General features: G+C 39.3%; 59 protein-coding genes and 4 pseudogenes (1 of these 63 only partly in view). 34 read left to right on the forward strand and 29 right to left on the reverse strand.

Annotated features, from left to right (window positions below):
* The 3 genes from MN869_RS00790 to MN869_RS00800 form a co-directional block, all read right to left on the reverse strand.
* On the reverse strand, positions 1-138 hold the 5' portion of the coding sequence (locus MN869_RS00790; protein WP_005315656.1) for a LysE family transporter. It extends 465 nt beyond the left edge of the window; 138 of the gene's 603 nt are visible here — the first part of the coding sequence; the start codon lies at positions 136-138; its stop codon lies off the left edge, out of view.
* A gap of 149 nt (positions 139-287) precedes the next feature.
* On the reverse strand, positions 288-1,379 hold the full coding sequence (locus tag MN869_RS00795) for a 3-deoxy-7-phosphoheptulonate synthase (protein WP_004653380.1): 1,092 nt from the start codon (positions 1,377-1,379) through the stop codon (positions 288-290).
* 118 nt (positions 1,380-1,497) lie between these two features.
* On the reverse strand, positions 1,498-2,385 hold the full coding sequence (locus tag MN869_RS00800) for a sulfite exporter TauE/SafE family protein (RefSeq protein ID WP_033133097.1): 888 nt from the start codon (positions 2,383-2,385) through the stop codon (positions 1,498-1,500).
* Between the two features lie 216 nt (positions 2,386-2,601).
* On the opposite strand from MN869_RS00800, the pseudogene MN869_RS00805 reads away from it, so the two are divergent.
* From MN869_RS00805 to MN869_RS00815, 3 genes and pseudogenes are all read left to right on the forward strand, one after another.
* A pseudogene (locus MN869_RS00805) lies at positions 2,602-2,975 on the forward strand (hypothetical protein).
* A 35-nt stretch (positions 2,976-3,010) separates the two neighbouring features.
* A complete protein-coding gene (locus MN869_RS00810; protein WP_005188714.1) occupies positions 3,011-3,202 on the forward strand; it encodes a hypothetical protein in 192 nt (63 codons plus the stop codon).
* A 412-nt stretch (positions 3,203-3,614) separates the two neighbouring features.
* A complete protein-coding gene (locus tag MN869_RS00815; protein WP_033133098.1) occupies positions 3,615-4,004 on the forward strand; it encodes a hypothetical protein in 390 nt (129 codons plus the stop codon).
* A gap of 48 nt (positions 4,005-4,052) precedes the next feature.
* On the opposite strand, the gene MN869_RS00820 is transcribed toward MN869_RS00815, so the two are convergent.
* From MN869_RS00820 to MN869_RS00830, 3 genes are read right to left on the reverse strand one after another with little or no spacing between them, the layout of a single operon-like run.
* Complete coding sequence (locus tag MN869_RS00820) at positions 4,053-4,325, reverse strand: hypothetical protein (protein ID WP_033133099.1); 273 nt, start codon at positions 4,323-4,325, stop codon at positions 4,053-4,055.
* Entirely contained in the window at positions 4,322-5,881 is a 1,560-nt protein-coding gene (locus tag MN869_RS00825) for a PepSY-associated TM helix domain-containing protein (protein WP_033133100.1), read from the reverse strand. Before MN869_RS00825 ends, MN869_RS00820 begins: the two co-directional genes overlap by 4 nt.
* Positions 5,882-5,883: 2 nt before the next feature.
* Positions 5,884-6,177 carry a hypothetical protein gene (locus tag MN869_RS00830; RefSeq protein WP_033133101.1) on the reverse strand — a complete coding sequence of 98 codons (294 nt, stop codon included), beginning with the start codon at positions 6,175-6,177 and terminating at the stop codon, positions 5,884-5,886.
* Between the two features lie 248 nt (positions 6,178-6,425).
* Here MN869_RS00830 and lpxB point away from each other — a divergent pair, with 248 nt between their 5' ends.
* Positions 6,426-7,604, forward strand: coding sequence for a lipid-A-disaccharide synthase (gene lpxB / locus MN869_RS00835; protein ID WP_162180563.1), 1,179 nt, complete (start codon positions 6,426-6,428; stop codon positions 7,602-7,604).
* A 43-nt stretch (positions 7,605-7,647) separates the two neighbouring features.
* Here the strand turns inward: lpxB and MN869_RS00840 are convergent, their stop codons facing one another.
* Positions 7,648-8,517, reverse strand: a complete 870-nt coding sequence (locus MN869_RS00840) for a DUF2797 domain-containing protein (RefSeq protein WP_004653389.1) — start codon at positions 8,515-8,517, stop codon at positions 7,648-7,650.
* 37 nt (positions 8,518-8,554) lie between these two features.
* Here MN869_RS00840 and MN869_RS00845 point away from each other — a divergent pair, with 37 nt between their 5' ends.
* On the forward strand, positions 8,555-9,016 hold the full coding sequence (locus MN869_RS00845) for a DUF6231 family protein (RefSeq protein WP_016540206.1): 462 nt from the start codon (positions 8,555-8,557) through the stop codon (positions 9,014-9,016).
* Between the two features lie 118 nt (positions 9,017-9,134).
* Entirely contained in the window at positions 9,135-9,749 is a 615-nt protein-coding gene (locus tag MN869_RS00850) for a YidB family protein (RefSeq protein ID WP_004653391.1), read from the forward strand.
* Between the two features lie 62 nt (positions 9,750-9,811).
* Here the strand turns inward: MN869_RS00850 and MN869_RS00855 are convergent, their stop codons facing one another.
* Genes MN869_RS00855 through speB form a run of 3 tightly spaced genes read right to left on the reverse strand, consistent with a single transcriptional unit; the run spans position 9,812 to position 13,712 of the window.
* On the reverse strand, positions 9,812-11,323 hold the full coding sequence (locus MN869_RS00855; RefSeq protein ID WP_033133103.1) for a cytosine permease: 1,512 nt from the start codon (positions 11,321-11,323) through the stop codon (positions 9,812-9,814).
* 57 nt (positions 11,324-11,380) lie between these two features.
* Complete coding sequence (locus tag MN869_RS00860) at positions 11,381-12,697, reverse strand: MFS transporter (RefSeq protein ID WP_033133104.1); 1,317 nt, start codon at positions 12,695-12,697, stop codon at positions 11,381-11,383.
* Between the two features lie 52 nt (positions 12,698-12,749).
* Positions 12,750-13,712 (reverse strand): agmatinase, encoded by a 963-nt coding sequence (gene speB / locus MN869_RS00865; protein WP_033133105.1) that lies wholly within the window; start codon positions 13,710-13,712, stop codon positions 12,750-12,752.
* Positions 13,713-13,858: 146 nt separating this feature from the next.
* Between speB and MN869_RS00870 the strand changes: the two genes are divergently transcribed.
* The gene (locus MN869_RS00870) at positions 13,859-14,737 is read left to right on the forward strand and encodes a LysR family transcriptional regulator (RefSeq protein ID WP_004807253.1); all 879 of its coding nucleotides are present in this window, start codon (positions 13,859-13,861) and stop codon (positions 14,735-14,737) included.
* 107 nt (positions 14,738-14,844) lie between these two features.
* Here MN869_RS00870 and MN869_RS00875 read toward each other — a convergent pair whose 3' ends face one another.
* The 3 genes from MN869_RS00875 to MN869_RS00885 form a co-directional block, all read right to left on the reverse strand.
* Positions 14,845-15,945 carry a porin gene (locus MN869_RS00875; protein WP_005203512.1) on the reverse strand — a complete coding sequence of 367 codons (1,101 nt, stop codon included), beginning with the start codon at positions 15,943-15,945 and terminating at the stop codon, positions 14,845-14,847.
* Between the two features lie 254 nt (positions 15,946-16,199).
* Positions 16,200-16,613: an HIT family protein gene (locus MN869_RS00880; RefSeq protein WP_005203514.1), complete on the reverse strand. Its 414-nt coding sequence runs from the start codon at positions 16,611-16,613 to the stop codon at positions 16,200-16,202.
* A gap of 97 nt (positions 16,614-16,710) precedes the next feature.
* On the reverse strand, positions 16,711-16,980 hold the full coding sequence (locus tag MN869_RS00885) for a YARHG domain-containing protein (RefSeq protein WP_004807247.1): 270 nt from the start codon (positions 16,978-16,980) through the stop codon (positions 16,711-16,713).
* Between the two features lie 829 nt (positions 16,981-17,809).
* On the opposite strand from MN869_RS00885, the gene MN869_RS00890 reads away from it, so the two are divergent.
* The 3 genes from MN869_RS00890 (at position 17,810) to MN869_RS00900 (ending at position 20,151) form a co-directional block, all read left to right on the forward strand.
* Complete coding sequence (locus tag MN869_RS00890) at positions 17,810-18,091, forward strand: hypothetical protein (RefSeq protein ID WP_005203515.1); 282 nt, start codon at positions 17,810-17,812, stop codon at positions 18,089-18,091.
* A gap of 92 nt (positions 18,092-18,183) precedes the next feature.
* Positions 18,184-18,645: a hypothetical protein gene (locus MN869_RS00895; protein WP_033134483.1), complete on the forward strand. Its 462-nt coding sequence runs from the start codon at positions 18,184-18,186 to the stop codon at positions 18,643-18,645.
* 918 nt (positions 18,646-19,563) lie between these two features.
* Complete coding sequence (locus MN869_RS00900) at positions 19,564-20,151, forward strand: lysozyme (RefSeq protein WP_033134484.1); 588 nt, start codon at positions 19,564-19,566, stop codon at positions 20,149-20,151.
* Positions 20,152-20,458: 307 nt separating this feature from the next.
* On the opposite strand, the gene MN869_RS00905 is transcribed toward MN869_RS00900, so the two are convergent.
* Both MN869_RS00905 and MN869_RS00910 read right to left on the reverse strand, forming a co-directional pair.
* Positions 20,459-20,776, reverse strand: a complete 318-nt coding sequence (locus MN869_RS00905) for a multidrug efflux SMR transporter (RefSeq protein ID WP_004807239.1) — start codon at positions 20,774-20,776, stop codon at positions 20,459-20,461.
* Positions 20,777-20,975: 199 nt separating this feature from the next.
* Positions 20,976-21,419, reverse strand: coding sequence for a BLUF domain-containing protein (locus MN869_RS00910; RefSeq protein WP_026057554.1), 444 nt, complete (start codon positions 21,417-21,419; stop codon positions 20,976-20,978).
* Positions 21,420-21,784: 365 nt separating this feature from the next.
* Here MN869_RS00910 and MN869_RS00915 point away from each other — a divergent pair, with 365 nt between their 5' ends.
* The 6 genes and pseudogenes from MN869_RS00915 (at position 21,785) to MN869_RS00935 (ending at position 24,964) form a co-directional block, all read left to right on the forward strand.
* On the forward strand, positions 21,785-22,378 hold the full coding sequence (locus tag MN869_RS00915; protein ID WP_033134485.1) for a LysE family transporter: 594 nt from the start codon (positions 21,785-21,787) through the stop codon (positions 22,376-22,378).
* Positions 22,379-22,426: 48 nt separating this feature from the next.
* On the forward strand, positions 22,427-22,636 hold the full coding sequence (locus MN869_RS00920; RefSeq protein WP_033134486.1) for a hypothetical protein: 210 nt from the start codon (positions 22,427-22,429) through the stop codon (positions 22,634-22,636).
* A gap of 163 nt (positions 22,637-22,799) precedes the next feature.
* Entirely contained in the window at positions 22,800-23,588 is a 789-nt protein-coding gene (locus MN869_RS00925; protein ID WP_033134487.1) for a DUF4882 family protein, read from the forward strand.
* 177 nt (positions 23,589-23,765) lie between these two features.
* Entirely contained in the window at positions 23,766-24,068 is a 303-nt protein-coding gene (locus tag MN869_RS00930; protein ID WP_005203520.1) for a TM2 domain-containing protein, read from the forward strand.
* A gap of 97 nt (positions 24,069-24,165) precedes the next feature.
* A pseudogene (locus tag MN869_RS20455) lies at positions 24,166-24,362 on the forward strand (hypothetical protein); the annotation flags it as partial.
* A gap of 44 nt (positions 24,363-24,406) precedes the next feature.
* Complete coding sequence (locus tag MN869_RS00935) at positions 24,407-24,964, forward strand: isochorismatase family protein (RefSeq protein ID WP_033134488.1); 558 nt, start codon at positions 24,407-24,409, stop codon at positions 24,962-24,964.
* 97 nt (positions 24,965-25,061) lie between these two features.
* On the opposite strand, the gene MN869_RS00940 is transcribed toward MN869_RS00935, so the two are convergent.
* Both MN869_RS00940 and MN869_RS00945 read right to left on the reverse strand, forming a co-directional pair.
* Positions 25,062-25,934, reverse strand: coding sequence for an NAD(P)-dependent oxidoreductase (locus MN869_RS00940; protein ID WP_033134489.1), 873 nt, complete (start codon positions 25,932-25,934; stop codon positions 25,062-25,064).
* 3 nt (positions 25,935-25,937) lie between these two features.
* The gene (locus MN869_RS00945; RefSeq protein WP_005315584.1) at positions 25,938-27,023 is read right to left on the reverse strand and encodes an alpha/beta fold hydrolase; all 1,086 of its coding nucleotides are present in this window, start codon (positions 27,021-27,023) and stop codon (positions 25,938-25,940) included.
* 135 nt (positions 27,024-27,158) lie between these two features.
* Between MN869_RS00945 and MN869_RS00950 the strand changes: the two genes are divergently transcribed.
* From MN869_RS00950 to MN869_RS00965, 4 genes are all read left to right on the forward strand, one after another.
* Positions 27,159-28,346 carry an O-succinylhomoserine sulfhydrylase gene (locus MN869_RS00950; RefSeq protein ID WP_033134490.1) on the forward strand — a complete coding sequence of 396 codons (1,188 nt, stop codon included), beginning with the start codon at positions 27,159-27,161 and terminating at the stop codon, positions 28,344-28,346.
* Positions 28,347-28,358: 12 nt separating this feature from the next.
* Positions 28,359-28,688, forward strand: coding sequence for a YbaB/EbfC family nucleoid-associated protein (locus MN869_RS00955; RefSeq protein WP_004653412.1), 330 nt, complete (start codon positions 28,359-28,361; stop codon positions 28,686-28,688).
* Positions 28,689-28,770: 82 nt separating this feature from the next.
* Complete coding sequence (gene recR, locus MN869_RS00960) at positions 28,771-29,367, forward strand: recombination mediator RecR (RefSeq protein WP_004653413.1); 597 nt, start codon at positions 28,771-28,773, stop codon at positions 29,365-29,367.
* Between the two features lie 286 nt (positions 29,368-29,653).
* Positions 29,654-30,796 (forward strand): HRDC domain-containing protein, encoded by a 1,143-nt coding sequence (locus MN869_RS00965; RefSeq protein ID WP_005203529.1) that lies wholly within the window; start codon positions 29,654-29,656, stop codon positions 30,794-30,796.
* A 20-nt stretch (positions 30,797-30,816) separates the two neighbouring features.
* On the opposite strand, the gene MN869_RS00970 is transcribed toward MN869_RS00965, so the two are convergent.
* On the reverse strand, positions 30,817-31,551 hold the full coding sequence (locus tag MN869_RS00970; RefSeq protein ID WP_033134491.1) for a class I SAM-dependent methyltransferase: 735 nt from the start codon (positions 31,549-31,551) through the stop codon (positions 30,817-30,819).
* A 170-nt stretch (positions 31,552-31,721) separates the two neighbouring features.
* Between MN869_RS00970 and MN869_RS00975 the strand changes: the two genes are divergently transcribed.
* From MN869_RS00975 to aroC, 7 genes are all read left to right on the forward strand, one after another.
* On the forward strand, positions 31,722-32,027 hold the full coding sequence (locus tag MN869_RS00975) for a YcgL domain-containing protein (protein ID WP_004653415.1): 306 nt from the start codon (positions 31,722-31,724) through the stop codon (positions 32,025-32,027).
* Positions 32,020-32,406: a hypothetical protein gene (locus tag MN869_RS00980; protein WP_005203531.1), complete on the forward strand. Its 387-nt coding sequence runs from the start codon at positions 32,020-32,022 to the stop codon at positions 32,404-32,406. Before MN869_RS00975 ends, MN869_RS00980 begins: the two co-directional genes overlap by 8 nt.
* A 35-nt stretch (positions 32,407-32,441) precedes the next feature.
* Complete coding sequence (locus MN869_RS00985; RefSeq protein ID WP_033134492.1) at positions 32,442-33,293, forward strand: MoxR family ATPase; 852 nt, start codon at positions 32,442-32,444, stop codon at positions 33,291-33,293.
* 12 nt (positions 33,294-33,305) lie between these two features.
* Positions 33,306-34,493: a VWA domain-containing protein gene (locus MN869_RS00990; RefSeq protein WP_004653418.1), complete on the forward strand. Its 1,188-nt coding sequence runs from the start codon at positions 33,306-33,308 to the stop codon at positions 34,491-34,493.
* A gap of 37 nt (positions 34,494-34,530) precedes the next feature.
* Positions 34,531-35,736, forward strand: a complete 1,206-nt coding sequence (gene trpB / locus MN869_RS00995) for a tryptophan synthase subunit beta (protein WP_033134493.1) — start codon at positions 34,531-34,533, stop codon at positions 35,734-35,736.
* Positions 35,737-35,862: 126 nt separating this feature from the next.
* A complete protein-coding gene (prmB, locus tag MN869_RS01000; protein WP_033134494.1) occupies positions 35,863-36,873 on the forward strand; it encodes a 50S ribosomal protein L3 N(5)-glutamine methyltransferase in 1,011 nt (336 codons plus the stop codon).
* Positions 36,874-36,884: 11 nt separating this feature from the next.
* Positions 36,885-37,976 (forward strand): chorismate synthase, encoded by a 1,092-nt coding sequence (aroC, locus tag MN869_RS01005; RefSeq protein ID WP_033134495.1) that lies wholly within the window; start codon positions 36,885-36,887, stop codon positions 37,974-37,976.
* 107 nt (positions 37,977-38,083) lie between these two features.
* On the opposite strand, the gene MN869_RS01010 is transcribed toward aroC, so the two are convergent.
* Complete coding sequence (locus tag MN869_RS01010; protein ID WP_243306772.1) at positions 38,084-39,313, reverse strand: GGDEF domain-containing protein; 1,230 nt, start codon at positions 39,311-39,313, stop codon at positions 38,084-38,086.
* Positions 39,314-39,607: 294 nt separating this feature from the next.
* Between MN869_RS01010 and MN869_RS01015 the strand changes: the two genes are divergently transcribed.
* The gene (locus tag MN869_RS01015; protein ID WP_033134496.1) at positions 39,608-40,354 is read left to right on the forward strand and encodes an iron-containing redox enzyme family protein; all 747 of its coding nucleotides are present in this window, start codon (positions 39,608-39,610) and stop codon (positions 40,352-40,354) included.
* Between the two features lie 103 nt (positions 40,355-40,457).
* Here the strand turns inward: MN869_RS01015 and MN869_RS01020 are convergent, their stop codons facing one another.
* Together MN869_RS01020 and MN869_RS01025 are read right to left on the reverse strand one after the other, a co-directional pair.
* A complete protein-coding gene (locus MN869_RS01020; RefSeq protein ID WP_033134497.1) occupies positions 40,458-42,686 on the reverse strand; it encodes a phospholipase C, phosphocholine-specific in 2,229 nt (742 codons plus the stop codon).
* A gap of 30 nt (positions 42,687-42,716) precedes the next feature.
* Positions 42,717-42,941: a hypothetical protein gene (locus MN869_RS01025; RefSeq protein WP_243306774.1), complete on the reverse strand. Its 225-nt coding sequence runs from the start codon at positions 42,939-42,941 to the stop codon at positions 42,717-42,719.
* A gap of 289 nt (positions 42,942-43,230) precedes the next feature.
* Between MN869_RS01025 and MN869_RS01030 the strand changes: the two genes are divergently transcribed.
* The 5 genes and pseudogenes from MN869_RS01030 to MN869_RS20460 all read left to right on the forward strand — a co-directional run.
* On the forward strand, positions 43,231-43,716 hold the full coding sequence (locus MN869_RS01030; RefSeq protein ID WP_033134499.1) for a sigma-70 family RNA polymerase sigma factor: 486 nt from the start codon (positions 43,231-43,233) through the stop codon (positions 43,714-43,716).
* A gap of 7 nt (positions 43,717-43,723) precedes the next feature.
* A complete protein-coding gene (locus MN869_RS01035) occupies positions 43,724-44,692 on the forward strand; it encodes a FecR domain-containing protein (RefSeq protein ID WP_033134500.1) in 969 nt (322 codons plus the stop codon).
* A gap of 71 nt (positions 44,693-44,763) precedes the next feature.
* The gene (locus MN869_RS01040) at positions 44,764-45,342 is read left to right on the forward strand and encodes a biliverdin-producing heme oxygenase (protein WP_033134501.1); all 579 of its coding nucleotides are present in this window, start codon (positions 44,764-44,766) and stop codon (positions 45,340-45,342) included.
* 11 nt (positions 45,343-45,353) lie between these two features.
* Positions 45,354-45,824, forward strand: coding sequence for a YbaN family protein (locus MN869_RS01045; RefSeq protein ID WP_033134502.1), 471 nt, complete (start codon positions 45,354-45,356; stop codon positions 45,822-45,824).
* A 132-nt stretch (positions 45,825-45,956) separates the two neighbouring features.
* Positions 45,957-48,131, forward strand: a pseudogene (locus MN869_RS20460) (TonB-dependent receptor); the annotation flags it as partial.
* Positions 48,132-48,177: 46 nt separating this feature from the next.
* On the opposite strand, the gene MN869_RS01055 reads toward MN869_RS20460, so the two are convergent.
* Complete coding sequence (locus MN869_RS01055; protein WP_033134504.1) at positions 48,178-48,876, reverse strand: NAD(P)H-dependent oxidoreductase; 699 nt, start codon at positions 48,874-48,876, stop codon at positions 48,178-48,180.
* Positions 48,877-49,005: 129 nt separating this feature from the next.
* On the opposite strand from MN869_RS01055, the gene MN869_RS01060 reads away from it, so the two are divergent.
* Positions 49,006-50,031: a helix-turn-helix domain-containing protein gene (locus MN869_RS01060; RefSeq protein WP_033134505.1), complete on the forward strand. Its 1,026-nt coding sequence runs from the start codon at positions 49,006-49,008 to the stop codon at positions 50,029-50,031.
* A gap of 3 nt (positions 50,032-50,034) precedes the next feature.
* Here the strand turns inward: MN869_RS01060 and MN869_RS01065 are convergent, their stop codons facing one another.
* The 7 genes and pseudogenes from MN869_RS01065 to MN869_RS01095 all read right to left on the reverse strand — a co-directional run bounded on the left by MN869_RS01065 (position 50,035) and on the right by MN869_RS01095 (position 56,715).
* The gene (locus MN869_RS01065) at positions 50,035-50,979 is read right to left on the reverse strand and encodes a phosphatidate cytidylyltransferase (RefSeq protein ID WP_243306794.1); all 945 of its coding nucleotides are present in this window, start codon (positions 50,977-50,979) and stop codon (positions 50,035-50,037) included.
* Entirely contained in the window at positions 50,976-51,626 is a 651-nt protein-coding gene (locus MN869_RS01070; RefSeq protein WP_004807180.1) for a lysophospholipid acyltransferase family protein, read from the reverse strand. The genes MN869_RS01065 and MN869_RS01070 overlap by 4 nt, the downstream gene beginning before the upstream one ends.
* 7 nt (positions 51,627-51,633) lie before the next feature.
* Positions 51,634-52,056, reverse strand: coding sequence for a hypothetical protein (locus MN869_RS01075; RefSeq protein ID WP_033134507.1), 423 nt, complete (start codon positions 52,054-52,056; stop codon positions 51,634-51,636).
* A 123-nt stretch (positions 52,057-52,179) separates the two neighbouring features.
* Positions 52,180-53,034, reverse strand: a pseudogene (locus tag MN869_RS01080) (phosphatase); the annotation flags it as partial.
* A 13-nt stretch (positions 53,035-53,047) separates the two neighbouring features.
* On the reverse strand, positions 53,048-54,796 hold the full coding sequence (locus MN869_RS01085) for a bifunctional alpha/beta hydrolase/class I SAM-dependent methyltransferase (RefSeq protein WP_033134509.1): 1,749 nt from the start codon (positions 54,794-54,796) through the stop codon (positions 53,048-53,050).
* A gap of 10 nt (positions 54,797-54,806) precedes the next feature.
* Positions 54,807-55,442, reverse strand: a complete 636-nt coding sequence (locus tag MN869_RS01090) for a CDP-alcohol phosphatidyltransferase family protein (RefSeq protein ID WP_033134510.1) — start codon at positions 55,440-55,442, stop codon at positions 54,807-54,809.
* Positions 55,443-55,683: 241 nt separating this feature from the next.
* Entirely contained in the window at positions 55,684-56,715 is a 1,032-nt protein-coding gene (locus MN869_RS01095; protein ID WP_033132758.1) for an AraC family transcriptional regulator, read from the reverse strand.
* Between the last annotated feature and the right edge of the window lie 199 nt (positions 56,716-56,914).

Raw genomic sequence — 56,914 nt, forward strand, 5'->3', positions numbered from 1 at the left:
CATCAGCATGGAGCAGCCCACACCTGCAAAAAAGCCTAATGTTCTGGAGAATTGTCCTGTTAGCCCAGCATTTAATCCCATAAAGTTCACTGGACCTGGGCTGTACATCACACTTAAGGTATAAAGAAAAATTTCCATGACCAACCTAAATGAATCAATAACAAAGGATGATCAAAATAGGGCAAAGTACTATGGGCTGTATTGTACGTTTGTGCAAGCTAGCCGAATTGACGAACAAAAAAAACAGGCTCATAAGAGCCTGTTTTCATCGCAGTTAAAAGATCGAATTAACGTGTTGGTAAGACGTCTTTCAATGCTTCATGCATTTCGAGTAATGCTTTTTCTGTGGTTTCCCAATCGATACAGCCATCAGTCACTGACTTACCGTATTCAAGATCGCATAGATTTTCAGGAATATCCTGACGACCACCTTTTAAGTGACTCTCTACCATGATCCCAACGATTGATTTGTTACCATCAAGGATTTGTTCCGTGATGTTTTTCAAAACCAAAGGTTGTAAGTACGGGTCTTTGTTTGAGTTGGCATGACTAGTATCAATCATGATCTTGTTGCTTACTTTAGCTTTTGCCAAAGCTGCTTCCGCTTCAGCAACTGAAGTTGCATCATAGTTAGGTTTGCCATTACCACCCCGTAATACCACGTGTGCATAAGGGTTGCCTTTGGTATTGATAATCGCAACTTGACCATTTTCATTCAGGCCCAAGAAGCTGTGACCATGTTTAACTGATTGCATCGCATTGGTCGCAACAGTTAAGCCGCCATCTGTACCGTTTTTGAAGCCAACAGGAGATGATAAGCCAGAAGACATTTCACGGTGAGTTTGGCTTTCCGTGGTACGTGCACCAATCGCAGACCATGAAATCAAGTCTTGGTAGTATTGTGGTGAGTTTGGATCAAGTGCTTCAGTTGCACATGGCAAACCTTTTTCATTCAAATCAATTAGTAATCCACGACCGATATGCAAACCTTTTTCAATATTGAAAGAGTCGTTCATGTCAGGGTCGTTGATTAAACCTTTCCAACCAACTGTGGTACGTGGTTTTTCAAAATAAACACGCATCACCAAATATAAGGTGTCTTTTACTTTTTCGCTGAGAACCTTGAGGCGATCAGCATATTCATGTGCAGCTTTAGGATCGTGAATCGAACAAGGGCCAATCACCACAAACAAGCGTTTGTCGTTGCCATCTAAAATGTTACGTACAGTTGCACGTCCTTGTAACACAGTTTGAGAAGCAGCATCAGATAAAGGGAGGTCAGCTTTCAGTTCTGCTGGGGTAATCAAAGTTTGAATGCTTTTAATATTAACGTCGTCGATATCTGGCTGAGAAACTGGATTTGACTGTAGAGTATTCATTGCTGTCACAAATTCAATCGAAAGAAAAGGTTATTTTGTCTACGAATATAGCATGAAATGCCGATTGATTAACTAGCGAAAAGCATAATTTATGTAGAAATAATCGGCATTACAACGCTTAAACAGTTGTTGTTACGTGCTTTGTTTGCTGAACCACAACTGCTTGATGTGTTTCAACTGGCTTTGGTTTCGCCTTAATTGGGTTCACCATGAAGTTCACACCCAAAGCAAATAGGGTAATGCCTAGAATTTTACGGATTAGTCGTTCTGGCATACGTGAGCTGATGAGTGTACCGACAATAATGGCTGGAATTGAACCCACCAATAACCACATTAACAGGGTAAAGTCGACATTACCTGAGGACATATGACTTAGACCAGCAACTGCTGTCAGTAATACCGCATGTACCACGTCTGAACCAATGATACGGATCATAGGAAGGTTCGGGAACATAAGCACTAAGGCCATGATACCGAAAGCACCTGCACCCACAGAAGACAAGGTTACAAAGATACCGAGCACAATACCCATAATCACAATGTAATGACGTTTGTGTTGCAATGCATGCTGTTCACTTTCCATATCCGCTTGTTCACGGTTACGGAATTTGTCAAAGAACTTTTCAATTTGCGCACGGAACACAATTGAGATACCGGTCAAGGTCAGCATAAAGCCCAAAACCATGGTCAATACCGCTTTATAATGGGTGGACTGACTGAGATAATGTTCAAGTACCCAAGAGGTTGCAAAAGAGGCTGGAATACTGCCTAACGCGAGCCAGAGTACAATTGGCCAGACAATATTTAGTTTTTTGGCATGAACCACTGAACCACAGAATTTTGAGATTGAGGCATAAAGTAGATCAGTACCAATGGCAATATGCGGTTCGATCTTAAATAGACTGATCAGGATTGGGGTCATCAATGAGCCGCCACCGACACCTGTGATACCGACACAGAAGCCAACCAATACCCCAGCCATAATAAATTCTATAGGACCAAACATCGACAATATGCCTAATTATGCAAAAATCAGCATATCTTATGCTTTTTTTAGATAACTCGTTGTGATGAATAATGATTTGCTTATGCAAAAAAAAGCTAAAGAAAGCCAATTTTCTAGATTTTTAGATCATCTTTAGTCAGATCAGCTTGCTTTATGAACTGTGATTGGTTTATTTTGAGATTCATACACGGATTGTATGTTTGATCATTTCGCTCTATGTCTATCTTTATTCGAAGCCTCATTTCATTGCTGATTGCTATGTGTTTTATCACCAATAGCTATGCAATGGCTATGTCTATGAATGAAGTAAATCAACCTGTCGTAGAACAAGTCATGACAAATCACGATGCGATGTCTGATTGTAGAATGTCTATGATGACGAAGCATGACCGTATGGACAGTGGCAAAATGGATACATCACACTGTCAAAAGAGTCTGTGCTGTGTTGCTGCAACTTTTGAACACAGCCATCATTCCATTGAGCGAAGCATACAATCAATTAAAACAGCAAATTCAGCTTATTTAGATCAACTGACTTTAGGGATCTATCAGTTACCTTATCGCCCCCAAATCATGTTCTGTTTTTATAAATTCAAATTTCTTTTTTTATTTCAAGGACATGATGATGTTTAATATTAAAACCGTATTGCTTTCAACACTCTTATTGGCCACGACTGTACCTGCTTTTGCTGCGAGTGATTGCTGTAAGGAAAAAGAGGCTGCTAATAAAAAAGAGTGCTGTGAAAAAAAGATGAAATGTTGTGATGACAAGGACAAAACGGCTGCTCAGGAAGATCATAGCCATCACGGGCATTAATTTCTAAGTAATCAAGCTATCCTTGGCAGAAGCTAAGGGTAGCTGTTGTGAAAAATATAAAGAAAGTGATTAAGTTTTTTAGTCTGTGTTTATCGTGTAGGTCTAGAAAAATAAAACTAATACATATAAGAACTTAATTGTTAACGGATAATGCCAAAAAATAAAATGGAAAATGTAGATTAATTTAGGATTATTTAATCAATTTTTTGTTTTGTATGAATATATTTAAAGATAAGTCGTTTTTTCAAAAGGTGCGAATCAATTAAATAAAATATAAAAATTGTTTTTATACATGACTAGACTAAAATTATTGAACAAAGGGAATGTCGCTTAGTTATTCATAATTCCTTAATAGGGCTTAGGTCACCGATATTAAGCAATCATACAATAAGTATATAAAGAGCGTTAATTTATGTATTTCCATCATCTATTTGAGATAGAAACAGATATTTTTAAAGGTGTGGCACCCCGTCCTGATGCGATTAATGAACTCATAGGAGGGGATGAATTCGCAGTTTGGCTGCGTGAAAGGTTAATTCTACAACAAATTTCCTGCAAAGATATTTATGCTGAAGATCATGGATGGGACTTTGTGCTTAACGTCGTTGGCAGAAGTTATCTCATCGTATGTTCTTGTGAGTTTGAAGATGAGGAACTTTCAACGGAGTGGCATTCTGTACAGATTGCACAAATTAAGGGCGAAATAATAGAAGCTGATCCAATTCTAGATTTGCTACGTAAGTTACTTATAGACGCATCTGAATTAACAGTATTAGCTGACGAGTCTATATCTCGACGTTAACTCGCATTAATGACATAGATAAAATTTAGCCTTTGAGACGCTGCATCTTTATTTCTTTGTAGGCTTCAGCTCATTCACTGATAACACCAACACAAAGGTCACGGGTGTGGCGAAGATCCACCAACTGATAAAGCCAATTGAACTGCCAAAGGTGAAGCAGAGTAAACTACCTGCAATCAAAAAGCAGATATAAGCTAAAACTCTCAACTGGGCTTTATAGCGAATGAAAACTTGTTGTTTGGCTTTACTGATTTGCTTGGCGCTACATTTATACAGCAACAACATCCCGATGAGGGTCAATACAAGGCTCAACAGAATCATGCGTTGACCTCCAGTTGTTTCGCTAACTTAGTTTTAATTTTTTGAACGGATTTCGCTTGAATCGGCTGGATATTTCTAAAAATAAACACAGCAAATAGGGCACAGATCAGCAGGAACAAATCAATTCGCAAGAATATCCAATAGCTGTGTAAATCAGTGATGAGCTGATGTTGAATCAAGTACACCAAGTTATAGACAGGTAGAATCAAAGCAATCAACCCGAAAATACAAATCTGTGATTTCCATAAATAGTGTTTTTTGGTCAATAAAGCGATGATAAAGCTCAGTCCCCATACGCTGAAAAAGGTATAAATTTCATAGTTGGGTGTGGTTTCAGTGATATGGACCAATCGATTGGCGAATAGATAGCCGAGCATTGCCATAGGAAGGCCGACAAAGGCTGCAACATTTAAACGATCCACCAAATAATAGCCAAAATGAAATTGATTCGATTTATTTTGAATCTGGCGTTTTAAGCTCCAGAGCAAGAGGCCAGACGCAATCATCAAACATCCCAAAATGCCTGAGCAAAAGAAAGCGAAGCGCAGTATCGGCTGTGCAAAAGTCGCCATATGTAGGCCATAAACACCCGCATTTAAGGTCGCAACAGTACTTTCATTTCGGGTATTAGCCAATACCTGACCTTGTCCATCAAAGGTGATTTGTGCCTGATTTAAGGTAATCGAACGATCTTCTAATTGCTTAAAGGTAATGATGGCTTGGTCTGTATTTGGTTTTTTGACCTCAATCGATGCTAAGGCTTGATCTCCCCATTGTTGTTTTACTTTTTCTAATAAGCTGCTCATGGGCAACATTTCTGCTTTTTTAGGTTCAGCTTGATGCGTTGTGCTTTTTTCAGTGGTTCTGATCTCAGTAAAATATTGAAATGGATTCTCTGGATAGAGTTTCTGCATGCCCCAAGGCAAGTACAGATAGAAGAAAATTGCCAATCCTGTAAAAGTAATGGTCAGGAAAAAGGGCAATGCCAGTACAGAGGAGACATTATGAAAATCTAACCAAGAACGCTGTGATTTAAAGGTTCTAAGGGTAAAGAAATCGGTAAAGATCTTCTTATGCGTGATAATCCCAGAGACCAAAGCAATCAGCATAATAAAGGCAGCGAGACAGGCGATTAGCCGTCCGACCATGATGGGAACACCATAGAGCTGAAAGTGGAAGTTATAAAAGAAATCTCCACCTTGGGTCGCTGAGAGTTTTAGCTCTTGCCCCGTATTGGCATCTAAACTACGGCTTTCATAGCCGCCGCTGGCTTGTTGCCAGTACATTTTGTTGACAGGTTCTTCATGATTGGCAATGTTGAGATACCAAGATTTGGCATCAGTCGCATTTTTAGCTAAATAATCCGTTGCTGTACGAATAGCAGTATCTTGATTAACTTGATATTGCGCCAGCTGTGGTTGCATCCATAGATTAATCTGATGTCGATAATAGGAGCTGGTACCCATTAAAAAAATGGCAAATAAAAGCCAGCCAAAAATTAAACCTGTCCACGCATGCAACCATGCCATTGATTGGCGAACGCCTTTATTTTGCATTTTTAATTTAAACCCACAGATAAGCCAAACAAAGCGCCTGTCAAAACCAGACTAGTCAAGCTGAGTTTCCACAGTGAATGTGCGCAAAAACTCAAAATGATAAAGGCTAGATAAAATAGAATTGAAATAAATGCCGCAAGATAGATTGCCTCTGCCTTGTCTAATAGATGGCTAAACAATGAACCGAGTCCAAGGCTCAAATACATCATGCACACATAGCCAACAACAAAACTCAGCACAAAGCGATAAAAAATGCTCAGTCGATAGACAAGCGAAATAGATGCAGATTTAGCCATAAAGGGTCTTGAAGCGAAAGAAGGGGGAAATGAATCACATATGGAAATGATTCTTGTTTATATTAAATCTTAGCGGAATCTCAATCAATTCTTCATTCATCGTAAATCTAGATTGTATTTTGAATAATAAATGTCATCTTAGATCAGAACTAATGTTCACCAATCATGAACAATTTGCGCGGTATAGGGTGATTCGATGTAAAATCATTCTGTTAGAATCATTTAAACATTTCTGTGGGGCGTGGGTCTTGTTAAAGCAAAAACTAAAAATTGGTATCGTGGTGGGAGAAGTTTCTGGAGATACTCTAGGAGTGAAACTCATGCGCAGTTTTCGCGAACAAGGCATCGATGCTGAATTTGAAGGGATTGGTGGTCCACAAATGATTGCTGAAGGATTTCACAGTTATTATCCGATGGAAATTCTTTCAGTGATGGGAATTGTTGAAGTCCTTAAAGATTTAAAAAAACTGTTTGCTGTGCGTGACGGTTTAGTTGAACGCTGGACAGAGCATCCCGTTGATATCTTTATTGGTATTGATGCACCCGATTTTAATTTACGCCTCTCTAAAACTATTAAAGAAAAACAGTTACCGATAAAAACCGTGCAATATGTCAGCCCATCGGTATGGGCATGGCGTCAAGGTCGTGTTCATGGCATTAAACGCAGTATCGATTTGGTTCTATGTTTATTTCCATTTGAAAAAACCTTTTATGAAAATTATGAGGTTGCCGCTGCCTTTGTTGGGCATCCATTGGCAAAGCAACTGCCGTTAAAAAATCCAATTACTGAAGCCAAGCATCAATTAGGCTTGTCTGCGCATAAAACCCATATTGCTTTATTACCAGGAAGTCGCCGTGGTGAAATTGAACGATTGTTACCACTGCTCACGGGTGCTGCTGAAATTCTTCATCGGAAGCATCCTGATCTGGAGTTTTTAATCCCTGCAATTAATGATGCACGCAAGCATCAGATTGAAAAGGGCATTCAAAATCTAGATACCAGCCTGAAATCTAAAATTCATGTTCTGGAAAATAGCGATGCCGAGTCAAAAATTGGCCGTATGGTGATGAATGCCAGTGATATTGTGGCTTTGGCTTCTGGTACCGCGACTCTTGAAGCAATGTTACTGCACCGTCCAATGGTGACTTTTTATAAATTGAACTGGCTGACCTATCTGATTGCGAAATTCATGGTCAAAATTCCATACTACTCATTGCCGAATATCATTGCAGGCAAGAAAGTAATTGAGGAACTGATTCAGGCCGATGCAACGCCTCAGCATTTAGCCACTGAAATCGAAAAATTAATGGATCATGAAACGGCGCATATTCAAATGATGCAACATTTGAGCATGCATAAACAGTTGATCTCGGGTAATACCGAAGATCCAGTACAAGCGATTCTCAATTGTTTAAATGCAGGCTAAATAAAAAAGGTGGCGATTAAGCCACCTTTTTTATGCATATGCTTCAGGCACGAAGGATTAGTTCGTAACCTGTATATTTACGGATATTGATCACACCAATATCGAATAATAAGTATTGGCCTTTGATTCCTTGCAACACACCGCGAATTTTTGGGGTTTTATCCAAATTCAGTGATTTAATCTTTTCAGGATAATGTTCAACGGGATAAATAAATTCACGTGGCGTTTCATCTTCCAAGAATTCCAAGCTTTCGTTAAATTCAAGGTTCTGATTGAATTCTTCACGGATGCTTTGAATTTTCGGAGCGAATTCTTCAAGAATTTGATCACGTTGTTCAAGCAGATTTAAAGGTTCAGCTTCACCTTTCAGCAATTTGCGCCAGTCGGTTTTATCTGCGATTTGTGTACCAATTAACGTTTCCAAATGCCCAGACAAACGACGTGAACCGACTTTCATAATCGGTAAAGCTTGCGTTGCCCCTTGATCTAACCAACGGGTTGGCATATTGACGATACGGGTAATCCCGATCTTTAAGGCACTTGAGTTGGCTAAATACACAATATGTGGCTGGAAACAAACATCATGTGCGAACTGGTCTTCACGACAGGTTCCCAAGTGATAATGGCAGGTTTCAGGTTTCATGATGCACAGGTCACATTCGGCCTTGGTTTTAAAACATTTAAAACAATGACCCTGCGAATAAGACTTCGGTGTTTTTGCGCCACAAGAGGTACAAAAGATATTGCCAGTCCATTCGATCTCAATTTCTTGACCTAAAACAAAAGGAAGGTCAGTTTCTGAACGATCTAATATAAATTTATATTCAACATTTGCCTTGCTTGTTGATTGATCAGTTACACTATGCGTTTTGAGCGCTGCATGCATTTTATGACAAATGCCTTGTAGTTCCATTAATAAACTCTCATCTTTTCAATCAAGGGTTGCAGTTATGGCTGAACAAAATGTCATCACTTCTATGCTAGACGATTTATCTCAAGAACAGCCCATTCATACTGCACTTTGTATAGGTCAGCAGATTGACCAAAATGCTTCAATTCAATGGCATTATTTTAGCGTAACTGACTTTTTAAGTCTGCCATTTACGCAGCGTTATGATTTAGGTTTTGTATTATTTGATACAGAAGAAATGCAAAACATCACCGAAACGCAAAAATCACAGCTGTTGGTGAAGTTACGTGACCTGATGGCCAAACGAATTGTCGTGGTCAGTAAACTGGGCGATGAAAAATTATTGCGTTCGCTTGGCTTTACTCAATTGATTGATAAAACCACACACGGCAGTGATTTTGCTTTATGGCAATTTAATATTTTGACTTATAAGCATGTACCTGACTGGTTTAACTCCAAGTTCTGGGCGAATCCTGAGAATTGGAATAAATTCCGCTGGTAAAATAATCAGGCTGGAAAGAGTTGCAAGTTCTTGCAAAATTTAACAATTTAACTTTGTTTTGTGCTTTCAAAGCAGCGTATGCTTTTTGGATAAATAATTCCAAAGGAAAGTTTAAGTCATGACTGATTTAACCAACATTGTTGAAATTTTAGCAAAGCAAGCTTTAGGCGGTCAGCAACAATCAGGCCAAGCGGGTGGTTTAGGTGGAATTTTAGGTTCTGTTTTAGGTCAACTTGGTGGGCAACAGCAAAATACCCAAAGCCAGCAAGGTGGCTTGGGTGGTATTTTGGGTTCAGTTTTAGGACAATTGGGTGGTGGAAATACTTCAACCCAAAGTAATGCAACTGGTGGTAATACCGCACAAACTTTATTGATTGCAGTTTTACCATTGGTGTTAGCTTGGATTCAAAAACAAGGCGGTTTACAAGGTGCATTGGATAAACTAAAAAATGCCGGTTTATCGAATCAAGTGCAAAGCTGGGTAGATCCACAGCAACAAAATGCACAAGATGTGCCAGAGCAAAATATTCAAAGTTTATTTGATGACCAAGATGTAGAACAAGTTGCACAACAAACTCAAGCACCGAAACAAGCGATTTATGGTGCAATTGCTTCAGTTTTACCGCAAGTGATTGATTCTTTAACACCGCAAGGTAGCAGTACCAATCCACAAGAAGCCAACCAAGATATTCAGCAAGTTTTGAATTTGGTGAGTGGCTTCCTTAAAAAGTAAAAAATCCGATGCGAAAAAGCCTGTTCTCTTGAGCAGGCTTTTTTCTAAGTTATATATCTACATCATTGCGATTCTGACAGCAATGATCTATTACATTGCTGCTTGGTCTTTTTCGCCCTAGATGTTGCTTTGTATACAGTACTTGGTTCAGGGAACAGTTTGAGCAGTGAAATATAAAGCAGTGCTGCGAGTGTAATACTGATCGGTAAACTCAGATCAAGACCGTTGAATAAATGTCCCCAAATACCAATGAACTGATCTGGTAAATGAACAAAGCATAAACCGATAAGCGCACTGGGTATCCATGCGATGATGCCACGCCAATTCCAACCATGATGAAACCAGTAAATGCCACCCTTTAGGCCATTTGCAAACACCTGTAAATCATCATTTTTATAGTAACCTTTCCGTGTGATAAATCCGATAATCATAATGATGATCCAAGGACTGGTACACACCACTATTAGAGTGGCAAAAGTCATGACGCTTTGAGTCAGATTCGCTGCAAAACGACCTAGAAAAATAAACAGGATGGACAATAGGCCAACCCAGATCGTGGCTTTAACACGTGTGAGTGATTTTGGAAAAAGACTCGACATGTCCAAACCCGTACCGTACAAGGCTGTAGTTCCAGTAGATAAACCACCAATCAGTGCAATTAAACACAATGGAATAAAGTACCAAGCTGGCGCAATTTGAATTAGTCCTGCGATGTAATTATTTTGTTCAATAAACACGGGAGCACTGCGAGCAACAATGCTGGCGGTGACTAGACCAAACAGAAAGGGAATTAAGGTTGCAAGCTGTGAAGCAAATACGGCTACCATGATTTTATGGGAGGCTGTTTCTTTCGGAATATAGCGCGACCAGCCACCAAGGAAAGTACCAAAGGAAATTGGGTTACTGAATGCAATCAAGGCTGCACCTGTGAAAGCTGCCCAAAATCCAGCTTGTCCGAGTTGAATTTGTCCTGCGTAAGTTGAATCAAATTGCTTGGAAAAAGCAAACAGACCTAAAAAGAATAATAGACTTGATGCAATCACGGCCACTCGGTTCACCAGTAGCATAAAGCGAAAGCCATAGATACAAATCGTAAGTACCAATAAGGCAAAGCCACTATAAACCAATCCATATAGCCAGTTACTTTGATAAGAACTGTCAAATAGACGTTGGGTTGCACCAATCAGTGCATCGCCAGAACTCCACACGGAGAGCGAAAAAAATGCGATGGCGGTAAGTAAGGATAAAAATGAGCCGACAACTCTGCCATGTACACCAAAATGAGCGCCAGAAGCCACGGCGTTGTTGGTTCCCGTACGTGCACCAAAAATTCCCATTGGCGCTAAGATACAGGCCCCCAAGATAACCCCACACAAGATTGCCCAGAATCCAGCTTGAAAAGAAAGACCAAAGACAATCGGGAAGCTACCTAAGACACAGGTCGAAAAGGTATTAGCACCACCAAAACTTAAACGAAATAGATCAAAAGGGCTTGCTGTACGGGCATGTGCAGGTATTTCTTCGATACCATAACTTTCGATTGTTGTAATCTGTTTAGAACGATCTCTATGCATAATGCGCTACTCTTAATATCCATTTATCAAGTTCAGGTTTGCTTGTTTGCTCATCCATTAAGCGGCTTGTTTGGGGCTGACGTGCTTTTGTTCAGCCTGTTCCTGAGAAAGTTGCTTTTGTCTTAATCGGGTAATGCCACAAATGCCAATGAGGGACAGCAGCGAGAGAAAACTAAATAAGAACGCCAAAGGTAACCATTGGCCTGCATAATGTTGAGCCAAAAAAGTGCCAATGATGGGGGTGGTTCCACTGGTGATTGCCGCAATCATTTGATAGGAAATGGAAATCCCTGAATAACGGACATGTGTAGGAAAAGCTTCCGCCATAAAGCCAGCGACAACGGCATATAAAGAAGACAGCGCAATGACCGCAAGCGTAATCCCCAACACGATGTAATAGATATTTTGGGTACTCACCAGCATAAACATTGGATATGGAATGGCGATACAGAGGATTGCAGCCCAGAACAGAAAACGATGTGTCCCGACTTTACTGGCATACCAAGCCGCAATTGGCATGGCTAAAAATTCAAATAGGGTGACCCAAAACAAAGCATCTAAAATCGTGGGGCGGCTGATCCCCATATATTGGGTGACATAGCTAATCATGAAGGTATTGGTGAAAAAGAAACCCGCTGTCCCAATGGTAATCGCCAGCCCAGCAAAAACCACTTGAGGCCAATAGTTTTTAAGCAACTCTTTTACTGGGTATTTGGCTATTTCTTGTTTGGCTTGCATCTGTTTAAATTCAGGGGATTCTTCTACGCCTAGACGGATGGCTAGGCCAATAAGCATAAATACAAAGCTGAGTAAAAAGGGTATACGCCAGCCCCAACTCAGTAAGGCTTGTTCATCCAAAGACGTAATACCTTTAAAGACTAAAAGGCACAGAATCAGACCCGCTGGGCTGCCCATTTGGGCAAAAGAGGCGAAAAAAGTTTTTTTATGGGCAGGAGCATGTTCGCTGGCCATGAGTACTGCGCCACCCCATTCACCACCGACTGACAAGCCTTGCAAAAAGCGTAGTACGATGAGAAGAACAGGGGCCCAAATCCCAATATGCGCATAGCTGGGAATCAAGCCAATCCCAGTGGTGGCCAGTCCCATCAGCAGCATGGTAAATAACAACATTTTTTTGCGACCTAATTTATCGCCTAAATGCCCGAAAATAACGGCAGCGATTGGTCTGGCAATAAAACCGACAGCAAAGGTTGCAAAAGCCGCTAATGTCCCTGTTACAGGATCGGTTTCAGGGAAAAATACCAAGCCGAGCACGAGAGCTGCAGCTGTGGCATAAACATAGAAGTCATAAAACTCGATTGTTGTTCCAACGAAGGCCGCGGCGGCAGCCCGTTTTGATTGATCTTTTTTCATTCCATCTCGACCTATTTTTATCCATGTATTTTTCTTGTTTTATCGTGGGATGTTATTTACGTATTTTCACTCCTGGGAGGACGCACAACATTTCATACAGCAGATTCGCGCTAAGCAATGAGGTATTGCCTGTCGTGTCATAAGGCGGTGAGACTTCAACCAAATCACAGCCAATCAGATCTAGGCCCTGACAGCCGCGGATAATTTCCATGGCTTGAATGGTGGTCAAACCACCAATCTCTGGTGTTCCTGTACCTGGCGCCCAAGCAGGATCAATCCCATCGATATCAAAGGATAAATACACAGGCCCGCCAGCAACTTGCGCTCTCACTTCCTCCATTAAGGGAGCGAGCGATTTATGCCAGCATTCTTCAGCTTGAACGACCCGAAAGCCTTGTCGTCGACTCCAATTGAAGTCATCTGCACTATAGCCTTGAGCCCGTAAACCAATTTGCACAACGCGTTGACAATCAAGTAGTCCTTCTTCAGCAGCACGTCGAAAGGTGGTGCCATGTGCGACTTTTTCACCAAACATCTCATCATTGACGTCTGCATGCGCATCGATATGAACTAAACCAACAGGCCCATGTTTTTTATGGATCGCACGTAGGATTGGAAGAGTCAGCGTGTGATCACCACCAATCGTGAGCGGAATAATCGGATGGGCCAGTACGCGATCATAATGTTCTTCAATAATGCGTACCGCTTCTGTCAAATTAAAGGTGTTGATCGGGACATCACCAATATCAGCCACATTGAGTGAATCAAATGGTGCTGCGCCAGTTGCCATGTTATATGGGCGAATCATGACCGATTCGGCACGAATTTGCCGCGGGCCAAAACGCGTGCCTGAGCGCAAAGATGTACCAATATCTAGAGGGATCCCAATAAAAGCCGCATCCAGTTCGGCCAAACCTGCATCATTATCGACAACTGGTAGGCGTAACATTGAGGCAATGCCACCAAAACGCGGCATTTCGTTGCCACCGAGCGGTTGATTTAAGCGCTTGTTCATTTGCTTCTCCTTTTTCTTATTTATTGATCAGCTCGGAACAGGGTTAAATCCTATTTTTTAAAAACTTAGTTTTGATTTTTCTAAACTAAGTTTTACAAGAATGTTTTAAGATGAAGTGAGGCAGAGGGAAAATTGAGATAAAAGCCATGACGCATATGGATATCAAGTTAGTTCGAATTTTTGTCAGTATTGTAAAGAATCAAGGGTTTGCCAATGCACAGCAAGAGCTCAACCTATCAACCTCGGCCATTAGTACCTATATGAATCAATTGGAACATATGGTCGGTTTCAAGTTATGTGAACGTGGACGTGGTGGTTTTGCAATCACTCAAAAAGGTGAAATGTTTTTTCAGGAAGCCAAGCGCATACTGAATGAGTTAGAAAATTTTTCTAGGCACACTGCACAGATCAAGGGCGAACTGACAGGTACCATTAAAATAGGGATGCTGGATTCCATGGTGACAGATCGAAATATCCCTTTAGATCAAATCATCCAACAGTTTTCAGAACAGAATCCAAATGTTTATATTAAATTGCAGGTGCAATCTCCCTATGAGTTGCAGATGGGGATTTTGGAAAATCGTTTTGATGTTGCGATTGGATCTTTTTTTCTGAAAATGAATGGCGTGATGTATCAAGCTTTGCACAAAGAACAGCAATGGTTATTTTGTAGTGATACGCACCCCTTATATAAACAGCAAGGTCTAACGGCAGAAATTATTCGACGTGAAAAAATGGTCAGTCGTGGTTATTGGAGTCATACCGAATTGGCCAAACAAGGATTTAAGCATTCTTTTGCTACAGTTGATTCGATGGAAGCACAATTGGTACTTATTTTATCAGGGCAATATATTGGTTATTTGCCAGAGCATTTTGCTCAATATTGGGTGGAACAACAACGCTTAAAAGTGCTACTTCCAGCAACATTTGGTTATACAGCACCATTTTCGCTTATTTTTAGACGAGGCAGAACTAAAGATCCTGTTATTCAGAGTTTCCGTAAAATTATCAAAGGCTTTTTTTGATGGGAGCTCCCGAGTTAGGAAATATCAAAGTATTGTGAGTGTAATACAAAAGAAAAAGGGCTGATCAAGATCGCCCTTTTTCTTATAAGATAGGAGGTAGCTTCAAATTAGAAGTTATATTCCATACCTAAACCGATGGTTGTTTTCTTATCATCTTTCACTAACCAATCACGTTTTTGTTGACCTACAACACCGTAGAAACGTGTTTGTTTATTGATTTGGTAATCAGCGCCTACACCATAAAGGTCTTGTTTACGATCATCACGACCATTTACTTCAGTTGTTGCAGAGATATATTCTGCTTTTAACTTAATTGGCGTTGATGGAATTACGTATGCAGCAGTTACGCCGTAAGCATCTTCTTGCAAGCCTTTATAAGACGTTACAACAGCTGGAGTACCGCTTGTCGTAATTACTGTGTCATCAGTTGGTTGAGTTGTTTGCCATAATGCACCAAACACTAGGCCATCAACACCTGCAGGTGTTAAGTCTAAAGAACCTGTTACACGGATTGCATCAGAGTAAATGTTTCCACCTAATTCGCTGTTATAAGCATTGTATTTAGATGCAACACCAAAGTTACCTGCAACTGCTGCAGCTAAACCGAAGTCTTTGTTTTCATAAGTGATTGAGGTTGAAACACCATCACCAAAGCTATCACGGCTGCCTTTTTGGCCTTTTGCATTGTTCGATACAGTAGATGATTCTTCACCTTGTTGGAACATGATGTTGAATGCTAGGCCACCAAGTAATTTTTTATCAGTTTCAAAACCGATCACGTTTTTTAAACGATCTTCACCAGCCAAAACAGCGGTCATATCCAGTTCGTTGTGATCGTTGAAAATATCTTGGTTGTTACCCGCAGCAGTTTTAAAGTAAGAGTCATATTGGCCTACTTTTAAAGTACCGATACCATCTGACTTAATACCGACATAACGGTTACGGTTACTAAATACATCACCGTCACCATCTGCACTGATTTGCCATTCAATTAAGTAAACTGCTGAAAGGTTATCAGTCAGCTTTTCTTCACCTTTTACCCCGATACGAGAAGCGTTTGAGTTTACTTTAGTTACGCTTTCGTCTTTAAAGCCATTCTTATCAATTTGATCTAAAGTCACATTGAGCTTACCATACAATGTTGGTGCTGCTTGCGCTGCATTCATGGCTAAAGTTGCTACAGTAGCAGCAAGAAGCAATTTTTTCATTGAGATTTCTCCAAAACACTTTTTGTAAATGGCTGATGCCTTAGTTACTGTTATGAGCTTGCTTATGTACATAAAGTTACATAGCTCACTGACTTGTATGCAGTATCGGTAAACTTTGTGACAGAGAAGTGAAAGAAAAATGACAGTTTGATGACGATTCATATTTAGTAATAATTATATTTCTTATTATTTTTTATATAATTAGCAAACAATAAAAAACGGAGTAAAAACTCCGTCTTTATAAAAATAAGAACTTAAAGTGCAGCTTTGATTTTTCCAGCGAGTGCTGTAATTTTTTCCTGATCACCCATTTTTGCCGCATGGCGACCAAGTTCATGCACTGAACTAGGGATCAGATGGAAATGCACATGAGGGACAGTTTGTCCCGCTGCTGCACCAGAAAGCTGCATAAGTACGATACCTTTGGCATCTAAGGCAGTTTCCATTGCTTTGGCAATTTTCTGCACGATCTGGATGGTATATGCAGCCGCATCGGCAGGGAGGTCCAATAAGGTAACTGCTGGTGTCTTTGGAATCACTAAAGCATGACCATCTGCTTGGGGCATAATATCCATAAACGCGAGAACCTGATCATCTTCATAGATTTTGATTGCAGGTAATTCACCACGAAGGATTCGTGCAAAAATATTTTGGTCATCGTATGCCATGATTCATCCTTTAGATAGGCTTATTTTTTCAATAATAGCATTCACTCTCCGTGATCAGAGAGTGAATTGGGGCGTTTAAAACACGATATTTGGCTGCTTATTTGCAGTTAAGCTCTTTTTGACGAGCTTTGATTTCATCAAGACGTTGTTGTTCTTTATCAGAAAACTTTGGCTTAGTCGTATGGCAATTTTCGTTACCAAACTTCGCTTTAGCATCCGCGTCTTTAAAACAGAATCCTTTAGATGCATAGATCAGGTTCGAGTCATCCTGTAACTTTTTACATTCTTGTTCTGGTGTTGCAGCTTGTACACTAAAACCTGTGAGGGTAATTAAGCCAGCAAAAACCGCAACCATTAACTTATTCATGAGGTGTTCCTCTAATCAAAAAAGTATAAATCAATGCTGTATGAAATAGATCCATATGGCGCTTGATCGCTACGCATATACCAATATAAGGTTTATTAATGAAATTTCAATGAAACTGTATGGTACGAGTGTAAGTTTACTCCATAATTTATCCTTATAATATGGAAAAGCCTTATATATCAAGAGCTTTATTATAATTTTATATAAAACAAATGATTAAGATGATTTTTATTGTGCATTAAATTGCTTGTTTTATAGTATTTCGCTCTTTTTAAAGGTTTATTTATATATTGATTGCTGCCATATATGTTTTAACAAAATAAAATGTACATGATATTCTGGGTTGTATTTTGTTCAATTGCAGAATAAACAATGAAGATTGTAAATGGATTTGAAATCATAAAAATTGGATCGTGAATGCTTTATTCAAAATATTTAGAATGAATAAGAGTCAACGCGGATTAAAAAATAAAGGCTCACTAAATAGTGAGCCTTTGGGGTGGCGTCCTTCGTTCTTTCGATTGACTACGGGCTTATCTTAATCAATTTAAATAATTGTTAATTACCGCTTGTGTCAATGGGAGTAAAATTACTGACCCAACGGCAGGAACCCTGTGAAGTATCAATACAACCATCGGGAAGTCCTTGCTCCTGCACGGCTATTATAGTGAATACAGGACTTGCATTGGAAGTAATTCTAATCTTTTGATTGCGAAGCGTCTTAGATTTAAATATAATTGATTGATATTTATGTGGTTTTTTAAATTAATTTTTTGATTTATTATCTAAACGCCATTGAAAGCTAAGTTTTTTAACAAGAATATGAAAAATGCTGAAATATATTAAAACTAACCTTGCTATCCTTATCTTGATCATTATTGTTATAGGGGGACTCGGCTATCCCTTTTACTCAGGTAAATGGATTATGGCGCCCCGACTAAGCGAAATTGACAGTAAATGTTATGGGGTAGATGTACCAAGCAACATTGAGTATAACAAAGTACTACTTTTTTGTTCATGTGTTCATACGGTCGGTATTGAAAATAAAGAGGAGAAATACAAGTATTGTACCAATAGAATGGATAAAATTACTTACCGACAAGATTCTTGATGTGTTGGTCTTTAGTGTTTAAATTTGAAAGAATTGTGTAGAAATTATAAAATATATCCTTGTCTTTATTTATTTTATATTGAGTATACTTAATGAAAAAAATATTAATATTTCTAATAAATTCAGTTGTGACTGTTTCTGTGTATAGTGCTGATGATTTGTTTAATAAGCCTCCATCACTTTTAATCTTAAAAAATGACATACCTGAATATGAGATCAAAAGTCGTGAGCATGTTGATTTTTTTGAGTCAGCAAAGCAACAAGAGCAAGATCGTCTAAATCAGCGTGATGTAAATGCGGCGAAGATGTATGAAACTCGGTCAAATACATCTAATATGAGCCCATTTGAACGATCTCAATATCTTCTAAAAAACAATGATACTCGTGCTTTAAATGCGTATGAATATGAGCAACAATTAAATTCACTGCAGAAGGCTCGAAATAGAGGCGTCATATCAGACCGAGATTATCAACAAAAAATTACCCAGAAAAATCATATGCCTTTAGAGCAAAAAAATAATCAGCTTAAATTATCAGTTCCAGTTGGAGAATAAATTCAGTTCGTTTAAATGCTCATCGAAAGGTGGGCTTTTTAGCTCTAGTGCTTATGATTAGCTAATGCTTCTCTTGTGCTGATAGCCAAGTTCAACAAGAAGAAATAAGTTTTGCCTAAACTGAGCTAAAATCACTCATTATGTAGCTCAGCTTTAAAATTTTCTTAAAATAAGTATAAATTTGTTGATTTGCATCACACTTTTATCTATATTTGCCTTGTTGTTTGATAATAACTAAACAACAATAACCTTCATTCAGCGCAAAAAGAATTAAGGGGAAGCCCACTCATTGAGTGGGCTTTTTAATTGTATATAACCCTGAATTTACTATGCAGCTTAAAGTATGGAAAGTGGAGTTAGAAGGGTGAGTCTGTTGCTTCAAATTGAATGATAAAACAAAATTGTTAAGGATTACAAAATAGAAGCCCATAATTCGGGCTCTTAATAAAGACTTCACTGTGACCATGATTCTTTTATCCTACTCAGCTTCAAAGGAAACTGTTAGGGGCGGCGTCCTTCGTTCTTTAGGCTTCCCAAGGCGTTACCTTTGCGGAAGCAGACCCGGTTAAAATTGGCCCAACGGCAGGAACCCTGTGAAGTACGAATACATCCATCGGGAAGTCCTTGCTCCTGCAAGCATAATTTTAGCTAGTATGTTGACTGAAGGCAATTGAATGAAGATTAATTGGTAGGCTATGAGTAATGTTGATTAAAGAGATATTGTGATTATTCAGCATATTGTTACATTCAATAGGTTTTGATCGGTTGGTTAGAGATGATGTAATGCAAATATTGAACGTTAAGGGTTGTCAGTGCTTTGATATATTTAGCGTTAATATACGGTTTTTAGTCTTTATGAATGATATTGTGGATTTATTTGGTTAGATCGAATGATGTGAAAATGGTAAGTGAGGAATCATGAAGACTATCTTGGATTATTTCCGCAAGCTCATTGATGTTAGGCCCCCTCAAAAACGGAATGATGCTAAAGATAAGCAAATGAATGTTGCAACGGCTTATGATACTGGCGATATGTTAGGTGCAGCCTTTGATTTTGAAATGTCTATAAGTGCTCATGGTATCAATCTTATCACAAGCTTTGAGGATTTAAAGCTACATGCCTATGACGATGGGGTTGGTGTGTGGTCTATTGGATTTGGTACCACAGTTTATCCAACAGGTGTTCGAGTTAAGCAAGGGGATTATTGTACATTAGAGCAAGCAAAGTCTTTTTTTCAACATGATTTAAAGTACTTTCAAAAGGCTATAAATGAAGCTGTCACTGTTCCACTTTCTCAGAATCAATTTGATGCTCTGGTTTCATTAGCATATAACATTGGTAGCAATGCTTTTAAGAATTCGACATTGCTAAAGTATTTGAATGCACTAGCGTACCAAGATGCGGCAGACCAGTTTTTGGTTTGGAATAAGGGTGGTGGTAAGGTTTTAAAAGGATTAGTTCGCCGTCGGGAGGCTGAGAGAAAGCTGTTTCTAAGAAGAGGTTAAGGCCATATAAAGCAAGAATAGATATTTGAAGAATGTTCTGGGTTCGAAATACCAGCTAGGGTTTACGAAGTTTGGCGTTCCATTGGATTAAGGGCGTGTTCTAATTGTGCTTCCGAATTCATTACTAGCTCAAATCTATGTATGCCCGCAGATAGGAATCCTAAATTTGATACAACAGCACTTTACATTCTTACAGTTGGTTTTCTAATTTGGATATTGCTTATTTTATATCTATTAAAATAAATAAAAATTAGCATTGAATTCTGTAGTATAAAGCCCTCAATTGAGGGCCTTATACAATTGAAAACTAAGGTGTTGTCACTTTCATCAATACCACACCGAATACAATAGATGCTGCTGCTAATAGGCGTAAAAAACCCATAGGTTCATGTAAGAAGAATATTCCAATCAGGAAGGCACCAACAGCTCCGATTCCGACCCAAATCGTATAAGCAGTGCCTAAAGGCAAGGTCTTCATAGCGACAGCCAGTAAACCGAAACTCAAAATCATGAATACAATGGTAATGATGCTAGGGGTGAGCTTGGTAAAACCATCAGACATTTTCATAGAATATGCCCATACGATTTCAAAAATACCAGCTAAAATTAAATAAGCCCAAGCCATTTCGACACCTCATTAATAATATTTTTTAGGTCGTCCCAAAGCTTGAAAAATTGAACAAAGAGGTCGTCCTCTTCACAACATATATAAGCACTAATGGGCAATTCATTCAATTTTTTTTTGTTAAATTTTATTCCGATTGGTAAAATTTATCTGGTAAGGGTACTTTTAGACATTTAATTTCAATGAATAATTTATTCACTCACGAAACATATGCTTGTACATCATATTCAGGTTCACCAGCTAAAACAGAAACAAATTTCTCAACGGTTTCAGCCGTTAGCAGGTAAGGGTTGAATTCTTCTAAATGGTACTTCATGAAAAAGTCTGAAATGTTCTGGTTGACTGGTGAAAACTTCATAGACCATTGTGAAAAAAATTGATTCTCACACTCAGTGTAATAAAGAATTTCACAATTGATATGGCGTTTATCTTTCACAATTTTGTTATAAAATAAATCATCAACGATGCTCTTTTGACCTTCTAAGCATTGTACAAAATAGCCATGACCATAATATAAAACACCTCTAATATCATTACGATAATTAAAGTCTACAGCTTCATCGAGGATTTTAATCAAATCTTTTTTTAAGTTCGAGTCAATATTCTTAATTTTACTTACGTATAAAAGCCTTACAGACTTCATCATGGGTACGCTCATTTTGAAGGTTGAACTCATGTTATATAGAAAAAACAATACTTTGTATACTTTAGTCTGTAACCAAGTACGCAGACTTCATCCTTTTATTTTATCTATGAACTTTTATTGAGAATTGAAATATTATGTGAACTAGAGCTGGGCTATCTACATGGAATTATTAAGAAAATGTGATTTTAATCTCGTTTTTATGCGAAGTTGATTAAGTTCTGAATTTAATTTTTAATAAAATAAGACACTGATTTATAATGTAAAAAAATGAAAACAATATTTTTGGTTACAACCAATTTGTCGACAAGACTAGATTTAGTTTGCCATATTGCGTTTGCGAAACTTAGCAAAGGTATTTGTCTATGGTGTCATTTCTATTTATTGGTTTGATCATTACGATCTTACTAACACCAGGTCCAACGAATACATTATTGGCTTCGTCTGGAATCCAAACGGGTATTAAAGCTTCACTGAAATTGATCCCCGCAGAGGTTATTGGTTATTTTATTGCCATTACGACATGGGGCTTTTTACTTGAGTCTGTTTCACACGTTGTGCCTTGGCTACCACCGCTCATTAAGTTACTGAGTGCGACTTTTATTATCTATTTGGCAATTAAGTTATGGATTACTTCAACAAAACAGTTTGATTTGGATCAACCTTTGATTACCTCTAAGGCTTTGTTTGTAGCAACCTTACTTAATCCTAAAGCTTTATTATTTGCTTCAGCTATTTTTCCACACACTGCTTGGCTCAACCTACATGAATATGTTGTTCATATGGGAACGTTCTTAGCACTGATCACTCCAATTGCTTTTTTATGGATTGCATTTGGATCTATTTTAATTTCCAACAAAATCTCTTGGCTGAATCAACGCAACTTACAACGTTCAGCAGCATTTGTTTTAACTTTCTTTGCGATGCCGTTGGCTTACTCAGCTATTTCATCGTTCTAAATTTTCGTTTCGCTGTTGTATTTAAAATTTAAAAAATTGGAGTTTTTAATGAACACTATAAAAATTAAGGTAAAGGATCAATTTGAGGCCGAGAAGATCGCGACAGCCAAAGTAAAAGCTGTCAATGATCAAGAAATTCCCTTCTTTAAACGAATTGAGCACATTGAAGTTGAAGGGGAGATTCTTCTGCCAAATATGGATTTACTCTTTGAAAATCCCAAAGACGGCAGTATTTATCGATATGTTGGGGCCGCGTAGATTGATTGGCTATGGTTCGAAGACATTGACCCACGCTTAGACGTGGGTTTTTAATGCTCTATTTTTCAATAGAGAAACGCTAGCTACACCCATTTATCTGTTTTTACTCACTAATTTAATAAAAAATGTATACTGAATGTTCTACTATAAAAAGGATTAGTATATGAAAAAGATAATTTTAGGGACCTTTATTAGTGTGATGATTATGGGGAGTAGCTTTGCTGCTTGTACTTATAATTTAGATGCCACACAAGCTCAGCTATCACAAATTGATTCAACTATGGCTAGGTTTCCTAACCTACTAGGTGCAAAAGCAAGTTTTAACGTAGAGGCTAGTAGCAGTGTGAAATCTTATATGGCCATGAGTAATGCTTTCGCGAATAATAAAATTAGTTATCCAAATCTTGCCTTTCAAGATGTGCCTGGAGATAAGGTAATTTCTGCTGGTGGTACAGTTGCGTTTGAAATCAAGTTAAAAATTCCAACTTATGTTCTACCCGCAGGTGAAACAATAACTTTTTTCCCAATTCTGATTGCTGCAACGAATGGTAATCATAATGCCTTTAATATCGCTTTAATTCATATGAATGGTCAGTCCACAAACACAAACAATAATATTCTGCTTTTAATTAATGGTGGTACACAGTCATCTGGTGTGTTGACCTTAAAACCTGAAAATACTGCTGATGGTTATCAGACTTTCGGTTTTTATGTGAATCAAAATAGTAAACAGATTGGATATATTTTTAATGGAGTAAACAAAGGTTATATCTCAGGTTATGATAGCAATGGTTCTACTTTATCGTTTATGGCAGGTGGGGGTACTGGAGCTATTGCGACATCAGCATCTGTTATTGGGCAAAATTTATCTATAGAGTTTATTACTGACCATACAAAACTTGCAAATACTTACCCTACAGGAACAAAAGATATTTGTGGAACAACACTTTAAAGAGACCTCCTTCGGGAGGTAATTGATTACGCTATGACGTCTTAAAAAAAAGAAATTTATATAATAATCAAATATAATTCAGATTAATAACTTTATATAAATAATAACCTTATATTGAATATTGGTGAGTAGAGTGAGAGAATCTCGGCGCAATAAATAAAAGATTGGAATAAATTAATGAGTCAAACGAAATTTTGCTTTGCGTGTGGGCAAGGAATTGATAGTCGAGCTGAGATCTGTCCGAAATGTGGGGTTAGACAACAAACAGTCACGATAGGTAAAAAAAGTAGAGTTGCCGCAGCATTACTTGCATTCTTTTTAGGTGGCTTTGGTGTACACAAATTCTATTTAGGGCGAATCGGGCAAGGATTTTTATATCTAATCTTTTGTTGGACTTTTATTCCTTCACTTATCGCATTTATTGAATTCATCATTTATCTATGCTCAAGTGATGAAGAGTTTGCAAAAAAATACGGATAATTTAGATCAGAATTATCAAGAAAGCCCTCATTTTATATGAGGGTTTTCTTATTTTAAGTTATAGAATTTCTAGCACGACTGGATTTATTCAACGCATTCATCCTACGAATTTATTCACGTGGGTGAAAGCGATTTGTCTAAAAAATGGGTAAAACCTCTCCAAGATACTTTATACATAAAGAAGGTCGTCGCTTATGTGAAGCGACTGAATATGTATATGAAATAGATATGCAGATATATACAGTTTCAGTATGTAATGGCAAGGTTTTCAAAATTGATGTAAATAATAAATAAAAGCCATAAATAACATGTTCATGGATCAATAGGAGATAACTATTTTGATTCTAGAAAATATCGTCGATGCATTGGTTATTGTAGATATGCAAAATGCTTTTGTATTAGGACGTGGTGCTGTGCCTGACTCTAAACAACTCACTTCATCGATCAGTATTTTACTTGCTAAAGCTCGCTTTACTAAGACTCCCGTGATCTTCTTGCAAAATGATGGAGATATAGGGGCTTTAGATGAACCATATCAAGCTGGTTGGGAGCTATTTTTTCCACCACAATCTCATGAATTTATCATAAGAAAAAATCAAGATAATGGTTTTAGTGGAACCCTACTTCAACAGATATTGGACGATCACGAGATCAAGTCTTTCGCAATATGTGGTGTTCTATCCGAGATGTGTGTTGTAGCAACTGCACGTGCTGCATTAGAGCTTGGTTATGACGTATTGTTACCACATGACGCCCATGCAACATATGATGTGCCAGCAGGACCAGGATCGCATGGTGTACCTGCTGCGATGGCGGCGAGAGCAGCAGAGTGGTCGCTTGGTGATGAAATTAGGATTTGTGCATCGGTGAATGAGGTGGTTTTTAAGAGAGTCTGATATATAAAGTTTATAAATAACAATTTTTATATGTTTTAAAAAACCGCTCAATAGAGCGGTTTTGATGTTTTAAAAAGACTTTTACACTAAAATTCTCTTATTTCAGGGTAATTTTACTCCACGACTCATACAATTTAACGGCTGCAGAGAAGTCACTATTGGGCTCAGCAGTTAAATTCGCTGCTTGAATCAAACTTTGCGTTAACGACAAAATCGGAGCAGGGAGCTTGGCATCCTTGACGAGATCAAGCGCGATGCCTGTATCTTTCGCCAGTAAAGGTAATCCAAACGTCACAGGAAACTCACGACTTAATACACGCTGCGGGAAAATGGTTTCGGTAACTAGACTTTTTCCGCTAGAAGCATTAATACAGTTCAGTGCGGCATCCAGATTGACACCATGTGCTTTTAAGGTACTAAATCCTTCGGCAACAGACCATAAATTCACAGCGAGCAACATATTGTTAATGGCTTTTACCGCAAAGCCAGCACCAGATTCACCGACATGTTGAATTAATTTTCCGACGGCTGCCATTGCTGGGTAAGCACGTTCAAAAGCATTGACATCGCCGCCCACCATGACGGTTAAGGTTGCATTTTCAGCGCCAACCGTTTGCCCACTGACGGGTGCATCCAAAAAGTCCACATTTTGAGCTTTTAATTTCTCAGCCAGACGGCGTGCTGCTTCGGGCACTCCACTGGTGCAGTCAATCCAGATCGAGCCCGACTTAATTTCAATACCTTCGATTAATGCTTCAACGTCATCGCTGGTCGGTAAACAAGAAAAGATAATATCGGCCTGAACCGCTTGAGCAAGTTCAACGGCTTGAGTTCCATATTCTGTTGCATGCTGTTCTGCTTTACTAAAATTTCGATTCCAGACATAAACGTTTTCGAAATATTTAGGAAGATGCGCCGCCATACGATAGCCCATAGCGCCTAAACCAATGAATGCAACAGATTGAGTCATACTTTACCTTTTTATTTGTGTTGATCGTTCGGCTAACCATGTCGCCAGTGTTGGCCAGAACTCAATGGAACTGTTTTGACTGGACATTAAACCTAAGTGCCCGCCAGGGATAAGAGTAAACGTGACATCTTGGCTGCTTGTCAACTGGGTCAGCGGGAATGCGGACTCAGAAGTCACCAGTTGATCGCCTTTACCTGCACCCACGAATAGAGAACAATTGATGTTTTTGAGTTCAATAGTTTTGTTCTTGAGCTGAATTGCGCCATTTTTTAAAGGATTCTGCAACCAGACATTAAATAGCATGTCCTGATTCACACCACCCGGATAATCAATCATGTTATTTAAGAAGTGGCTAAGCGTCGCATCTTCTTGTACCAACTTTAGATTATCCAAGTTTTTCAATAACTGGATATTGCCATCAATCCAGCCTTTAGGATCTAACAGTTTGAATCCAAGCGAGTTTAGGAAGCCTGGTGAATGAATCATTAACTTCGGTAAACGGTTATAGATGTAATCTTTAATGGTGGGGTTACGGTTAGTCAGATAAGCCAAAGTTTTATATAACTTGCCAATATAACCCGAAGCATAGCTGTCGATCGGACTACCTAAGACCACAAGATTTTTCACTACACTCGGTTGATGGCGTGCGGTATAAAGCGTGACGAAAATCCCCGCCATACTCCAACCATGTAGTGAAATTTTTTCAGATTTAGAATGTTGTTGAATGGCTTCAATACATTTAGGAATAAAGTTATCAATAAAAGATAGAAAGTTAATCTGATAATTTTTATAAGTCAGTTTACCCCAATCAATTAGATACACATCAAAACCGCTTTCCTGAAAGTGTTTGACCAATGAACGGTAAGGATACAGGTCATAGATATCCATATTGATTGCTAAAGGTGCAACGAACACCAGTGGTTCTTTATAGAGTTTTTTCTCTGAAGCATAGAAACGGACACGGGTTTGTTTGAATTGTGCAATCACTTGATAGGGTGTCGATTGAGACAAAACCAGTTTGTCGGCATCGAAGACACGCATAGCCAGATGTTTAAAATTTATTTTTTGCTGTTCCACAAGCGATTTCATCTTAGAAAGTCTCATCATGAGTCAAGATTGCACGAAGTCTAAGCGATAATTTCATCTTACGCCTTGACCTTAAATACCTTAGGCGCTCAAAATATTGGCATATTTCTTCATTATGATCATAAGGCATACAGAACGATGAATCCAAGCGATGATTTAGAATACCAACTAGAGACACTGGCAATTCGCACAGGGCATGATCGTACCTCTGAAGGTGAGCATAGTGAGCCAATTTTCCTGACCTCATCATTTGTGTGCGAAAGTGCGGCTGATGCTGCAGCAAAATTCTCTGGGCAAATCGCTGGTAATACCTATTCACGTTATACCAATCCAACCGTACAGGCTTTTGAAAAGCGTTTAGCGGTACTGGATGGCGCAGAACGTGCAGTCGCGACCAGTTCTGGTATGGCTGCGGTACATGCAATGTGTATGGCCTATTTAAAAGCGGGCGACCATGTCATTTGTTCTCGTGCGGTATTCGGTTCAATCATTGCATTATTTGAAAAATATGTCGCGAAATTTGCCGTTGAAGTGACTTTTGTCGATTTAGATGATCTTGAAGGCTGGAAACAGGCGATTCGTCCAAACACGCGTATTCTCTTTATTGAAACGCCGTCAAATCCATTGGCACAAGTGGGTGATATGCAGGCCATTGCAGATATCGCCCATGCCAATGGCGCTTTATTTGCGGTCGATAACTGCTTCTGTACGCCAGTATTACAGCAACCGATTAAGTTTGGTGCGGATTTAGTACTTTATTCAGCAACAAAATATATTGATGGCCAAGGTCGTGCGCTTGGTGGTGCAGTTGTTGGTAAAAATGACTTGCTTGAAGAAGTAAATGGTGTGATTCGTACTTTGGGTAATTCAATGAGTCCATTCAATGCATGGATTTTCTTGAAAGGCTTGGAAACACTGAGCATTCGTATGAAAGCCCATTGCGAGAGCGCACAAAAATTAGCGGAATGGCTGCATCAACATGAAAAAGTTGAAAAGGTGTATTACGCTGGTTTAGCTGATCATCCTGGGCATGAGTTGGCGAAAAAACAACAAAAAGGTTTTGGTGGTGTTGTATCTTTTGTGGTGAAAGGCCAGCGTGAAGGTGCTTGGACTGTGATCGATAACACTCGTTTCTTGTCGATTACCAGTAATCTAGGTGATGTTAAGTCAACAATTACGCATCCAGCAACGACCTCGCATGGTAGAATGTCGGCCGAAGCTAAACAAGCTGCAGGAATTGAAGAAGGTTTGATTCGTGTGTCTGTTGGTTTAGAAGACATTGATGATATTATTCGCGACATATCACGCGGTTTAGATTTAATTTAACGAGAGAAACTTATGAACATTAATATGCTCATGCAGCAAGCTCAGCGCATGCAAAAAGATATGGAATCAAATCTTAAAAAAGCCAAAGAAGAGCTTGCAAAAACTGAAGTTCATGCGGAAGCTGGCGGTGGTTTAGTTAAAGTTACCATGACTTGCCGTAATGTGGTTAAGCGTATCGAAATTAGTCCTGATTTATTACAAGACGAAGCAGATATGATTGAAGATTTGATTGCTGCTGCGATGAATGATGCTGCACGTCAAGCAGAAGCCATTTCTGAAGAGAAATTAAAAGGTGCGAACACTGGTATGGGCTTGCCACCTGGCTTATCTGGTTTATTTTAAATCCCTCCCAGCCTCCCTTTAAAAAGGGAGGAGTACCCCTCTTTATTAAAGAGGGGTTAGGGGCGATTATGAGAGTTGATTTGTGTTTAGTGAACGATTTGAACAATTAGTTCAAGCATTACGTATATTGCCAAGTGTTGGTCCCAAATCAGCACAGCGTATGGCATTACATTTGTTAATGAAAAACCGTGAAGGTGCATTTGCGCTTTCTCATGCTTTACATGAAGCATCTAGCCATATTCATGAGTGTCATATTTGTCATTCATTAACAGAAAATGAAATCTGTGATATTTGTGCTTCAGTAGAGCGAGATGAACAATTGCTTTGTGTAGTTGAATCACCAGCAGATGTGATGGCGATTGAGCAAAGTGGCAGTTTCCGCGGTAAATATCATGTTCTAGGCGGACATTTGTCACCTTTAGATGGTATTGGCCCTGAAGAAATCGGAATTCCATACTTGATTCAGCGGCTCAGTGCAGGGCAGATTCAAGAGGTGATTTTGGCAACCAATGCCACAGTAGAAGGTCAAGCAACCGCACATTATCTGGTTGAAGCTACAAAACATTTACCAATTCACATGACTCGAATTGCGCAAGGTGTGCCACAAGGTGGTGAACTGGAATATGTAGATAGTCATACCTTAAGTCAAGCTGTACATAACCGTATGCGAATGAAATAACTGGGTTCATTCGCATTTTTATATATTTATATTAAATTCATGCTGTTAATTTAAACAAATAATTAAATTTTACATATTGTCTAACATTATCGTAGATCTATTTATTGTGATTTGTGGCACTATTGACGGGCGAAAAGGATTTTCGTTTTTTGATGAATGGAAGAGGAGTAATTTCATGTCTTGCATGTGGAATACCAATTAATTTTTTTGTATTTTTCAGTTGAGCAATGACTGACATTGGGCAGTTTTATTGCACATGGTTCTTTATTATTTTACTTGAGCACACATGTTTCAGTTTATCCAACAGCAACAAGATTTAGCTGTTCTCCTCAAGCAGATGGAACAGTGTTCTGTCTACGCCCTTGATACCGAGTTTATTAAGGTCGATACCTTATATCCTAAACTTGGTGTCTGCCAAATCAATTTGAATGGTCAAATTCTATTGCTTGATGGCACCGCATTGGATCTCAGCAATTTTTGGCCGAAAATTTTTGCTGCACAACAGAATATTTTTCATGCCTGTGGCGAAGATATAGATCTGATCTATCATTATGCTGACCAAAAACCATTAAATAATGTATTCGATACGCAAGTTGCGTTGGCATTTCTAGGCCATGGGCTTCAAGTTAGTTATCAAAATGCGCTTAAAACCTGTTTGAATATTGAGATTGAAAAAGATCAGACTCGTTCGGATTGGCTTGCTAGACCATTAACGCAAGAGCAGATGTGCTATGCGGCAAATGATGTAATCTATTTAAGCAAACTTGCAGATGCATTGAAAACAGATCTAAAAGCAAAAGGGCTGTATCAATACGTATTGGAAGATTGTCAGAATCTCACCAAAGAGATTGCGATGGAAACACCATTGGCAGAGTTGTACACTGATATTGGTAATTATCGCCATTCGCGCCGTGAGTTGATGCAATTGCAACAACTCAGCATTTGGCGAGAGCAGATTACCAAGGCGCTGAATCAGCCGCGTAGCTTTATTCTGAGAAACTCCACCATGATTGATTTGGTGGAAAAGAATCCTCGCAATAATTTTCAGTTGGCACGAATTAAAGATATTCGTCCGCACATTGTACGCGAACATGGCAAAATGATTCTTGATTTACTCAAGTTCTTACCGCCAGAGGATGAATGGCCATTGCGCATGGCTAAACCGATCAAGAGTAATTCTAAAGAAGTTGCACCCAAAATTGATGCGTTGATTGAAAGTGTAGTCTTAAAAACTGGGATACCAAAAGAAGTATTACTACGTAAGAAATGGATGAATGCGATCTATGAACATGTGGTATTTCATTTAGATGAGCAGTCCTTACCGAGTTATTTAATGGGCTGGCGCTATGACATTCTGACGCAACCATTGATTGCGTTGTTAAAAGAAGATATTGAATATTTAGCGATGCAAATGAAAATAGCACGTTAGAAAATCAAAGAGCTAATTTATTAGCTCTTTTTTTTGGCTTTGATGATGAGCATCATGGGGCGTCTTAATTCATTCTGCCAACTTAACCTTTCCACCATTTCTTTAGGTGGTGTTGGTTCAATCACTGCTGTAATTTCAAAACCTGCAGTTAATAAGGCTGTAATATGGGTTTCAAGCGTTCTGTGATATTTCACAACTTTTGCATCTAAAAAATGGGTTTCTCTTTTGCCTTGTTCGAAATAGTGGTCAACAGGCCAGTGCATCGGCTGTTGCTCTGCATCATAGTACCAATCTTGTTGTTCACAGGCTGTGAAAATAGGATGCTCAACCGAATAGTACAGTTCGCCTTGAGAAGTTAATAAGGATGCAGCCTTGGCAAACACAGGCTCAATATCTTCGATGTAATGCAAAGCAAGAGAACTGATTATGACGTCAAAGCTCGCTTTATCTGCTGTAAAGTCCTCAATTGCGGTATGTTGATAGTCCACGTTTTGGGCTGATGTTAAGAGACGTGCTTTTTCAAGCATTTTAATGGATAAATCAATTCCGATCACTGAACGAGCACCTTGTTCAGCAGCAAACTGACAATGCCAGCCATAGCCACAACCTAAGTCTAAAACCTTTTTGTTCTTTAACTGGGGTATATGTGTTTTAAATGCGGACCACTCACCAGCAGCATTTAGGCCATGCACTGAGCGAGGCATTTTTGAGTATTCAGTAAAGAAGTGTGGATCATCATATTTGTTTTGTTGCATAGCTGTGCCATTGAAAAATCATGGCTTGATTATGACACTCTGCGCGAATACTCGGAAATAGGTTGTATTGTGAATCTGGAAAAAAGACGACTCTAGCGTTAACAATCGTTAATGTATCCATTTTTATTTTCATGTATGCTGTCTTTGATTGTTAATAGATGTGAGTAAACATGCACTGCGATATTTATAGATCGAGTAAAAAAGATGAAATGTATATGTATATTGCTCGTCCAAATTATCCTGATGACAAGGAACAAGAAAACCCATTTGAAGGTGTTCCAGAAACAGTTCTACAAGCATTTGGCAAAGCCACTTTTGTCATGCATTTAGAACTTCATAATGAGCGTAAACTTGCACGTGCTAACGTTTTACATGTGTTAGATTCATTAAATACCAAAGGCTTTTTTATTCAGATGCCGCCAGAGGGATTAATCAATCCGAATGCGGTAGAACCAGAGGGTTTACGCGGTGCTTGAGACTCTAACAGCGATTTGGTCAAACATTCTTTCAGTACTGGATCAGTTCCCTGAAGAAAATGTTGCGATCATTGTTTATGTTACAGGGACGCTCATTGCATTGTGGTGTTGGTATCGTTTGATGTCACGCCTACCCAATCCAATTGGTGGCATCCTTTGGATTATTGCCTTTGCAGTTCTTGCGACTCCAACAATTTCAGAAGGCCCAAACTCGGCCTTAGCACCAGCAATTTTTGGTTTGCTTTTTGGTGTCCTCACCAAAGAACATGTCTTAGTCTGGTCTAACTTATCATTGATTTTATTTGTCATTGGTACGGGGTTACTGATCGGCTTCTGCTGGTCAAAATACACTGCAAATAAAACTGCACGTTCAGTTTAGATACAACGTTACATATAGAAAAATAAGGTTTTAAAATGTCTGCTGATACACAACACTTCACTGGTACAGATCAATATATTGCGACCGATAGCCTGAAACTTGCAGTGAAAGCTGCTCGTGCTTTACAAAAACCATTATTGGTGAAAGGTGAGCCCGGTACTGGTAAAACATTACTTGCAGAGCAAGTGGCTGAAAGTTTGGGTTTGAAGCTGATTACGTGGCATATCAAATCAACCACCAAAGCCCAGCAAGGTTTGTATGAATATGATGCTGTTTCACGTTTGCGTGATAGCCAGTTAGGTGATGATCGTGTCTATGACATTAAGAACTATATTAAACCCGGTAAATTGTGGGAAGCATTTACCAGTGAAGAGCGTTGTGTATTGTTGATTGATGAAATCGACAAGGCGGATATTGAATTTCCAAATGACTTATTGCATGAACTCGACAAAATGTCGTTTTATGTTTATGAGACTGGTGAGACCATTACTGCAACACAACGCCCGATCATGATCATTACCTCGAATAATGAGAAGGAACTGCCAGATGCGTTCTTGCGTCGTTGTTTCTTCCATTATATCGAATTCCCTGATGATGCAACCATGCGTGACATCATTGCGGTCCATTTCCCGAATATTTCAAATACCTTGGTGAGTGAAGCCTTACAGGTGTTCTTTAAATTACGTGAAATCCCGAATTTGAAGAAACCACCTTCAACATCAGAACTCATTGACTGGTTAAGCCTGCTGATGGCAGATGATATGCCAGAAGATGTGTTGCGTAATCATGATAAATCCAAAGCGATTCCACCATTGTATGGTGCCTTGATTAAGAATGAACAAGATGTGCAATTGCTTGAACGTTTAGCCTTTATGTCACGCCGCTAAGAGTGTTTAAAAATGTTTGTGCGACTGTTTTACACCTTACGCAAATATGGCGTACCTGTAACAACACGTGAGCTCATTGATCTTAATCAGGCGGTAGCTTCAGGTCTTGTGTTTGCAGATCAGGAACAGTTCTATCAATTGGCTAAAACGGTTTTAGTCAAAGATGAGCGCTTTTTTGATAAGTTCGATCGTGCCATGAAAGATTATTTTGATGGCATCGAAACTTTTGATTTAGATGAGTTGCTGAAACAAGTTCATAAGTTACCCAAAGACTGGTTTGATCTTGAGCTGTTAGAGAAGCATCTTACGCCTGAGCAACGTGCAGAATTGCAAAAAGCGGGTTCTCTCGAAGAATTGATGAAAATGCTGGAAGAGCGCTTACGTGAACAGCATAAAAAGCATCAGGGTGGCAATCGTATGATTGGCACTGGGGGAACTTCACCTTTTGGTGCGTTTGGTGATCATCCTGAAGGTGTGCGTATTGGTGGGCCAGGGCGTAAACGTTCGGCGGTTAAAGTTTGGGAACAACGTAAATACCAAAATCTGGATGATGATCAGGTTTTGGGAACCCGTCAAATGCAAATTGCCTTACGTCGTTTGCGTAAATTTGCACGTCAAGGTGCTGCTGAAGAGCTGGATGTCGATGGCACTATTCGTGAGACAGCAAAACAAGGCATTTTGGATGTACAGCTGGTTCCAGAGCGTCGTAACCGCATTAAAGTGTTAATGCTGTTTGATGTTGGTGGTTCGATGGATGCTTATATTGCTGAGTGTGAAAAGCTATTCAGTGCGGCCAAATCAGAGTTTAAAACCTTAGAATATTTCTATTTCCATAACTGTCTGTATGATCATGTGTGGAAGGATAACCATCGCCGTAGTTCAACCCGTATGAATACTTGGGATCTGTTCCATACCTATGGACGTGATTATCGGGTCATCGTGGTCGGTGATGCCAGTATGGCACCGTATGAATTAAAATCTGCGGGTGGCTCAGTTGAATATATGAATGAAGAGTCGGGTGAAGTGTGGCTTAGACGTTTACGTCAGCACTTTGACAAAACCGCTTGGTTGAACCCTGAAATGGAAGGTTACTGGCATTACACCCAAACCATTAACTGGATTAAAGAAATTTTTGAGAATCATATGTTTCCAATGACCTTGAAGGGGCTTGAGGACATGACACGCTATCTATCGCGTTAAAACTTTATATTAAGACTTTATAAGAACAGGAAAAAACATGGAACATCAAATTAATGGCGTTGCTTTGCCAAATGAAGCAGGTTTCTTTGGCAACTTTGGTGGTCAGTTCATTCCACCGCATTTAAAAGAAGCCATGGATGAAATTAACACGGCTTATGAAGAGATTCGTCATACCGCTGAGTTTCAGGATGAGTTAAACGACTTATTTAAAAACTATGTTGGCCGTCCAAGCCCATTGTTCCATGCCAAGCGTTTGTCTGATCAATTAGGCGGGGCGCAGATTTATCTAAAGCGTGAAGATCTGAACCATACCGGTGCGCATAAGATTAACCATTGTTTGGGTGAAGCGTTGCTTGCCAAATATATGGGCAAAAGAAAAGTCATTGCCGAGACAGGTGCGGGGCAACACGGCGTGGCTTTGGCAACGGCTTGTGCATTGGTTGGTATTCCATGTGAAATCCATATGGGTCAGGTTGATATCGAAAAAGAACATCCGAATGTTGTGAAGATGAAAATCTTGGGTGCGAAACTGGTTGCTGTGACTCAAGGGACTGCGACCTTAAAAGATGCAGTGGATAGCGCATTTGAAGAGTATTTAAAAGATCCTCAAAACTATATCTATGCCATTGGTTCGGTGGTTGGTCCACATCCATTCCCAAAAATGGTTCGTGATTTTCAATCGATTATTGGCAATGAAATCAAAACCCAGTCTAATGACCGTTTTGGTCAGAATCCAGATTATGTGGTTGCCTGTGTTGGTGGCGGTTCTAATGCGATTGGCGCATTCACCGCATTTTTAAATATGCCTGAAGTTCAATTAGTCGGTGTAGAACCTGCGGGTCATGGTCTGGATACCGACAAACACTCAGCCACTTTGACCTTGGGCAAGCCGGGGCAGATTCATGGTATGGCGTGCTATGTACTGGAAGATGATAACGGTGAGCCATTGCCAGTACATTCGATTGCATCAGGCTTGGATTATCCGGGTGTTGGGCCACAACATAGTTTCCTGAAAGAGCTTGGCCGTGTGCAATACGAAACAGCGACGGATCAGGAATGTTTGGACGCATTTATGACACTTTCACGTGTTGAAGGTATTGTTCCAGCCTTGGAAAGTTCGCATGCGGTGGCTTGGGCTTTACGTGAAGCGCCTAAGTTGGATAAGCACATTAACATTGTGGTCAATCTTTCTGGACGAGGCGATAAAGACTCGGATTATGTGGCAGAAAAGCTAGGCTTATAAGTTCTGACTGAATATCTCATTGTGAATAGACCGCTTCTTGTAGAGAGGCGGTTTTTTTATTGTTAAATCAACCTTAATCCCGTTAGAATAAAGCGTTTTGCAATTAGCACTTTTGGAGACGCCTAAGTGGAGCGACCGACAATCAGCCCTGAACATTTACAAGAAGCGGCTGAAAACCTAGTAACCATTCGAGATTTTGTTCGTTTTGGGGTAACCGCACTACGTCAATATGACGCGCACTTAGGTCAAGGTACTCAAGATTATTTTGCAGAGAGTTCTGCATTGGTACTACAAACACTATCACTTGAGTGGAAAGCGGACGCTGAAATTCTGGATGCCAAACTTTTACCAAGCGAAAAAGCAGAATTCCTCAGCTTGTTAGAACGTCGTATCAATGATCGTATTCCGACCTCATATTTATTGAACTTAGCCTATTTCTTCAATAAGCCATTCTATGTAGATGAGCGTGTTTTGATTCCGCGTTCACCGATTGCTGAGTTGATTGAACAACGTTTCGCACCATACTGCCTAGATGAAAATGGCCGTATGTTGGAAGCGTTAAACAACTTGCCTGAAAATAACAATCCGAAAACACCACAACGTATCTTGGATATGTGTACGGGTTCAGGTTGTATTGCGATTGCGTTAGCTTATGCTTTTCCAGAATCAGAAGTCGATGCGACTGATATTTCAAAAGAAGCACTGGAAGTGGCTTCAATCAACACTGAGCACCATGATAAACAGTATCAAGTGGCTTTACTTGAATCTGACTTGTTCTCAAAAATCCCTGCTGAAAACCAATATGACCTGATCGTCAGCAATCCACCGTATGTGGATGCAGAAGATATGGCGGATTTACCAGAAGAATTCTTACATGAGCCTGAGCTTGCACTGGCTGCGGGGCAAGATGGCTTAGATTTAGTCCGTAAAATGTTAGCCCAAGCTGCTGATTACTTAACGGAAGATGGCCTGATTGTGATTGAAGTGGGTAACTCTGAATGGGCAATGCGTCAGAACTTCAATACAGTTGACTTCCATTGGCTCACTTTCCAAAAAGGCGGTACTGGTATTTTTGCTTTAACTGCTGAACAATGCCGCCGTTATAAAGAAGTCTTTCAGCAATCAGTTCAAAACTAAGGGGTTAAAGCATGGCAGGGAATAGTATTGGGCAACTGTTTCGAGTAACAACCTGTGGCGAGTCACATGGTGCGGGCTTGATGGCGATTGTCGATGGCGTGCCGCCTGATCTTGAGCTTTGTGAAGCAGATTTGCAAAAAGATTTAGACCGCCGTAAACCGGGAACATCGAAGTTTGCAACGCAACGTAAAGAACCAGATCAAGTTGAGATTATCTCGGGTGTTTTCGAAGGTAAAACCACAGGAACATCGATTGGTTTATTGATCCGTAACACGGATCAGAAATCAAAAGACTACGGCAATATTGCTCAAACTTTCCGTCCAGGCCATGCAGATTACACGTATACGCAAAAGTACGGCTTCCGTGACTATCGTGGTGGCGGTCGTTCCAGCGCCCGTGAAACGGCGATGCGTGTCGCGGCAGGCGCAATTGCCAAGAAATATCTTGCTGAAAAATTTGGTATTGATATTCGTGGACATGTCACACAAATCGGTAATGAAGTCGCTGAAAAACTGGATTGGGCAGAAGTGCCAAATAATCCATTCTTCTGCGGTGACGTTGATGCGGTTCCGCGTTTTGAACAGTTGGTCACTGCTTTACGTGAGCAAGGGACCAGTTGTGGCGCAAAACTTGAAATCGTTGCTGAAAAAGTACCTGTGGGTTGGGGCGAGCCTGTATTTGATCGTTTAGATGCAGATATTGCCCATGCCATGATGAGCATCAATGCGGTTAAAGGTGTAGAAATTGGTGATGGTTTTGCGGTTGCTGGGCAGTTTGGTCACGAGACTCGTGATGAGCTGACAACAGACGGATTCCTTGCTAATCATGCAGGCGGTATCTTAGGTGGAATCTCAAGCGGTCAGAGCATTCGTGTTGCGATTGCATTGAAACCGACTGCAAGTATTACCACACCAGGTAAAACCATTACGATTGAACGTGAAAATACTGATGTATTGACCAAAGGTCGTCATGATCCGTGTGTCGGTGTACGTGCAACACCAATTGCTGAAGCAATGCTTGCGATCGTGTTAATGGATCATTTTTTAAGACATCGTGCACAAAATGCAGATGTTGTTGCTCCATTTAAACCAATCGAACCATAATAAAAATATTAAGCCGCACATATAATTTATTATATCTGCGGCTTGTGTCACGTTTTAAAATACTTATATTAAATTAGTTTAATATTCATTTAATAATCATTAATGAATTATAATGCTTCAGAAATCATATTATCTGATGTTGCAATGTGATATTGATTTCGACCATTACTTTTTGCGATATATAATGCATGATCCGCTTGTGCAACAAACTCAGAAAGACTGTCACCTACACAGGGAACCATTGTTGCAACACCTACGCTAATGGTCACATGTTTTGAAACATTGCTACGTGGGTGCAAAATTCCAATATTACGTACTAACTCCATCAGTCTTTGTACCTGAGTAATGGCTTGATCACGGTCAGTCATTGAGAAGAGTAGTAGAAACTCTTCTCCACCATAACGTGCAGCCAGATCACCACTACGCGAGGCGATAGAGCCCAACATAATCGCAATACGTCTCAGGCATTGATCGCCTTGAATATGTCCTAAAGTATCGTTGTAGAGCTTAAAGAAGTCGATATCAATCATCATGATGGTAATCGGCATTTCATGGCGTGTTGCTCTTTTCCACTCATTTTCCAATACTTCATCTAGGTAGCGTCGGTTGGCAAGACCAGTTAAAGCATCTTGCTGGGATAAAATAGACAACTGTTGTGCTTGTCGCATCAATTCTAAACGGTTAAGTTCAATCATACAGTTCTGCAAATAATTCTCACGGTGCTGGCGATCAGTTGCATAAGCAAGTGCCATACCCAGAAAACTACTGAAGGTGTAAGTACGGTTGAGGAAGGTCCAATCAATTGCCCCGCTAAACCATGTACTCGCTGCAATACCAATCAATCCGCCGACCCAACCAGCAATGATGGCTGTGTAGAAACGCATTCCTACAAAGGCATAGATGATGACAACTGCATACATCATCGCAGCATGGAACAGGACATTATTTTGACCTTGCTCCAATACGTTAATGATGGTGAAAGAGATTGCAACGGCACCTGTTGAGCCGATACAAACATAGTAATCGAACCACTTATTCATGCTTGGCAGGAACGAAAGTAACCATACCAATGTAATGATGATACCCACCCAACCGTAGGTTGCCATCCAAGTAATACGTAGGTCTGTGGGTAAAACCTGATAAATACCGAAGCTTAGAAATAGATATAAACCTAAAATAATAGGGGCGCGATAGCGGAACTCATGCGCAGCCTCATTTCTGTACTGATCTCGATAGATCACTTCTAATTCTTTAGGAAACCAAACTAAATTTAGCCCGCGAGAAATTAACAAGTCGATTTGTTCTTGTCCCAAAATATTGGAAGCTTTCAACTTCATCTTATCTCTCACCACTCCCAAATGTTGTTATAAATGTCAAAATAGGGATTATTTTTTTACTACGTTACACTGATTTAAATAGAATGTGTATTAGATTATAAAAAAATATTAATTTTTATATAAGGGTCATTGCCTAATATAATGATTCAAGTTTAAATTAGATTCAAGAAATAAAAACTGTTACAAACTAAATCACAAACGATTGTATCTTTACGGTATTAGGATACAATTTATAAAAAAGCAGCAATCATCGAAGATGATTGGATTAAGTCATACGAAATAGGATGCATCGCAATGACTGCTATGAATCAATATGGAACAAAATTAGAAATTACACCCCATTCGGGTTGGGCGCAACGATTCTGGGATGAATTATTACCCTCAAAAGAACGAGTGAGTAAACATCCGTTATTCTTAGATATGGCCAATGGCTGTTTAAGCCTTGAATGCTTTCGTTCAGCCTTACTGAATTTTTATCCACTGGTCGCACATTTTCCTTCCTATATGGCGGGATCGCTAGCGAAAGCGACTGCTTTTTCACTGGAAGGGGTAACGGAAACTCGAGACTGGCTGATTCAAAACATCAAAGTTGAGGAGCGGCATTTGAACTGGTATCAGGACTGGGCGGGGGGCTTTGGTCTAACAGTTGAAATGTTGAATAACGTGAAGCCACCTGTTGCAATGAATGCGGTGAATCACTTCTTGTGGGATGTTAATTTTCGTGGAAGTCTAGCAGAGAGTATTGCAGCGACTAATCTTGCGATAGAGTGGGCGACAGGTGATTGGACCATTCAGGTCTATAAAGGGATTCAAACCTATACTCAACATCCTGAAGTAAACATCAACAAGCGTTCTCTAGCATGGTTAAGAGCACATGCACATTATGATGATCTACATCCCTATGAAGCGATGGAGCTGATTAAGCGCTTATGTGATAAAGACCCTGTGCAGCAAAGAAAAGCTTTCTTAGCGGCAAAGGAAGGGCTTGAATATTATGAACTCGCCTTAGATGAGTGCTATAAGCTACAGCATAAAAATTAAGGATTCGGGTATTCAGCCTGAATTAGATCTGATTTATATATGTGATAAAAGTCTCCTTGGTTTTCGGAACTAAGGAGGCTTAATTGCTTATGCTGTTTAAATCTTAAACCATCGCAGGGTCACTCACAGAGTCTTCACCTGTTTCTACACGCCCAGCAAAACGGCGATAAAACTTAGCATCTTGAGTACAGGTCACGGCAAAATCATACCATTGCCAAGCATCTTTCAATTCCCAATGCTGAGTGGCACTTTGTCCTGCTTTTACAGTTAGTTTCAGTGGAGCATCCGTCTGATAAACCACAGGGCTGATCACCAACTCAATATCTTTAGTGCCCGTATTGTTTAGATCGACATACACATTGCCGTTGGCTATATCATAGCAAACACGAATCTCAGGATTGATTTGCAGATCTTGATTTCGGTTCAGATCACCCTTGAAATGTCGATGAAAGCCATTCGGTCCCATCACCCAAAGATCGTATAAGCCTTGATTGTCTTTCTGTACATTCCAGACATCATCTAGGCCTTTTCCTGCCTCTACAATGTAACGGCGTGGAACTCGACTTAAATTTAATTTGTCGTAGACATGAAACACCGCACCTTGAGTCCCTGTATTTGAAAACAGCAGTTTGACTGTTCCGTCATTTAGGCAGCGTGCACTGGTATGTAGTTCATACGGGAGTGCTTTAGAACGACGGATACCGCTGGCTTGGATTGGCATCTGCAAATTGCTTGGAATTGGAACATTGGGTAACTTTTGTTGTGAGCTACGTAATTGATCCGCTTGCTCACGGGTTTGTTTACCATTTAGTGTTGGCAGTACATCTTCATTCGGTGTTTTAAAGTTAAATGCAGAGGTCAGATCTCCACATACAGTACGGCGATAAGGACTGATATTACTTTCTTTAACGCCAAAACGCTTTTCGAGGAACATCAATACCGAGGTATGATCAAATACTTGAGAGTTGACAATCCCCCCACGACTCCAAGGTGAAATCACAAATAAGGGAACGCGGGGACCAGGACCATAAACACCATTATCCTTATTCGGTTGGCTGGTACTACCTAGCGGTGCATCATGCACATAGTATTCATGACGCATATCCGCTGGGCTGAGGGTTGATTTACCTGCATATGTATTATCTGGTTGCAATGTTGGTGCTGATGGGGAAGGAACATGGTCAAAATAACCATCATTTTCATCAAAATTAATCAGAAAAACAGTTTTACTCCAAACTTCAGGCACGGCTGTTAATGCATCTAAGATTTCTTGAATAAACCATGAGCCTTGTACGGGACTTGATGGTCCAGGATGTTCACAGTAAATGGAAGGTGCATTGATCCATGATACCTGTGGCAATTTGCCAGTTTTGATATCATTTTTAAATGCATCTAGGAATTCTTCAGGTTTATTACCGGGTAAGGTATTGGCAATGCCTTTATAAAGTGGATTCTTGGCATTGTCCGTGGTGGCATCATAGGCTTTATAAGGTAACTTTTGCGCAGCCTTGTTATAAGGACTATTGGGTGCTCCACCACTTGAGACTGGATAACCCGAATCGATATTAGCTTTTCTAAAGCTGCGGAAGGCACCTAACATGTTATCGCCCCATTCATCGGGCATATTTTGATAACAAATCCAATTGATTCCTGCTTCTTCTAGGCGTTCAGCATAGGTTTTCCATGTATAACCAACATCCACCGTTTTAGGATCGCCATCAATCCAGTCCCATTCATTATTCACAAATGCGGTACTGGTCGGCACTGCACCATTGGTTCCTGTTAGATGGAATGAACGATTGGCATCTGTACCAGTATGCATAGCGCAGTGATAAGCATCACAAATGGTAAATGCATTGGCCAATGCAAATTGATAAGGGATTTCCTGTTCCTTGAAATAGCCCATGGCATAGTCAGTTTTATAGGTTGGCCAGTTTGACATACGGCCATTGTCCCATGCTTTTTGGCTATCTACCCAAGTGTGATTGGTACCAGGTGCGCGTTGAGCATTATTGCTTGAGCCATCTAAATGGAAGGGTGTTAATAATGCGCCATTACTGCGTTGTTGCTGCCAAACGGTACGTCCATTTTGCAAAGGAATGGTGAAACGATCGGCAAAACCACGAACGCCTTTTAAGGTCCCAAAATAATGGTCAAATGAGCGGTTTTCCTGCATGAGGATCACGACATGCTCTACATCTTGAATAGTACCTGTTTTATTATTGGCAGGAATGGCTAAAGCTTTTTGAATGCTGGCTGGAAAGGTGGTCAAAGCGGCAGCGCCAAAACCTGTTTTAAGTGTATTTGCTAAAAATTGACGACGATTAATCACGATATTTTCCCTATCTAGTTGTTCTTATGCTTATGGTGCACAGCGCATGACTGGTTTTTTGCTGTCATCAGGTTTCGCTGCGACCTGATCGTCGTTTGAGTCATTACACGCGGTGAGTGCGAATAGAAAGGGGAAAACATAAACACATGCCAACCATCGTTTGGTTTTTTTCAACATTTGCTTCATCCATAACAAAGATGTCAACACACTAGACAGACCGTGTGACAGCTCAGTGTCATCTTTATGACGATTCATTGACGTTTCATATGAAAATGGGCCGTAATGCAGGCAAGAAAACGTTTGCATAGCCGTGTTTTGTTGAGGCCTGAAACGCTTAGAGGAAATGCTGTAATTGTCGAAGGATAAGCGAGACTGGTTTTAAGGATGAAGAAGAAGCGGCGTGGCTGTCTTTTGAGTATTGTAAAAATTAGTTTTAAAAATTCAATTAATCATCAGATGTATAGAGATTACGGTGCAAAACAGAGGTGATCATTTTCTTATTTTTTGTTAACATATTATTAATGATTCTCATTATCCTTTGAAAATGTCTGATCCAATCAATACGCTCTATCGTCAACATCATTCTTGGTTGTATCAATGGTTGAAACGACGTCTCAATCAAAGTGAAGATGCTGCAGATTTAGCTCACGATACATTTATTCGTATTTTGAAACGTAAAGATCAATTGTATTTTGATCAGCCGCGTGCGTTGTTAACCACAGTTGCCAAAGGTATATTAATTAATTGGTACCAGCGCAAGTCGATAGAAAAAGCTTATTTGGAAGCACTAAGTAGTCGACCTGAGTATGATGAGATTAGTCCTGAACAAAAAATATCTGCAATTGAATCATTATGCTTGATCAACCAACTGTTAAATCAAATGCCTGAACGTCAACAGCAGGTGTTTATCTGGTCACAACTTGAAGGGCTTACCCAGCAAGAGATTGCGAATCGTTTGAATATTTGTACACGAACGGTTATGCGAGATTTGGTTGCAGTACTGACTCAATGTTTAGCGATCATGGATTGAGATTGACATGTCTCAAACACAAATCTTAAAAGAGGCCGCTGAATGGATTGTGCTGATTCAGGCATCAGCATTAACCGAGGCTCAACAGGTCAAATTTGAAGCGTGGAAAAATCAAAGCGAAGCACATCAAACCGCATGGCTTAAAGCTGAGTATTTACTGAGCAGTTTTGAGTATTTTCCTGAAAATGGCCATGAAATCATAAAAAAAGGCAATCAAGCTGCACAGTTTCAGTGGAGCAAACATCTTGTCGTGGCCTGTATTGCGTGTCTGGGCAGTATCATTGCATGGAATTCTGATTATAAATATTTGTGGTTTTCAGATTACAGTACGGCCATTGGTCAACAGAAGAATGTGACACTTGAGGATGGAACAGAACTTCAATTAAATACAGATACAGCACTTGATGTTCGCTATACACCACATCAACGGACGCTAAAATTACACTATGGCGAAATACAGATTCATACTGCGAAAGAGACTCAAAACCATCGTCCCTTTTTTGTCGAGACTGAAAATGCGCATTTACAAGCACTGGGAACAATTTTTAATGTGCAGTACCTCAAAAATAAACAACTGCAAACCTGTTTAGCTGTGATTGAAAGTGCGGTCAAGGTTACTTTGAATCAATCTAAAAAAATGACAGTTGTGCGGGCAGGTGAGCAGTTATGTTTTGATAGAACAGACTTTAAAGCATTGGGGCAGCTTGATCCGAATGTATTGGTTTGGAAAAATCAGATGATTATGGCATTTGAAATGCCTATAGAGCAGTTATTGCAAGAGATTGGGCGTTATCAGCATCAATATGTTGATCTCGACCCTCAATTGAAATCATTAAAGGTCTCTGGTTCTTATCCTGTCAATAACTTGACGCAGTTGCAGTCCGCTTTGGAATTAAGCTATCCGATTCGTATGCAACGACATTTTGGCGATCATGTCATTACAATTCAGGCTAAAAATGAAAAAGCAGAAAAATAATTGAAAATTGCTGTCAGCTTTTTGGCTTTGGACGGGTAATACAGTTAAACCTAAATAACTGGAGAAATCTTATGGCAACTTCATTCGTCCTCAATCAGCTTGCATCACGGTTAAAAATTGAAACCGCCAGCCAGCATCAACAGATGCATCTTTTGATGGAGAAAGCTCAAGTATTTGCTGATACAGAGCGTTATGCAAAATTTACCTTGGCTCAATATTATTTTCAGCAAAATGTAGAATATTTATTCCGGCACCCTGAGGTTTCAGCGCTTATTTCAGATTTGGATATCAGAGGGCGATCTCAAGCAGCCTTATTGGATCTTTATGACCTACAGCTCAAACCTGAAGCTCAAGAATTACTTACTGAAAAGGTTGGCTTTCCTGAAGCTTTAGGCTGGATTTATGTCTCGGAAGGTTCAACTTTAGGTGCAGCATTTTTATTTAAACAAGCACAACAGCTTTTAGGACTAACTGCTGAGTTTGGGGCACGTAATTTGGCTGCATATCCAGAAGGTCGAGCAAGGGTATGGAAGCACTTCATTACTGAATTGGATACTGCTCAATTGAGTGAGAGTGAACAAGATCAAGTTATTTTAGGAGCCAAACAGGCATTTGATTACTTTGGCAGCTTGCTGAAAAATATTGATTAAGCAGCAACCCTATGCCAAAAAATGCTTCTATAAGGTATAAGGCGAAAAGTACAGATTGCAGTGATGTAGATACTTTACACGCACCGCAAAAAGAAAAACTCCATGCATCGATCATCATGCGTGGAGTGTATATCGCTCTAACCATTATTTGTCTAATTTTGGCAGTGCTGGGTATCGTATTACCTGGCGTGCCTACTTTTGATTTCTTATTCCTCGCTACCTTTTTTGCTGCTAAAGGTTCTGCAAAATTGCATTGCTGGATTCATCAAAATCGTTACATCCATCTGCTGCTTACCCAATATACGGGTGGATTTAAATCCATTTCCCGTTTACGTAAATATATGATGACATTAACGATTGTTTTAATTTTGATCAGCTTGATACTTTCATCTTTGCATTTGCACATCAAGTTAACTTTCATGTTTATTTTATTTGTTTTCGTACTGTGGATATGGAGCCGAGCAGAAAAAATTGAAATTTAATGTCATATTTTTGGAAATCACTGGGTAATGATTATTGAAAATGAAAATCATTACTCAGTGTGGATCTTCCAATGAAATTTAAAAAGCAAACATTAGCAATACTCATACACTGTTTTTGTATCAGTGGGGCTTAATGGGGATGTGTTTTCCGATATTGCAGGTGTACAGGTCAACAGCTTACGTAATGAGGCAGGTGCAATAGATATTGGAATCCGTGGCATGCAGGGTGAAGGGCGTGTTCCAGTGATCATTGACGGTAGTTTACAGTCCAGTCATACCTTCCGAGGTTATCAGGGCGAGAGTGACCGTACTTATATCGATATGGATTTGATCAGCCAAATCGAGGTTGAAAAAGGTGCATCTCGGGCTAAGTTTAGCGTAGGTGGAATTGGAGGGATTGTAAAAATGCGAACCCTAAGTGCCAATGATATTTTATTGCCAAATCAAAATGCCGGTGTCATGCTCAAAGGAAGCTTTTATAACAATAACAGAACACCACAAACCTCAGACAATGAAAAGGAGCAAATGTCTTATTTGCTGCACAATAAAATTTCATCTAACAATTTTCAAAATGGTGCTGGCACATTGGCACTGGCTTATCGGAACGATATGTTTGACTTAGTCGCTGCTTATAGTAAGCGAGAAGTTGGTAATTACTATGCTGGAAAACATGGCATTGAGTATTACGAAAAGCGGGATATTGTCGATGTTGGTCCAGGTCAAGAGGTGGTGAATACCAGTTATCAAAGTGATTCAGGCATTATTAAAGCTGGAATGAATATCACTGATGAACATCGTGTCGAAGTAAATTTACGTCGTCATGTCCAAAAAGCGGGTGAAGTCATGGCTTTTTATTGGAATCGATCTAAAGTGATTGACCCTAACTCACCACCATATGGATATATCGATGACGAGTATGTTGAGCCTAAATATATAGAAGGTGCTTATACCATGCCGCAGTGGTCTTTAGGTTCAGCAGCCGTTAATGCATTCAGTACCAGTTATACTTATAAGCCGAAACATAACTCTTTGGTAGATCTCGAATTAGGTGTTTGGCATACCAACGCTAAATATCGCCAGCACAATGGCATGATTGGGATGAAGAATTCCAGTTATGGAGATCAATACTGGGGGAGTTTCCAAGATTATCGTAGTGGTCTGAATCTAGAAAATACCAGTAAATTTGATCAGGTCACATTGAATTATGGCTTAACCTACGATGAACAGCGTATGAAGCCGCGCCATCTAGTTGATCATGAAATTGCACGGGATGGATTACGCAAAGAGTCCTCAGTTTTCCTCAATGGCGACTATGTTTTTAATGACTTTAGTTTAAGTTTAGGGAGTAAATGGCATAAAGCCAAAGTGGAAGACTATGGTGATCAGTATCGACCAATGACACCTGTGGCGCATTCAGATTTAAATAACAAGGGTTATGCTGTACGTGACTTTGGAGGAAATATCGATTGGATGTCCCAACTCAACTATAAGTTATGGGACGGTATTGATCTTTATGGAAAACTCTCCAATACACATCGTAGCCCAAGTCTGTTTGAATCAACTGTTTCAGGTCAAACCTTTAGTTATGATCCAGACCTGCCGGTTAAACCTGAAAATTCACGTCTTATTGAGTTAGGATTTATCGGTGAGCGTGACAACGTGTTTGCTCAAGATGACCATTTGAAATTTAACCTGAATTATTTCCGTAATCAGACGAAAGATTTTCTGACACAGGGCGTGCAAAGAAAGGATATTCCGAACCCAATTACACCTGACTTTATTCTTCCCTATACAAGCTCTTATACATTCGTCAATTACAATCAAGTTGTAATGAAGGGCTTGGAGTTTGATCTTTCCTATAATCATCCGAGTTTCTTTGCCAGTTTGAATGGAACCTTGTATCAAGCACCTAAAGTCTGTCCTGCAAATAAATCAGAGTGTAATGAAGTGGGTGATTCTTGGAGTCTGATTTCTACCCGTCTGCCACCGCGAAAGATTTTTAATATTACGGTAGGCAAAAACCTATTTGAAAATAAACTTGTGGTCGGTGCTCGTGCTAAGTACCACTCGGAAAAGACAAACCCTAAAGGTTGGTTGGCCGGTACAGGTGTAAGTGGACGAGCTGTGACTGAAATTTCTTCTGAAACTTTAATTGATCTGTTTGCAAGCTATAAGTGGAGTCCAAATGTTGCCTTGTCATTTAATGTCGATAACTTAACAAATCGCTATAACTTTGATCCTGGTACGGTAATTGGTATGCCGATCCCAGGACGTACCATCAAAGCAGGCATTGAAATGAAGTTCTAACAGATAAAACGATAAGGTTCTTAGTCTAGAGCCTTATCGTTTTTTATTACAGTGGATTCATTCTATCGTCAAAATTTTCCAGTAACGGGAATGCTAAGGCTTGTAAATCATCTATGTTTTGCAAGTAATGTTCGAAATCAATCACAATCTTTTGTCTATCTTGTTGGCTGATATAAGGCACATGATAAGCAATAAATGGAGGCAGTACCTCAAAGCCGACATAGGCAAGTGTGCCACGTTGCAACGATGATAAATAATGCTCTATCGGCCCATGTACAGAACCTTCACCAAACATATGTTCACGGCCACCGAGTGTTAAACATAACATGGCTTTTTTTCCTGTCATACCACCATGGTTATAAAAACGTTTGCCGCCGTAAAAGAGACCAGAGACAAATACACGGTCAATCCAACCCTTTAAAATGGCTGGTACAGAGGTCCAATACAAAGGAAAGCTAAAAATAACCAGATCAGCACGTTGAACTTTTTCAATTTCCGCTTGAATATCTGCTGAAAATTGCTGCTGTTTAAATGCATGACGCTGTTCCAAAGCATAATTAAAATAATCCGGTTGGTTCAGGCTGCCAAAATCATCTTTAGAAGCAACAGGGTTAAAGTTCATTTCATAGAGATCGGAAACCTCGACAGTATGACCTTGCTGTTCAAAGGTTTGCTGTGCTGTATTCTTAAGCGCAGAGGTAAATGACTGCTGTTCAGGATGTGCATGAACGATCAAAATATGCATGATTTCACCAGTTTAAAATCTGAGTTTTTTGATAGAGCTACTATGCTTAAACCGAGAAAGATGTCATAGTTCATTAACCGCCAATATTTACCATTTTACGCCAAATTTTCACTGTTTCATGGAGACTGCATGAATCCAGAATTACCCGGTACTTATGTCAATCTATTAGTAGATGTCATACAAAAATGGAATGTATCTTCAGAACAACTTTTGTCTGGAACAGGGATTTCTGCACATACTTTAAATGCGCCGTTTTGGTATGTAGATTTCGATATCTTCAATCATTTATTGGATAAAGCAGCTTTACTGACGCATGAACCTGCGATTAGTCTTTATCTTGCAGAGGAAATGCGAGTCTCTTGCTATGGTCATGTCGGCATTGCTGCAACTGCTTCTGAAACATTAGGTGATGCAATCAAGATTCTAGAGCAATTTATTGGCTTACATTGTTCTGTGTTTAAACCTAAATTAAAGATAGAAGGTGACTTGGCTTATTTGTATTTCAACCAACCTTCGCAAAAATTCAAGTTAAATCGACATGGAATGATGTTTTTGATCTTGGGTTTTTCACAAATTTTGGAAAATTTAGCCCAAAATAAACTTGGAATCCTCTTTAAGTTCCAACAAGACAAACCAGATTTTTATAAGAACACTCAAAAATTCAATCATTCAAATATCAGTTTTGAGTGTGAAAAAGATTGTTTAAGCTTCCATAAGGCATTGCTATCACTTCCACTAAAAACTGCAGATGCATTATTAGCTCGGCTCAGCAAACAACAATGTGAGCAAGATGCTGATAAGCTTGCGCTGAAAAGGGATCAAAAAAATCGCTTGGATTCACAGGTCAAAGCCTTGCTATATGATGAAGATGTTGGCTTCTTATCGCTGAAACAGGTTGCTGAAAAACTCCATCTCTCGGAGCGTACCCTACAGCGACAGTTAAGCAATAAACAAACGTCTTTCCAGAGTCTTGTGGCCGAAGTACGCAGGAATCAGGCGGAGCAGTTATTAAAACAGCCCAAGCTTTCGATTGAGCAAATTGCAGAGCGTTTAGGCTATGCCGATATTTCCCATTTTTCACGGGCATTTAAAAAGTGGACCAATGTAACGCCTAAGTTTTTCCGTGAAGTCAGCATTGGTCGACTTTCTTCATAGAGATTAGCTCCACCAATATCGAAGGATATGGAAAAAAATTGGCGCAGAGAAACAGATCGAGTCGATACGATCTAACATACCGCCGTGACCTTGAATAAGCTGTCCCCAATCTTTCACGCCACGATCGCGTTTGATCGCAGACATGACCAGTCCACCAAAGAAACCAAAAATACAAACAATCAAGCCAATCAGAGCCGCTTGCCAGTAATTAAATGGGGTTAGGGATGACATTAATACACCGAGTGCGGTTGCGAGAACAATACCGCCAATCAGTCCTTCTACGGTTTTTGATGGGGAAAGCGTAGGGGCTACTTTATGCTTTCCAAAAAGTTTGCCGCATACATATTGCAGCACATCCGAGGCTTGCACCACCATAATTAGCCAAATCGCCAACCAAATTTTTTCCCCTTTAAATTGGGGTAAATCCAGATTTAACAGGGCTGGGACATGTGAGATACAGAACACACTCACCATAAGCCCCCATTGGATTTTGGCACTGCGTTCCAAGAAGTGTGTGGTATCTTCCAGCTTTAAACTGGCGATGGGGATGAGCAAGAACACATACAGCGGAATGAAAATCGAAAACAACCCATACCAATTGGTATAGACCAAATAGTATTGATAGGGAATAACAAAGTAGAACGCAATCAGCAATGGCAGATAGTCGCCACGCCGTGTTGGTAGTAAACTAATAAATTCACGTAATGCAAAAAATGAAATAAGGCCAAACAAGACAATAAAAGCAGTTTTTCCCAATAGAATGGCGGCTGCCAAGACTATTAGCATGATCCACCACGCATTGATACGCGCATTCAGGTTATCAATAACAGGAGAAGGGGTTGCAACTGCCTTTTGTTTGAGGATAAAGCCAATACTTGAGGCAATAATCAAAATGACTGCAAAGATGCCAAACAATAGATAAGTTTGTTGTAGGTTGTCTAAACTCATTGGTTCTCGGCCTCTTTTAATTTCAATAATTGCTGCTGAGCATGCTGCAAGAATTGATCTTTGCCCGTGAGTTGATCAAGTGCTAAGGGTTCACCAAAGATGACCGTCGAGAGTAGAGGCAAGGGGATAAATGCGCCTTTAGGCATGACTCGTTTTAAATTAGAAATCCAAACTGGCACAACTTCAACGTCAGGGAATTGTTGGCTGAGATGATAAAGACCACTTTTAAATTGCAGCATTTCGACATCATCATTTAAATTACGTGTCCCTTCAGGGAAGAAAATAATGGAATAGCCTTCTGCCAAGACATCTTTTACTGGCTGTAATGGATCTTGCTGATCACTACGGTTACGTTGAATGGTAACACCTGAAAAAGTATCTTGAATCAAAAAGCGTCTAAGTCCATCTTTAAGCCAATAATCTGATGCTGCAATTGGTCGTGTTTTGCGACGGATGTGAGTGGGTAAAGAAGACCATAATAAAATGAAATCAATATGGCTATTATGGTTGGCATAATAGATCCGTTGCTTAAGTTCAGGTTCACAGCCGACCCATAAACTTCGTGCGCCAGTTAACAAGCGTGCACCACGACGGGTAAGAAATGCGATAAAACGAGCAACGGATTGCGTAATTATATTCTTTTTCATTCAACCTTCATCTATGCGCTAATTTATAAAAAAGTACAATAAATACAGAATACTGTATTAAGACAATGACGATCTGTATTTTTAACAGTCTTAAACAGCCTTTGAAGCGTATCGACCAATCACGACCCGTTTTACTAGATGGAATCAACTTTAAATTTAACAATGATTGATCCAATTGCTGAGTAAGACTTTCTACGTCCTCAGGTTGGTCAACCATATGCTGTAACAGGCCACGATCAAATTCAATCCGAATAAATAGATAATGGTGAATCGCCAGTAGCCCAGTAACAAGTAAAAGAGGAATCAATATTTGCATTTTCGAAAATAAAGATAAGGTAATGATTGATAAAACAAAGGCTAAATATCCTGACTTTAAAATACTCTGACTTTGCTTGAGCAATTGGCTCACTACGACAAAATTCATTCTCATAGCTGCTTCTCCTGAGTGAGCAGCTGTTGGAAATGTTTAATTTCAGCAATATGTGTCTCACTCAAAACGATCCAAGGTCGTGACTTTTGAATCAAGCCAACAGCTTCCTCTGAGGTATTCACATAACCATGCAGCGACAGTCAATTGACCGTTCTCTTGCTTTTGGAAAAAATGTGGTCTAACCAAAAAGTATGCTAAAGCGACTAAGAAAAGACTGATCGCTGGATATAACATCCATAGCCACGTACCTTTGAATAAAAATGCGGGGGTTATACAAACTAAGGCTCCAATCAAATAAAAACACCCTAATTTTAAATGTTTGCTCGTCAATTGTTGTAAGCCATTTTTTTGATAAGGTGCTTTAACCGTGAGTGGAAATAGCCATAAACAGAATGCACCAACCAATAGCCCCAAAGGAATATCAATAAAGTGATGTTGCCATGTGGTTAAGACAGAGAGTCCTATCAGAAAAGACCACAGATTTACCAGCCAACGGTAGTTTGCTTTGATATGCCGACGGTAAAAATCCCAGAGAATGACTAATAAAACAATGTGTAATGAAGGTGCTTGATTAAAGGGTTTATCAAAACCCATCAATACATCAAACCATAATCCAAAGAAACCATGTAATTCAGCACGTTCAAAACTGAATTTTAACGGAAAGATTAAAAAACAACTGATCGAAATAATCTGGGCTGCAAATAGCCTAAGCGAATGTTGTTTTAATTCAAATCTATTCCAACATAACAATAACGACAAACCATAAAAAAGGTCAATCGACCAATACGGCACAATGGTCCATGCCCAAAGCGGGATATGATGTTCCCAAGCAAACACTATACTTGGAACATTGCTGAGGCTGGATGCATATTGATTTGCAAAACCATAGGTTAAAAAGAAAAAGGGCGCTAAAAGGACTAGGCAGAGTAGTCCCCATTTCCAAGTACCTGGTTGACGATCTAGAATATTATTTTGCATACAAAGTCTTTATTTAAATTTTTTGAGCAACCGAAACTGTAAAAATTCCAAATTCATCAATACATTGGTCCACTTTTTTAAAGCCTGCTTGTTCAACAAGTGCATCCATTTCGGCTTGCGAGCGTAACCGCATCACCCAAGCATCACCTTGACGATGTGAGGTAAGCGCACGTGCAATAAACTCTTGTTGTGGATGCCAAATTTGTCCCGTGTAAATCAGGAAGCCACCTTGTAGCATCGCTTGATGAATACCAGAGAGTGATTGTCTTAATAAATCGTTATCGCTAAATAGTTCATAAAGCCCGGAAACAATGACTAAATTTGGTTTTGGTTTAACTTTGGCTAGTGATGCTGTATCAAAGGCATCACCTAATTCAAACTGAGCAATGTTTTCAAGATTTCTTTGCTGAATTAATGCAGAACCAGAATCAACATTTAATTGACTATAATCTCTTAAGAGCACTGATTTTGGTGGTGTTGCAAGTTCACTTACAGCATCTAGAATATAACGGCCATGACCCGCTGCAATATCAAGGATGCGAACATCTTTTCGTTGCTTGGTCAGTGCTTTCGCATATTTTGCCAATAACTGCTCAATATGTTGTTTACGCACACGAATTCCACGCCAACCAATCGCATTTAAATATTGCTGATCGATAATATTTCCAAGAATATTTTTACTTTCACCCTGATTTCGATAAACAAAATCTAAAGTGCTGCCTGAGTCATAACCCGTATCTTCACCAATTTTTAAGCCATGTGAGAATTTACTACCGAGCTTTAAATTACGTTTGGTTAAATTCCAGAATAGATTTTTGATGGAAGAAGCGGGAAGTGGGCTACTCAGTTGTTCAGCCGTCGCACAACTTGTACCAATTTTATCGGCATTGAGTACATCTGGTGCCTGATAATCTTCAGCAAAGCTTTGTAAGATAAAACGACGGATTTTTTCGATTGCAATATAGCGGTCTTTTTCACCTAAAGTATCGTGATAAAAACCATCTAGTACATGGAACTCTTTTCGTGGATGAGGAAGCTTTGCATAAAACTGCTGTTGTGGTTTTCGAAATACCACAAAGTCCGACCCAGAACTTAAAACTTGAGTAGGAACAAAGATATTTTGTGCATCATTGACGATACGTTCAGATGCTGCATATAAGCCCAAAAGCATTCGTACAGAAATGGCTTTGGCAATTTGAGGATCTGTATCATAAGTTTTCGCGCGTTCAGCATCATGTGTCAGCATATTGGCTTTTACATAACTGGTAATAAAGAAATTACCTTTGAGTTTGCTTAAAACAGTTAAACCTGCTTTTGCAAATGGGACATAAAGTTTGATATCAAACGCGGGTGAAGCTAAGCATAAGGCTCTGATTTTTGGTGCATAATCATGTACCCATGTGGCTGCTAAAACTGCGCCAACGCTTTGACCAATGACGGCGATATTGGTTGATACGATGTTATATGTCGATTCAATATGTTGTACAAAATATTGAATATCTTTCACACATGCAGAGAAACTTGGTGCATCGCCACGTAAACCTGGTGATTGGCCATGCCCACGAGCATCCCATGCAAAGAAATCAAATTCTGGTAGATTGAGTTCATTGACCAAATGTGCCATACGTCCAGAGTGTTCATGACCACGATGAAATAAGATAATTGCTTTTTTTGTCTCTTTTTCTGTAGCTGCTGGCCAATGTTGATAGGCTAATTGGGTATCATCATGACTGGTAAATACATGTTTTTGTGAGCTTTTCATCTAATTTTCCTTAAAGTTGAATACTATTTTTAATACGGTTATAAATTGTCAAAACCAATAGCGTTGCAATAAGAACAAGCAGCCCATTGCAGAAGTAAATTATTGAATTTGTGTAATTATTTTCTATTAAATAAGGGCTGAAACTGACACATAAAGCAATTAAACTAAACCAAAATGCACGATCACTTTTACCCATAGGACCATCATAACGGCGTTCCTGACCAATTAATGGCGCCATAACACCAGCATATTCACTCAGAATCGCTAGAAAGACAACTAAACCCAACAGGAATGGGTTGATGAAAGCTAAACCTAAAAAACATAGATAAAGCGCTGAATCGGAGATGACATCACAGATTTCATTTAAATATGCGCCAAGTTTTGATTGTTGATTAAATTCACGCGCGAGCATGCCATCAATTGCATTAAAACCCATGCGAACCAACATCCATATAGGAAAGAATAAAAATAGGATTAAAGGTTGTTGGTAAAGATGCAGACTGTAAAGTGCAATTGCTAAAGCGACAGAGATTAACATTGCTAAAAGCGTAACTTGATTCGCTGTAATCTTTTTAGAGTAAAGCCATTGTACAAATGGGCGAAGTAAATTCTGAAATGCTGGTTTTAACTGATAAATCGAAGGCATTTTTATTGATATATGCATATTTATATAGTGAATAGCATTGTGTGTAACTTTCTAATGTATGTCAACAGACATTGGGATAGCTGGAAAATGGTAATTACATTAGTTGCTAAGCATCATATTATTGATAATTAAATTATTTCGCATAATGTATATTATGTTAAATAAATAACACCTAGCATTTTGTTCATTAATATTGATATAGACTAGATTTATGATAACTTCTCGCCAAGGATAATTAATATTATTCTCTAAACTTAATTTTCATCTCATCTCTTACTTGCTGTGGAGTTTTACCAGACCATTCTTTGAAAGCTCTAGTAAATGGACTATGCTCTGCATAACCTAACAACAATGCTATTTCTACAATTTGTAATCGTTGATCTCTTAGATAAGATTTTGCCAACTCATATCGTACAAGATTTAACTCCTTTCTAAAGGTCGTTCCCGCCTCTTTTAAACGTCTTTGAAAAGTCCGACGTGAGTAATTTAGTATTTCTATAAGTTGTTTTACATCAGGCTCACCTTGAGGTATCAAGTAAGCGATTTGCTTTCGAACTTGTTCAATAATTTCTTCATTATGTGGCAAACTTGCAAGTAAAGTGTCCGCATGCTTCTCTAGTATCGCAACTAAAGTCGCATCAGAGTTTTTAAGTGGTATAGTTAGCATTTCCATATCAAAGCGCATAAGCGGTACAGGCTGTTCAAATAAAACAGGACACCCAAAATAATCTTCATATGGCTTAATATCTGTTGGTTGCTTATGAATAAAATGGACAGCTTTTAATTTATCTTGACCCTCTATTAGATTACGACAAAACTGGATTATCACGGCCCAACCAGTTTCATCAGATAAGCTATTGACTTGGTAATCTTGAACCTCCCATGAAATTTCTACATAGTCAGTATGCATCTGGACAGATGCGGGAACAACATCATATAAAAGACGGTGGTAACGTTCAAAACGCTCTAAGACTGCTCCAAGATTTTCACAAGCTAGAAAAACAGAACCTAAAATTCCAAGATGTTGTGCTGTAATCGTTTGACCAACATGTAAACCTATTAAAGGATCATTCAGATATTCCCTTGCAATAACAAGCAACTCTTCCCAATGATCAACATCTATCCCACCTAAGCCGCTTGAATCGGCTACAGGCCAAGGTTCGCCAAGAATTTTTTCTGCATCATGACCTTGTGCCTCAAGATATTGAAACAATAATCGAACATATGTTTCGGGAATCTTTCTACTATGTAACGGCTTATTCAATCCAATAATCTCGTTTCATTCCAATATGGCACAAAGTATCAAATAGTTTTCTTTGAGGTGTCAAGTAAGTGTAAATCAATAAATACTACAGACTATTTTTGTTGAAATATAAAAACCCTAGTATATTAAATTTTAATAAATCAATTATTTAAAATTATCATTTATAAAACCGTAAAAATAATTGATTCCTAAAAGCTTTACTCATTTT

This window comes from Acinetobacter sp. NIPH1876, from assembly GCF_022808535.1.
Taxonomy (GTDB): domain Bacteria; phylum Pseudomonadota; class Gammaproteobacteria; order Pseudomonadales; family Moraxellaceae; genus Acinetobacter; species Acinetobacter higginsii.

Excerpts from the sequence above, each read along its gene's own strand:
- MN869_RS00795 (WP_004653380.1), bottom strand. The coding sequence starts at position 1,379 with ATGAATACTCTACAGTCAAATCCAGTTTCTCAGCCAGATATCGACGAC.
- MN869_RS00800 (WP_033133097.1), bottom strand. The coding sequence starts at position 2,385 with ATGTTTGGTCCTATAGAATTTATTATGGCTGGGGTATTGGTTGGCTTC.
- MN869_RS00810 (WP_005188714.1), top strand. The coding sequence starts at position 3,011 with ATGTTTAATATTAAAACCGTATTGCTTTCAACACTCTTATTGGCCACG.
- MN869_RS00815 (WP_033133098.1), top strand. The coding sequence starts at position 3,615 with ATGTATTTCCATCATCTATTTGAGATAGAAACAGATATTTTTAAAGGT.
- MN869_RS00820 (WP_033133099.1), bottom strand. The coding sequence starts at position 4,325 with ATGATTCTGTTGAGCCTTGTATTGACCCTCATCGGGATGTTGTTGCTG.
- MN869_RS00825 (WP_033133100.1), bottom strand. The coding sequence starts at position 5,881 with ATGCAAAATAAAGGCGTTCGCCAATCAATGGCATGGTTGCATGCGTGG.
- MN869_RS00830 (WP_033133101.1), bottom strand. The coding sequence starts at position 6,177 with ATGGCTAAATCTGCATCTATTTCGCTTGTCTATCGACTGAGCATTTTT.
- MN869_RS00840 (WP_004653389.1), bottom strand. The coding sequence starts at position 8,517 with ATGGAACTACAAGGCATTTGTCATAAAATGCATGCAGCGCTCAAAACG.
- MN869_RS00845 (WP_016540206.1), top strand. The coding sequence starts at position 8,555 with ATGGCTGAACAAAATGTCATCACTTCTATGCTAGACGATTTATCTCAA.
- MN869_RS00850 (WP_004653391.1), top strand. The coding sequence starts at position 9,135 with ATGACTGATTTAACCAACATTGTTGAAATTTTAGCAAAGCAAGCTTTA.
- MN869_RS00855 (WP_033133103.1), bottom strand. The coding sequence starts at position 11,323 with ATGCATAGAGATCGTTCTAAACAGATTACAACAATCGAAAGTTATGGT.
- MN869_RS00860 (WP_033133104.1), bottom strand. The coding sequence starts at position 12,697 with ATGAAAAAAGATCAATCAAAACGGGCTGCCGCCGCGGCCTTCGTTGGA.
- speB (WP_033133105.1), bottom strand. The coding sequence starts at position 13,712 with ATGAACAAGCGCTTAAATCAACCGCTCGGTGGCAACGAAATGCCGCGT.
- MN869_RS00870 (WP_004807253.1), top strand. The coding sequence starts at position 13,859 with ATGACGCATATGGATATCAAGTTAGTTCGAATTTTTGTCAGTATTGTA.
- MN869_RS00875 (WP_005203512.1), bottom strand. The coding sequence starts at position 15,945 with ATGAAAAAATTGCTTCTTGCTGCTACTGTAGCAACTTTAGCCATGAAT.
- MN869_RS00880 (WP_005203514.1), bottom strand. The coding sequence starts at position 16,613 with ATGGCATACGATGACCAAAATATTTTTGCACGAATCCTTCGTGGTGAA.
- MN869_RS00885 (WP_004807247.1), bottom strand. The coding sequence starts at position 16,980 with ATGAATAAGTTAATGGTTGCGGTTTTTGCTGGCTTAATTACCCTCACA.
- MN869_RS00890 (WP_005203515.1), top strand. The coding sequence starts at position 17,810 with ATGCTGAAATATATTAAAACTAACCTTGCTATCCTTATCTTGATCATT.
- MN869_RS00895 (WP_033134483.1), top strand. The coding sequence starts at position 18,184 with ATGAAAAAAATATTAATATTTCTAATAAATTCAGTTGTGACTGTTTCT.
- MN869_RS00900 (WP_033134484.1), top strand. The coding sequence starts at position 19,564 with ATGAAGACTATCTTGGATTATTTCCGCAAGCTCATTGATGTTAGGCCC.
- MN869_RS00905 (WP_004807239.1), bottom strand. The coding sequence starts at position 20,776 with ATGGCTTGGGCTTATTTAATTTTAGCTGGTATTTTTGAAATCGTATGG.
- MN869_RS00910 (WP_026057554.1), bottom strand. The coding sequence starts at position 21,419 with ATGAAGTCTGTAAGGCTTTTATACGTAAGTAAAATTAAGAATATTGAC.
- MN869_RS00915 (WP_033134485.1), top strand. The coding sequence starts at position 21,785 with ATGGTGTCATTTCTATTTATTGGTTTGATCATTACGATCTTACTAACA.
- MN869_RS00920 (WP_033134486.1), top strand. The coding sequence starts at position 22,427 with ATGAACACTATAAAAATTAAGGTAAAGGATCAATTTGAGGCCGAGAAG.
- MN869_RS00925 (WP_033134487.1), top strand. The coding sequence starts at position 22,800 with ATGAAAAAGATAATTTTAGGGACCTTTATTAGTGTGATGATTATGGGG.
- MN869_RS00930 (WP_005203520.1), top strand. The coding sequence starts at position 23,766 with ATGAGTCAAACGAAATTTTGCTTTGCGTGTGGGCAAGGAATTGATAGT.
- MN869_RS00940 (WP_033134489.1), bottom strand. The coding sequence starts at position 25,934 with ATGACTCAATCTGTTGCATTCATTGGTTTAGGCGCTATGGGCTATCGT.
- MN869_RS00945 (WP_005315584.1), bottom strand. The coding sequence starts at position 27,023 with ATGAAATCGCTTGTGGAACAGCAAAAAATAAATTTTAAACATCTGGCT.
- MN869_RS00950 (WP_033134490.1), top strand. The coding sequence starts at position 27,159 with ATGAATCCAAGCGATGATTTAGAATACCAACTAGAGACACTGGCAATT.
- MN869_RS00955 (WP_004653412.1), top strand. The coding sequence starts at position 28,359 with ATGAACATTAATATGCTCATGCAGCAAGCTCAGCGCATGCAAAAAGAT.
- MN869_RS00965 (WP_005203529.1), top strand. The coding sequence starts at position 29,654 with ATGTTTCAGTTTATCCAACAGCAACAAGATTTAGCTGTTCTCCTCAAG.
- MN869_RS00970 (WP_033134491.1), bottom strand. The coding sequence starts at position 31,551 with ATGCAACAAAACAAATATGATGATCCACACTTCTTTACTGAATACTCA.
- MN869_RS00975 (WP_004653415.1), top strand. The coding sequence starts at position 31,722 with ATGCACTGCGATATTTATAGATCGAGTAAAAAAGATGAAATGTATATG.
- MN869_RS00985 (WP_033134492.1), top strand. The coding sequence starts at position 32,442 with ATGTCTGCTGATACACAACACTTCACTGGTACAGATCAATATATTGCG.
- MN869_RS00990 (WP_004653418.1), top strand. The coding sequence starts at position 33,306 with ATGTTTGTGCGACTGTTTTACACCTTACGCAAATATGGCGTACCTGTA.
- trpB (WP_033134493.1), top strand. The coding sequence starts at position 34,531 with ATGGAACATCAAATTAATGGCGTTGCTTTGCCAAATGAAGCAGGTTTC.
- aroC (WP_033134495.1), top strand. The coding sequence starts at position 36,885 with ATGGCAGGGAATAGTATTGGGCAACTGTTTCGAGTAACAACCTGTGGC.
- MN869_RS01010 (WP_243306772.1), bottom strand. The coding sequence starts at position 39,313 with ATGAAGTTGAAAGCTTCCAATATTTTGGGACAAGAACAAATCGACTTG.
- MN869_RS01015 (WP_033134496.1), top strand. The coding sequence starts at position 39,608 with ATGACTGCTATGAATCAATATGGAACAAAATTAGAAATTACACCCCAT.
- MN869_RS01025 (WP_243306774.1), bottom strand. The coding sequence starts at position 42,941 with ATGAATCGTCATAAAGATGACACTGAGCTGTCACACGGTCTGTCTAGT.
- MN869_RS01030 (WP_033134499.1), top strand. The coding sequence starts at position 43,231 with ATGTCTGATCCAATCAATACGCTCTATCGTCAACATCATTCTTGGTTG.
- MN869_RS01035 (WP_033134500.1), top strand. The coding sequence starts at position 43,724 with ATGTCTCAAACACAAATCTTAAAAGAGGCCGCTGAATGGATTGTGCTG.
- MN869_RS01040 (WP_033134501.1), top strand. The coding sequence starts at position 44,764 with ATGGCAACTTCATTCGTCCTCAATCAGCTTGCATCACGGTTAAAAATT.
- MN869_RS01045 (WP_033134502.1), top strand. The coding sequence starts at position 45,354 with ATGCCAAAAAATGCTTCTATAAGGTATAAGGCGAAAAGTACAGATTGC.
- MN869_RS01055 (WP_033134504.1), bottom strand. The coding sequence starts at position 48,876 with ATGCATATTTTGATCGTTCATGCACATCCTGAACAGCAGTCATTTACC.
- MN869_RS01060 (WP_033134505.1), top strand. The coding sequence starts at position 49,006 with ATGAATCCAGAATTACCCGGTACTTATGTCAATCTATTAGTAGATGTC.
- MN869_RS01065 (WP_243306794.1), bottom strand. The coding sequence starts at position 50,979 with ATGAGTTTAGACAACCTACAACAAACTTATCTATTGTTTGGCATCTTT.
- MN869_RS01070 (WP_004807180.1), bottom strand. The coding sequence starts at position 51,626 with ATGAAAAAGAATATAATTACGCAATCCGTTGCTCGTTTTATCGCATTT.
- MN869_RS01075 (WP_033134507.1), bottom strand. The coding sequence starts at position 52,056 with ATGAGAATGAATTTTGTCGTAGTGAGCCAATTGCTCAAGCAAAGTCAG.
- MN869_RS01085 (WP_033134509.1), bottom strand. The coding sequence starts at position 54,796 with ATGAAAAGCTCACAAAAACATGTATTTACCAGTCATGATGATACCCAA.
- MN869_RS01090 (WP_033134510.1), bottom strand. The coding sequence starts at position 55,442 with ATGCCTTCGATTTATCAGTTAAAACCAGCATTTCAGAATTTACTTCGC.